52 protein-coding genes (1 of these 52 running past the window's edge) are annotated in these 56,276 nt (G+C 59.5%); 25 read left to right on the top strand and 27 right to left on the bottom strand.

What is annotated here, in order from left to right; all coding sequences use genetic code 11:
- The 4 genes from dnaA to gyrB are packed head-to-tail and all read left to right on the top strand — an operon-like array spanning window position 1 to window position 6,217.
- Complete coding sequence (gene dnaA / locus ACA059_RS00005) at window positions 1-1,521, top strand: chromosomal replication initiator protein DnaA (RefSeq protein WP_347803513.1); 1,521 nt, start codon at window positions 1-3, stop codon at window positions 1,519-1,521.
- A gap of 39 nt (window positions 1,522-1,560) precedes the next feature.
- Window positions 1,561-2,664: a DNA polymerase III subunit beta gene (gene dnaN, locus ACA059_RS00010; RefSeq protein ID WP_008155702.1), complete on the top strand. Its 1,104-nt coding sequence runs from the start codon at window positions 1,561-1,563 to the stop codon at window positions 2,662-2,664.
- Between the two features lie 20 nt (window positions 2,665-2,684).
- Window positions 2,685-3,788 (top strand): DNA replication/repair protein RecF, encoded by a 1,104-nt coding sequence (gene recF / locus ACA059_RS00015; RefSeq protein ID WP_007969883.1) that lies wholly within the window; start codon window positions 2,685-2,687, stop codon window positions 3,786-3,788.
- A 5-nt stretch (window positions 3,789-3,793) separates the two neighbouring features.
- The gene (gene gyrB / locus ACA059_RS00020; protein ID WP_497632221.1) at window positions 3,794-6,217 is read left to right on the top strand and encodes a DNA topoisomerase (ATP-hydrolyzing) subunit B; all 2,424 of its coding nucleotides are present in this window, start codon (window positions 3,794-3,796) and stop codon (window positions 6,215-6,217) included.
- Between the two features lie 296 nt (window positions 6,218-6,513).
- Here the strand turns inward: gyrB and ACA059_RS00025 are convergent, their stop codons facing one another.
- The 4 genes from ACA059_RS00025 to glyQ form a co-directional block, all read right to left on the bottom strand.
- A complete protein-coding gene (locus ACA059_RS00025) occupies window positions 6,514-7,293 on the bottom strand; it encodes a lysophospholipid acyltransferase family protein (RefSeq protein ID WP_497632222.1) in 780 nt (259 codons plus the stop codon).
- Window positions 7,294-7,375: 82 nt separating this feature from the next.
- Window positions 7,376-7,915, bottom strand: coding sequence for a D-glycero-beta-D-manno-heptose 1,7-bisphosphate 7-phosphatase (gmhB, locus tag ACA059_RS00030; RefSeq protein ID WP_165353315.1), 540 nt, complete (start codon window positions 7,913-7,915; stop codon window positions 7,376-7,378).
- A gap of 4 nt (window positions 7,916-7,919) precedes the next feature.
- On the bottom strand, window positions 7,920-9,974 hold the full coding sequence (gene glyS, locus ACA059_RS00035; protein ID WP_497632223.1) for a glycine--tRNA ligase subunit beta: 2,055 nt from the start codon (window positions 9,972-9,974) through the stop codon (window positions 7,920-7,922).
- On the bottom strand, window positions 9,971-10,924 hold the full coding sequence (gene glyQ / locus ACA059_RS00040) for a glycine--tRNA ligase subunit alpha (RefSeq protein WP_008155694.1): 954 nt from the start codon (window positions 10,922-10,924) through the stop codon (window positions 9,971-9,973). The genes glyS and glyQ overlap by 4 nt, the downstream gene beginning before the upstream one ends.
- Before the next feature lie 81 nt (window positions 10,925-11,005).
- Here glyQ and tag point away from each other — a divergent pair, with 81 nt between their 5' ends.
- From tag to ACA059_RS00055, 3 genes are all read left to right on the top strand, one after another.
- Window positions 11,006-11,563: a DNA-3-methyladenine glycosylase I gene (tag, locus tag ACA059_RS00045; RefSeq protein ID WP_497632224.1), complete on the top strand. Its 558-nt coding sequence runs from the start codon at window positions 11,006-11,008 to the stop codon at window positions 11,561-11,563.
- 40 nt (window positions 11,564-11,603) lie between these two features.
- The gene (locus ACA059_RS00050) at window positions 11,604-12,491 is read left to right on the top strand and encodes a lysophospholipid acyltransferase (protein ID WP_497632225.1); all 888 of its coding nucleotides are present in this window, start codon (window positions 11,604-11,606) and stop codon (window positions 12,489-12,491) included.
- 106 nt (window positions 12,492-12,597) lie between these two features.
- Complete coding sequence (locus ACA059_RS00055) at window positions 12,598-12,837, top strand: PilZ domain-containing protein (protein WP_497632226.1); 240 nt, start codon at window positions 12,598-12,600, stop codon at window positions 12,835-12,837.
- On the opposite strand, the gene ACA059_RS00060 is transcribed toward ACA059_RS00055, so the two are convergent.
- The 5 genes from ACA059_RS00060 to def form a co-directional block, all read right to left on the bottom strand.
- Window positions 12,838-13,152 carry a tetratricopeptide repeat protein gene (locus tag ACA059_RS00060; protein WP_223431361.1) on the bottom strand — a complete coding sequence of 105 codons (315 nt, stop codon included), beginning with the start codon at window positions 13,150-13,152 and terminating at the stop codon, window positions 12,838-12,840. It abuts the gene before it with no gap.
- Between the two features lie 121 nt (window positions 13,153-13,273).
- Window positions 13,274-14,647 (bottom strand): Trk system potassium transporter TrkA, encoded by a 1,374-nt coding sequence (trkA, locus tag ACA059_RS00065; protein WP_140675886.1) that lies wholly within the window; start codon window positions 14,645-14,647, stop codon window positions 13,274-13,276.
- Window positions 14,648-14,669: 22 nt separating this feature from the next.
- A complete protein-coding gene (gene rsmB, locus ACA059_RS00070; RefSeq protein ID WP_497632227.1) occupies window positions 14,670-15,980 on the bottom strand; it encodes a 16S rRNA (cytosine(967)-C(5))-methyltransferase RsmB in 1,311 nt (436 codons plus the stop codon).
- Window positions 15,977-16,936: a methionyl-tRNA formyltransferase gene (gene fmt / locus ACA059_RS00075; RefSeq protein WP_497632228.1), complete on the bottom strand. Its 960-nt coding sequence runs from the start codon at window positions 16,934-16,936 to the stop codon at window positions 15,977-15,979. The genes rsmB and fmt overlap by 4 nt, the downstream gene beginning before the upstream one ends.
- A 57-nt stretch (window positions 16,937-16,993) precedes the next feature.
- Complete coding sequence (gene def, locus ACA059_RS00080) at window positions 16,994-17,500, bottom strand: peptide deformylase (protein ID WP_046056612.1); 507 nt, start codon at window positions 17,498-17,500, stop codon at window positions 16,994-16,996.
- 172 nt (window positions 17,501-17,672) lie between these two features.
- Between def and ACA059_RS00085 the strand changes: the two genes are divergently transcribed.
- From ACA059_RS00085 to tsaC, 3 genes are all read left to right on the top strand, one after another.
- The gene (locus tag ACA059_RS00085) at window positions 17,673-18,698 is read left to right on the top strand and encodes a LysM peptidoglycan-binding domain-containing protein (protein WP_497632229.1); all 1,026 of its coding nucleotides are present in this window, start codon (window positions 17,673-17,675) and stop codon (window positions 18,696-18,698) included.
- Window positions 18,699-18,777: 79 nt separating this feature from the next.
- On the top strand, window positions 18,778-19,878 hold the full coding sequence (gene dprA / locus ACA059_RS00090) for a DNA-processing protein DprA (RefSeq protein ID WP_497632230.1): 1,101 nt from the start codon (window positions 18,778-18,780) through the stop codon (window positions 19,876-19,878).
- A gap of 54 nt (window positions 19,879-19,932) precedes the next feature.
- Window positions 19,933-20,490 carry an L-threonylcarbamoyladenylate synthase type 1 TsaC gene (tsaC, locus tag ACA059_RS00095; protein ID WP_497632231.1) on the top strand — a complete coding sequence of 186 codons (558 nt, stop codon included), beginning with the start codon at window positions 19,933-19,935 and terminating at the stop codon, window positions 20,488-20,490.
- Between the two features lie 131 nt (window positions 20,491-20,621).
- Here the strand turns inward: tsaC and ACA059_RS00100 are convergent, their stop codons facing one another.
- Window positions 20,622-21,599, bottom strand: coding sequence for an NADPH:quinone reductase (locus ACA059_RS00100; protein ID WP_497632232.1), 978 nt, complete (start codon window positions 21,597-21,599; stop codon window positions 20,622-20,624).
- A gap of 178 nt (window positions 21,600-21,777) precedes the next feature.
- On the opposite strand from ACA059_RS00100, the gene hemF reads away from it, so the two are divergent.
- A complete protein-coding gene (hemF, locus tag ACA059_RS00105) occupies window positions 21,778-22,692 on the top strand; it encodes an oxygen-dependent coproporphyrinogen oxidase (protein WP_033059730.1) in 915 nt (304 codons plus the stop codon).
- Between the two features lie 13 nt (window positions 22,693-22,705).
- Entirely contained in the window at window positions 22,706-23,527 is an 822-nt protein-coding gene (gene aroE / locus ACA059_RS00110; RefSeq protein WP_033059731.1) for a shikimate dehydrogenase, read from the top strand.
- Between the two features lie 81 nt (window positions 23,528-23,608).
- On the opposite strand, the gene ACA059_RS00115 is transcribed toward aroE, so the two are convergent.
- The 3 genes from ACA059_RS00115 to betC form a co-directional block, all read right to left on the bottom strand.
- Window positions 23,609-25,177, bottom strand: a complete 1,569-nt coding sequence (locus ACA059_RS00115) for a SulP family inorganic anion transporter (RefSeq protein ID WP_497632233.1) — start codon at window positions 25,175-25,177, stop codon at window positions 23,609-23,611.
- Window positions 25,178-25,362: 185 nt separating this feature from the next.
- Entirely contained in the window at window positions 25,363-26,283 is a 921-nt protein-coding gene (choX, locus tag ACA059_RS00120) for a choline ABC transporter substrate-binding protein (protein ID WP_497632234.1), read from the bottom strand.
- A gap of 16 nt (window positions 26,284-26,299) precedes the next feature.
- Window positions 26,300-27,814 (bottom strand): choline-sulfatase, encoded by a 1,515-nt coding sequence (gene betC, locus ACA059_RS00125; protein WP_497632235.1) that lies wholly within the window; start codon window positions 27,812-27,814, stop codon window positions 26,300-26,302.
- Window positions 27,815-27,928: 114 nt separating this feature from the next.
- Between betC and ACA059_RS00130 the strand changes: the two genes are divergently transcribed.
- Window positions 27,929-28,879, top strand: coding sequence for a choline sulfate utilization transcriptional regulator (locus ACA059_RS00130; protein WP_497632236.1), 951 nt, complete (start codon window positions 27,929-27,931; stop codon window positions 28,877-28,879).
- 105 nt (window positions 28,880-28,984) lie between these two features.
- Here the strand turns inward: ACA059_RS00130 and ACA059_RS00135 are convergent, their stop codons facing one another.
- Complete coding sequence (locus tag ACA059_RS00135) at window positions 28,985-29,650, bottom strand: NAD(P)-dependent oxidoreductase (protein WP_497632237.1); 666 nt, start codon at window positions 29,648-29,650, stop codon at window positions 28,985-28,987.
- A gap of 82 nt (window positions 29,651-29,732) precedes the next feature.
- Between ACA059_RS00135 and ACA059_RS00140 the strand changes: the two genes are divergently transcribed.
- Complete coding sequence (locus ACA059_RS00140) at window positions 29,733-30,059, top strand: DOPA 4,5-dioxygenase family protein (protein WP_095126792.1); 327 nt, start codon at window positions 29,733-29,735, stop codon at window positions 30,057-30,059.
- 5 nt (window positions 30,060-30,064) lie between these two features.
- Here the strand turns inward: ACA059_RS00140 and ACA059_RS00145 are convergent, their stop codons facing one another.
- Entirely contained in the window at window positions 30,065-30,466 is a 402-nt protein-coding gene (locus ACA059_RS00145) for a GFA family protein (RefSeq protein WP_008155649.1), read from the bottom strand.
- Window positions 30,467-30,785: 319 nt separating this feature from the next.
- On the opposite strand from ACA059_RS00145, the gene ACA059_RS00150 reads away from it, so the two are divergent.
- The 9 genes from ACA059_RS00150 to ACA059_RS00190 all read left to right on the top strand — a co-directional run bounded on the left by ACA059_RS00150 (window position 30,786) and on the right by ACA059_RS00190 (window position 41,063).
- Window positions 30,786-32,093, top strand: coding sequence for a CitMHS family transporter (locus ACA059_RS00150; RefSeq protein ID WP_497632238.1), 1,308 nt, complete (start codon window positions 30,786-30,788; stop codon window positions 32,091-32,093).
- A gap of 85 nt (window positions 32,094-32,178) precedes the next feature.
- Complete coding sequence (locus ACA059_RS00155) at window positions 32,179-32,946, top strand: TerC family protein (RefSeq protein ID WP_415758507.1); 768 nt, start codon at window positions 32,179-32,181, stop codon at window positions 32,944-32,946.
- A gap of 215 nt (window positions 32,947-33,161) precedes the next feature.
- Entirely contained in the window at window positions 33,162-34,820 is a 1,659-nt protein-coding gene (locus tag ACA059_RS00160; RefSeq protein WP_497632239.1) for a Na/Pi cotransporter family protein, read from the top strand.
- A 56-nt stretch (window positions 34,821-34,876) separates the two neighbouring features.
- Complete coding sequence (locus tag ACA059_RS00165; RefSeq protein ID WP_497632240.1) at window positions 34,877-36,265, top strand: M16 family metallopeptidase; 1,389 nt, start codon at window positions 34,877-34,879, stop codon at window positions 36,263-36,265.
- Between the two features lie 206 nt (window positions 36,266-36,471).
- Window positions 36,472-37,500, top strand: a complete 1,029-nt coding sequence (locus ACA059_RS00170; protein ID WP_497632241.1) for a DUF5924 family protein — start codon at window positions 36,472-36,474, stop codon at window positions 37,498-37,500.
- A 54-nt stretch (window positions 37,501-37,554) separates the two neighbouring features.
- Window positions 37,555-38,703 carry an ABC transporter permease gene (locus ACA059_RS00175; RefSeq protein WP_497632242.1) on the top strand — a complete coding sequence of 383 codons (1,149 nt, stop codon included), beginning with the start codon at window positions 37,555-37,557 and terminating at the stop codon, window positions 38,701-38,703.
- On the top strand, window positions 38,700-39,503 hold the full coding sequence (locus ACA059_RS00180; RefSeq protein ID WP_497632243.1) for an ABC transporter ATP-binding protein: 804 nt from the start codon (window positions 38,700-38,702) through the stop codon (window positions 39,501-39,503). The genes ACA059_RS00175 and ACA059_RS00180 overlap by 4 nt, the downstream gene beginning before the upstream one ends.
- 1 nt (window position 39,504) lies before the next feature.
- A complete protein-coding gene (locus tag ACA059_RS00185) occupies window positions 39,505-40,443 on the top strand; it encodes an MlaD family protein (RefSeq protein ID WP_497632244.1) in 939 nt (312 codons plus the stop codon).
- Complete coding sequence (locus ACA059_RS00190) at window positions 40,440-41,063, top strand: ABC-type transport auxiliary lipoprotein family protein (RefSeq protein WP_497632245.1); 624 nt, start codon at window positions 40,440-40,442, stop codon at window positions 41,061-41,063. The genes ACA059_RS00185 and ACA059_RS00190 overlap by 4 nt, the downstream gene beginning before the upstream one ends.
- Window positions 41,064-41,148: 85 nt before the next feature.
- Here ACA059_RS00190 and ACA059_RS00195 read toward each other — a convergent pair whose 3' ends face one another.
- The 5 genes from ACA059_RS00195 to ACA059_RS00215 form a co-directional block, all read right to left on the bottom strand.
- Window positions 41,149-42,378, bottom strand: a complete 1,230-nt coding sequence (locus ACA059_RS00195) for a nucleoside recognition domain-containing protein (RefSeq protein WP_497632246.1) — start codon at window positions 42,376-42,378, stop codon at window positions 41,149-41,151.
- Window positions 42,379-42,510: 132 nt separating this feature from the next.
- A complete protein-coding gene (gene gltP / locus ACA059_RS00200) occupies window positions 42,511-43,842 on the bottom strand; it encodes a glutamate/aspartate:proton symporter GltP (protein ID WP_497632247.1) in 1,332 nt (443 codons plus the stop codon).
- A gap of 706 nt (window positions 43,843-44,548) precedes the next feature.
- A complete protein-coding gene (locus ACA059_RS00205; protein ID WP_497632248.1) occupies window positions 44,549-45,013 on the bottom strand; it encodes an inhibitor of vertebrate lysozyme family protein in 465 nt (154 codons plus the stop codon).
- Between the two features lie 2 nt (window positions 45,014-45,015).
- Window positions 45,016-45,180 carry a DUF1328 domain-containing protein gene (locus ACA059_RS00210; protein WP_003177151.1) on the bottom strand — a complete coding sequence of 55 codons (165 nt, stop codon included), beginning with the start codon at window positions 45,178-45,180 and terminating at the stop codon, window positions 45,016-45,018.
- Between the two features lie 81 nt (window positions 45,181-45,261).
- Window positions 45,262-45,549 carry a hypothetical protein gene (locus ACA059_RS00215; RefSeq protein ID WP_497632249.1) on the bottom strand — a complete coding sequence of 96 codons (288 nt, stop codon included), beginning with the start codon at window positions 45,547-45,549 and terminating at the stop codon, window positions 45,262-45,264.
- 438 nt (window positions 45,550-45,987) lie between these two features.
- On the opposite strand from ACA059_RS00215, the gene algB reads away from it, so the two are divergent.
- The gene (algB, locus tag ACA059_RS00220) at window positions 45,988-47,334 is read left to right on the top strand and encodes a sigma-54-dependent response regulator transcription factor AlgB (protein WP_497632250.1); all 1,347 of its coding nucleotides are present in this window, start codon (window positions 45,988-45,990) and stop codon (window positions 47,332-47,334) included.
- A 10-nt stretch (window positions 47,335-47,344) separates the two neighbouring features.
- Window positions 47,345-49,135 (top strand): ATP-binding protein, encoded by a 1,791-nt coding sequence (locus ACA059_RS00225; RefSeq protein ID WP_497632251.1) that lies wholly within the window; start codon window positions 47,345-47,347, stop codon window positions 49,133-49,135.
- A gap of 12 nt (window positions 49,136-49,147) precedes the next feature.
- Here ACA059_RS00225 and ACA059_RS00230 read toward each other — a convergent pair whose 3' ends face one another.
- The 7 genes from ACA059_RS00230 to ACA059_RS00260 all read right to left on the bottom strand — a co-directional run.
- Window positions 49,148-50,761: an EAL domain-containing protein gene (locus ACA059_RS00230; protein ID WP_497632252.1), complete on the bottom strand. Its 1,614-nt coding sequence runs from the start codon at window positions 50,759-50,761 to the stop codon at window positions 49,148-49,150.
- 76 nt (window positions 50,762-50,837) lie between these two features.
- A complete protein-coding gene (locus ACA059_RS00235; RefSeq protein ID WP_497632253.1) occupies window positions 50,838-51,617 on the bottom strand; it encodes an N-acetylmuramoyl-L-alanine amidase in 780 nt (259 codons plus the stop codon).
- Between the two features lie 103 nt (window positions 51,618-51,720).
- Entirely contained in the window at window positions 51,721-53,805 is a 2,085-nt protein-coding gene (locus ACA059_RS00240; protein WP_497632254.1) for a GGDEF domain-containing protein, read from the bottom strand.
- Window positions 53,802-54,680 (bottom strand): endonuclease/exonuclease/phosphatase family protein, encoded by an 879-nt coding sequence (locus tag ACA059_RS00245; RefSeq protein WP_033059783.1) that lies wholly within the window; start codon window positions 54,678-54,680, stop codon window positions 53,802-53,804. Before ACA059_RS00245 ends, ACA059_RS00240 begins: the two co-directional genes overlap by 4 nt.
- A 14-nt stretch (window positions 54,681-54,694) precedes the next feature.
- On the bottom strand, window positions 54,695-55,336 hold the full coding sequence (locus ACA059_RS00250; protein ID WP_123367420.1) for a thiol:disulfide interchange protein DsbA/DsbL: 642 nt from the start codon (window positions 55,334-55,336) through the stop codon (window positions 54,695-54,697).
- A 200-nt stretch (window positions 55,337-55,536) separates the two neighbouring features.
- Window positions 55,537-56,148, bottom strand: a complete 612-nt coding sequence (locus ACA059_RS00255; RefSeq protein ID WP_123367419.1) for a c-type cytochrome — start codon at window positions 56,146-56,148, stop codon at window positions 55,537-55,539.
- 46 nt (window positions 56,149-56,194) lie between these two features.
- On the bottom strand, window positions 56,195-56,276 hold the end of the coding sequence (locus ACA059_RS00260) for a c-type cytochrome (RefSeq protein WP_008156007.1). 209 nt of this gene lie beyond the right edge of the window; only the last 82 of its 291 coding nucleotides appear in the window; the start codon falls outside the window, past its right edge — the gene reads right to left on this strand; its stop codon occupies window positions 56,195-56,197.

Consider the following 56,276-nt stretch of genomic DNA (forward strand, 5'->3'; position numbering starts at 1 on the left):
GTGTCAGTGGAACTTTGGCAGCAGTGCGTGGAGCTTTTGCGCGATGAGCTGCCTGCCCAACAATTCAACACTTGGATCCGTCCACTACAGGTCGAAGCCGAAGGCGACGAGTTGCGTGTCTACGCACCGAATCGTTTTGTTCTCGACTGGGTCAACGAAAAGTATCTGGGCCGCGTCCTTGAACTGCTGGATGAGCATGGCAATGGCATGGCGCCGGCGCTGTCCTTATTAATAGGCAGCAAACGCAGTTCGGCACCGCGTGCCGCCCCGAATGCTCCGTTGGCCGCCGCTGCTTCACAGGCTCAGGCCGCTCAAGCACCTGTCAGCGCCACGGCGCCAGCCCAGGTAGCCGCTCCGACCAAGCGTGCGACGCAAAAAGTTGCCGAGGTTAATGAAGAGCCATCGCGCGATAGCTTTGACCCGATGGCCGGTGCCAGTTCGCAACAGGCACCGATTCGCGCCGAACAGCGTACGGTGCAGGTCGAAGGCGCGCTCAAGCACACCAGCTACCTGAACCGCACCTTCACCTTCGAAAACTTCGTCGAGGGCAAGTCCAACCAACTGGCCCGGGCTGCGGCCTGGCAAGTGGCGGACAATCCCAAGCACGGATACAACCCACTCTTCCTTTATGGTGGCGTCGGCTTGGGTAAAACCCACTTGATGCACGCTGTGGGTAACCACCTATTAAAGAAGAATCCGAATGCCAAGGTTGTGTACCTGCATTCCGAGCGGTTCGTGGCCGACATGGTCAAGGCCCTGCAACTGAACGCCATCAACGAGTTCAAGCGCTTCTACCGTTCGGTGGATGCATTGCTGATCGATGACATTCAGTTCTTCGCTCGCAAAGAACGTTCCCAAGAAGAGTTTTTCCACACCTTCAACGCCCTGCTTGAAGGTGGCCAGCAGGTCATTCTCACCAGTGACCGCTACCCGAAAGAAATCGAAGGCCTTGAAGAGCGCCTCAAATCCCGCTTCGGCTGGGGCCTGACGGTAGCCGTCGAGCCGCCGGAACTGGAAACCCGCGTGGCGATTCTGATGAAAAAGGCCGATCAGGCCAAAGTCGATCTGCCCCATGACGCGGCGTTCTTCATTGCCCAACGTATTCGTTCCAACGTCCGTGAACTGGAAGGTGCGCTTAAACGCGTGATCGCCCACTCGCACTTCATGGGCCGCGATATCACCATCGAGTTGATTCGCGAATCCCTGAAAGATCTGTTGGCACTGCAAGACAAACTGGTCTCTGTGGATAACATTCAGCGCACTGTCGCCGAGTACTACAAGATCAAGATCTCCGACTTGTTGTCCAAGCGTCGTTCACGCTCGGTCGCTCGTCCGCGTCAGGTTGCCATGGCGTTGTCCAAAGAGTTGACTAACCACAGCCTGCCGGAAATCGGCGATGTGTTTGGCGGCCGCGACCACACGACTGTTTTGCACGCCTGCCGCAAGATCAACGAACTTAAGGAATCCGACGCGGACATCCGCGAGGACTACAAGAACCTGCTGCGTACACTGACCACTTGATGAACACCAGCGCAGCTTATTAAGGCAAGGGACTAGACCATGCATTTCACCATTCAACGCGAAGCCCTGTTGAAACCCCTGCAACTGGTCGCAGGCGTCGTCGAGCGCCGACAGACCTTGCCGGTGCTCTCCAACGTGCTGCTGGTTGTCGAAGGCCAGCAATTGTCGCTGACCGGTACCGACCTGGAAGTCGAGCTGGTCGGTCGTGTACAACTCGAAGAGCCTGCTGATCCAGGTTCCATCACTGTGCCTGCGCGCAAGCTGATGGATATCTGCAAAAGCTTGCCGAACGATGCGCTGATCGACATCAAGGTCGACGAACAGAAGCTCGTAGTGAAGGCCGGCCGTAGCCGCTTCACCCTGTCGACCCTGCCGGCCAATGACTTCCCGACTGTGGAAGAAGGCCCAGGCTCGTTGACGTGCAGCCTTGAGCAAAGCAAATTGCGTCGCCTGATTGAACGGACCAGCTTCGCCATGGCCCAGCAGGACGTGCGTTACTACCTCAACGGCATGCTGCTGGAAGTTTCCGAAGGCATCATCCGCGCCGTGGCCACCGACGGTCACCGTCTGGCCATGTGCTCGATGAAGGCCGATATTGGTCAGCCGGACCGCCACCAGGTGATCGTGCCACGTAAAGGTATCCTTGAGCTGGCGCGCCTGCTGACTGAGCCGGACGGCATCGTCAGCATCGTCCTGGGTCAGCACCACATCCGTGCAACCACCGGCGAATTCACGTTCACGTCGAAACTGGTCGACGGCAAATTCCCGGACTACGAGCGTGTTCTGCCTAAGGGCGGCGACAAACTGGTACTCGGCGATCGTCAGGCCCTGCGTGAAGCCTTCAGCCGAACCGCGATTCTGTCCAACGAAAAGTACCGCGGCATCCGTCTGCAACTGGCCAACGGTCAGCTGAAGATCCAGGCGAACAACCCGGAACAGGAGGAAGCGGAAGAAGAAGTGGGCGTTGAGTACAACGGCGGCAATCTGGAAATCGGCTTCAACGTGAGCTATCTGCTCGACGTACTGGGCGTGATGACCACTGAGCAGGTTCGTTTGATCCTGTCCGACTCCAACAGCAGCGCGCTGGTGCAAGAGTCCGACAACGACGACTCGGCCTACGTTGTCATGCCGATGCGTCTGTAATCATGCTCAGCAGAAGCTAGATGTCCTTAAGTCGCGTCTCGGTCACCGCGGTGCGCAATCTGCACCCGGTGACCTTCTCCCCCTCCCCCCGAATCAACATTCTTTACGGCGCCAACGGCAGCGGCAAAACCAGTGTTCTGGAAGCCATTCATCTGCTGGGGCTTGCCCGTTCGTTTCGAAGCACCCGCCTGTTGCCGGTCATCCAGTACGAGCAGCTCGCCTGTACGGTGTTTGGTCAGGTGGAGTTGGCCGAGGGTGGGCACAGTGCCTTGGGGATATCCCGAGACCGTCAAGGGGAGTTCCAGATTCGCATCGACGGGCAGAATGCTCGCAGCGCGGCGCAACTGGCGGAAATCCTACCGCTACAGTTGATCAACCCTGACAGCTTCCGCTTGCTGGAAGGCGCACCGAAGATTCGCCGGCAGTTTCTCGACTGGGGCGTGTTCCACGTGGAACCACGATTCATGTCCACTTGGCAGCGCTTGCAGAAGGCCCTGCGCCAGAGAAACTCTTGGCTGCGGCATGGTACACTTGACGCCGTTTCGCAAGCGGTTTGGGACAGGGAACTGTGCCAAGCCAGCGCTGAAATTGATGAATACCGCCGCGCTTATATCAAAGCCTTGAAACCAGTCTTTGAACAGACCTTGAGCGAACTGGTTGAGCTCGAGGGCTTAACGCTCAGCTATTACCGAGGTTGGGACAAAGACCGCGAGTTGAGTGCAGTGCTCGCCGGGTCCCTTCAGCGGGATCAGCAAATGGGTCATACCCAGGCCGGACCGCAGCGCGCTGATTTGCGTCTTAGATTGGGCGCACACAACGCCGCGGACATCTTGTCTCGCGGTCAGCAGAAGCTGGTGGTCTGTGCATTGCGGATTGCCCAAGGGCACTTGGTCAGTCAGGCCCGACGCGGCCAGTGTATTTATCTGGTGGATGACCTGCCGTCTGAACTGGACGAGCACCACCGCCGCGCGCTTTGCCGCTTGCTGGAAGACTTACGCTGCCAGGTGTTTATCACCTGTGTAGATCACGAATTATTGAGGGAAGGCTGGCAGACGGAAACGCCAGTCGCTCTGTTCCACGTGGAACAGGGCCGTATCACCCAGACCCACGACCATCGGGAGTGAAGGCATTGAGCGAAGAAAATACGAATACCTACGACTCAACGAGCATTAAAGTGCTGAAAGGCCTGGATGCCGTACGCAAACGTCCCGGTATGTACATTGGTGACACCGACGATGGTAGCGGTCTGCACCACATGGTCTTCGAGGTAGTCGACAACTCCATCGATGAAGCGCTCGCTGGCCACTGCGACGACATCAGCATCATCATCCACCCGGACGAATCCATCACCGTTCGCGACAACGGTCGTGGTATCCCGGTAGATGTGCACAAAGAAGAAGGCGTCTCGGCAGCCGAGGTCATCATGACCGTGCTGCACGCCGGCGGTAAGTTCGACGACAACTCCTACAAAGTATCCGGCGGTCTGCACGGTGTAGGTGTGTCGGTTGTGAACGCCTTGTCCGAAGAGCTGGTCTTGACCGTTCGCCGCAGCGGCAAGATCTGGGAACAGACCTACATTCACGGTGTTCCACAAGAACCGATGAAAATCGTCGGTGAGAGTGAAACCACCGGCACCCAGATCCACTTCAAACCGTCCGACCTGACCTTCAAGAACATCCACTTCAGCTGGGACATCCTGGCCAAGCGGATTCGTGAACTGTCCTTCCTCAACTCCGGTGTCGGCATCGTCCTCAAGGATGAGCGCAGCGGTAAAGAAGAGCTGTTCAAGTACGAAGGTGGCCTGCGTGCGTTCGTTGAATACCTGAACACCAACAAGACCCCGGTCAACCAGGTGTTCCACTTCAACATCCAGCGTGAAGACGGCATCGGCGTGGAAATCGCCTTGCAGTGGAACGACAGCTTCAACGAGAACCTGTTGTGCTTCACCAACAACATTCCGCAGCGAGATGGCGGTACTCACCTGGTGGGTTTCCGTTCCGCTCTGACGCGTAACCTGAACACCTATATCGAAGCCGAAGGTCTGGCGAAGAAGCACAAAGTCGCGACCACCGGGGACGATGCCCGTGAAGGCCTGACCGCGATCATCTCGGTAAAAGTGCCGGATCCGAAGTTCAGCTCCCAGACCAAAGACAAGCTGGTTTCTTCCGAAGTGAAGACCGCGGTCGAACAGGAAATGGGCAAGTACTTCTCTGACTTCCTGCTGGAAAACCCGAACGAAGCCAAGCTGGTCGTCGGCAAGATGATCGATGCGGCTCGCGCTCGTGAAGCGGCGCGTAAAGCCCGTGAGATGACACGTCGTAAAGGCGCGCTGGATATCGCCGGCCTGCCGGGCAAACTGGCTGACTGCCAGGAAAAAGACCCTGCCCTTTCCGAACTGTACCTCGTGGAAGGTGACTCTGCTGGCGGCTCCGCCAAGCAGGGACGCAACCGCCGGACTCAGGCCATCCTGCCGTTGAAGGGCAAGATCCTGAACGTCGAGAAGGCGCGCTTCGACAAAATGATCTCTTCGCAAGAAGTGGGCACCTTGATCACCGCGCTGGGCTGTGGCATTGGCCGCGATGAGTACAACATCGCGAAGCTGCGTTACCACAACATCATCATCATGACCGATGCTGACGTCGACGGTTCGCACATCCGTACCCTGCTGCTGACCTTCTTCTTCCGTCAGTTGCCGGAGCTGATCGAGCGCGGCTACATCTACATCGCCCAGCCACCGCTGTACAAGGTCAAGAAAGGCAAGCAAGAGCAATACATCAAAGACGACGACGCCATGGAAGAGTACATGACGCAGTCGGCCCTGGAAGATGCGAGCCTGCACCTGAACGAGGAAGCCCCGGGTATTTCCGGGCCAGCCCTCGAGCGTCTGGTGAATGACTTCCGTCTGGTAATGAAGACGCTCAAGCGTCTGTCGCGCCTGTACCCACAGGAGCTGACCGAGCACTTCATCTACCTTCCAGCCGTTAGCCTAGAGCAATTGTCCGATCACGCTGCGATGCAGGATTGGATGGCCCAGTACGAAGTTCGCCTGCGCACCGTCGAGAAGTCCGGCCTGGTCTACAAAGCCAGCCTGCGTGAAGACCGTGAACGGAACGTTTGGCTGCCTGAGGTCGAACTGATCTCCCACGGCTTGTCGAACTACGTCACCTTCAACCGCGACTTCTTCGGCAGCAACGATTACAAGACTGTTGTTTCTCTGGGCGCTCAACTGAGCACCTTGCTGGACGACGGCGCGTATATCCAGCGTGGCGAGCGCAAGAAGCCGGTCACCGAGTTTAAGGAAGCCCTTGAATGGCTGATGGCCGAAAGCACCAAGCGTCACACCATCCAGCGATACAAAGGTCTGGGTGAGATGAACCCGGATCAGCTGTGGGAAACCACTATGGACCCAAGTCAGCGCCGGATGCTCAAAGTGACCATCGAAGACGCCATTGGCGCGGACCAGATCTTCAACACCCTGATGGGTGATGCGGTCGAGCCTCGTCGTGACTTCATCGAAAGCAACGCCCTGGCGGTTTCCAACCTGGACTTCTGATCCAGCGAACCTGCCAAACGAAAAAGGCCAACGCTCAAAGCGTTGGCCTTTTTTATTGTTTGCGATGTGCGTCCGTTTACTCGGCCATCGTTGCCACACTCTCCAACGAAGATTGAAACACCTGAATCACAGGCATAAAAAAACCGGCTATATCAGCCGGTTTTTTTACGTCCGAAAAAAACTTATGCACCTTTTTCGGTTTTTTATGGGTTTATAAAATATGTATATAAATCATAAACCTACAAACTAAATCCGACGCATTTCAACAAAACGGTACACAGGTTATCCACAAAATCTCAGACAGCCATTTGATCGGTAGCCGTCGGGGCTTGCGGGGCGGGTGGCAGCGAACCCATTTCACGTTGCATCTGCTCGTTCCAGGCCTGGACCCGATCATTCAGCTCGGCAACCGCTCGCGGCCCACTGCCCACGGCATACATCGGCTCACCGATGATCACGGTGATGACGCCCTGCTTCTTCGCCCAACCGGTTTTCGGCCAGAACTTGCCAGCATTGTGCGCAATCGGCAGCACGGGAAGTGCGGCGTTGACGGCTAAAGCAGTACCACCGCGAGAGAATTTTCCGATGGTGCCGTAAGGAACGCGCGTTCCCTCAGGGAAGATCAGAACCCAGACACCATCTTTCAGCAGTTCATCGCCCTTCTTCGCCACATGCTTGAGTGCCGCTTTCGGATTGTCGCGGTCGATGGCGATCGGTCGCAGCATGGCCATGGCCCAGCCGAAGAACGGTACAAACAGCAATGAGCGCTTGAGTACCTGGCTCAACGGCTCAAAGTAGGCCGATAGAAAAAACGTCTCCCACGTGCTCTGGTGGTTCGACTGAATCACGCAGGGCTGGTCGGGTACGTTCTCGGCGCCCTTCACTTCGTAGCTGATACCCAGAAAGACTTTGCTCAGCCACAAGGCGCAGCGGCACCAGTACACATTGATGAAGCGATAGCGCGCCTTGAACGGCAGAAAAGGCGCGATAAAAAAGCTCAGGCTGCACCAGAGCAAGGAGCTGATGCCCAGCAGCAGGTAAAAGAGGAAGGATCTGATGGCCTGCAGTATCGACATGGCGACGTTTACCGTTGCGGGCTCTGCCCGTCTATATAAAGCGCACTCCCGATCAGTCCTTAATCGGAACAATCGAAGCACTCTAATTGTGGATAAGTTCTGCGGCAATCGCCGCCAGATCGTCAAAAATCAAGGTGCCTACCGGTAGGGTCTTGCCCAAAGTCTTTTCGCCTTTCCCGGTCTTTACCAAAACTGGCTGAGAATCGACGGCTTTGGCGGCCTCCAGGTCACCAAGGGTATCGCCGACGAACCAAAGATTGGTCAGCGAGACGTTGTAATGCGCGGCGATGGTTTTCAACATCCCGGGTTTGGGTTTGCGGCAATCGCAGCCATCGTCCGGTCCGTGCGGGCAATAGACGATCAGCCCGACTTCACCGCCCTGCTCCGCCACCCGCTCGCGCAAGCGCTCGTGCATGGCGTCCAGGGTGGCGATGTCGTAATAGCCGCGAGCGATGCCCGACTGGTTAGTAGCCACCGCTACCGTCCAGCCGGCCTTGCTCAACTGCGCGATGGCTTCGATCGAACCCGGGAGCGGAATCCACTCCTCCACCGACTTAATGTATGCGTCGGAGTCGTAATTGATCACCCCGTCCCGATCGAGAATCAGCAGTTTCAACAGCAGCCCCTCAGCCCAGCAGCGAAATGTCGGCGACGCCGAGGAACAGCCCACGCAGGCGCGACAGCAACGCGTAACGGTTGGCGCGGACCTTGGCATCTTCAGCGTTGACCATTACGGCTTCGAAGAACGCATCCACCGGCTCGCGCAAGGCAGCCAGACGTGCCAGAGATTCGCTGTACTGACGCGCCGCAGCCATCGGCTGGACAGCCTGGTCAGCCTGCTGGATCGCCGAATACAGGGAGAACTCGTTGGCGTTGTCGAAGTACTTGGCTTCCACGACCGACGGAACAGAGCCTTCGACCTTGCTCAGCAAGTTCGAAACGCGCTTGTTCACCGCGGCCAGCGCAGCGGCTTCCGGCAATTTGCGGAACGCTTCTACCGCTTGTACGCGCTGATCGAAGTCCAGCGCCGAACCCGGCTTCAGGGCACGCACCGACAGGTAAGTCCCGACATCCACGCCTTCGTCTTCGTAACGGGCACGCAGACGGTCGAAGACGAACTCCAACACCGAATCGTTCAGGCCAGCAGCCTTGACCTTGGTACCGAACGCATTCACGGCAAACGCCACGGCGTCGTTCAGGTCGAGGTCGAGCTTCTTGTCGATCAGGATGCGCAACACACCCAGCGCTGCACGGCGCAAGGCGTACGGGTCTTTGCTACCGGTTGGCAGCATGCCGATACCGAAAATGCCCACCAGCGTGTCGAGCTTGTCAGCGATGGCCACGGCCGCACCGGTCAGGGTGGTCGGCAGTTCAGCACCGGCACCGCGCGGCATGTACTGCTCGTTCAGCGCCAGAGCGACTTCTTCCGGCTCGCCGTCGTTGAGGGCGTAGTAGTAACCGGCGACACCTTGCATCTCCGGGAACTCACCGACCATTTCGGTCGCCAGGTCGCACTTGGACAGCAGGCCTGCACGGGAAGCCCACGCGGCGTTACCGCCAATGCGTTGGGCGATGAACGCAGCGAGTTTGGAAACGCGCTCAGCCTTGTCGTAGACGCTGCCGAGTTTTTCCTGGAACACCACGTTCTGCAGACGCAGATTGAAATCTTCGAGTTTCTGCTTCTTGTCTTGCTTGAAGAAGAACTCGGCGTCGGTCAGGCGTGGACGAACCACTTTCTCGTTACCGGCGATGATCTGCTGCGGGTCTTTGCTTTCGATGTTGGCCACGGTAATGAAACGTGGCAGCAACTTGCCGTCGGCATCCAGCAGGCAGAAATACTTCTGGTTGTCCTGCATGGTGGTGATCAGGGCTTCTTGCGGCACGTCGAGGAAACGCTCTTCGAACGAGCACACCAGCGGCACCGGCCATTCAACCAGCGCGGTCACTTCGTCGAGCAGGGCTGGCGGCACGATTGCAGTACCTTCCTGCATCGTCGCCAGCTCTTCGACGCGCTTGCTGATCAGTTCGCGACGCTCGTTTGCGTCGGCGAGTACGTAAGCAGCACGCAGGTCGGTCAGGTAGTTGGCCGGCGAGGTGATGCGCACACTTTCCGGGTGATGGAAGCGGTGACCACGGGAATCGCGGCCGGACTTTTGGGCGAGGATGGTGCAATCGATGACCTGGTCACCGAGCAACATCACCAGCCACTGGGTCGGGCGAACGAATTCTTCCTTGCGAGCACCCCAGCGCATGCGCTTGGGAATCGGCAGGTCGTTCAGGGAATCTTCGACGATGGTTGGCAGCAGGCTCGCGGTCGGTTTGCCGGCGATGCTTTGGCTGTAACGCAGTTTCGGGCCGCTTTGATCGATTTCGCTCAGGTCGACGCCGCACTTCTTGGCGAAGCCCAATGCCGCTTGAGTCGGATTGCCTTCGGCATCGAACGCAGCCTGACGTGGCGGGCCATCGAGGTTGATGCTGCGATCCGGCTGATGTGTAGCCAGATCGGTGATCAGCACAGCCAGACGACGTGGCGCGGCGTAGACAGTTTTGGTCTCGTAGTTCAGGCCTGCGGCTTGCAGGCCCTTGTCGATACCGGCCAGGAACGCGTCGGCCAGGGTGTTCAGGGCTTTGGGTGGCAGTTCTTCGGTGCCCAGTTCAACCAGAAAATCTTGAGCACTCATTGTGCAGCCTCCAGCTTAGCCAACACTTCGTCACGCAGGTCTGGCGTCGCCATCGGGAAGCCCAGCTTGGCGCGAGCCAGCAGGTAGGCTTGCGCAACGGAACGCGCCAGGGTGCGGACACGCAGAATGTATTGCTGACGTGCGGTGACCGAGATCGCTCGGCGAGCATCCAGCAGGTTGAAGGTATGGGAGGCCTTCAACACCATTTCGTAGCTCGGCAACGGCAGCGGCTGGTCGAGTTCGATCAGGCGCTTGGCTTCGCTTTCGTAGAAATCGAACAGTTCGAACAGCTTCTCGACGTTGGCGTGTTCGAAGTTATAGGTCGACTGCTCCACTTCGTTCTGGTGGAACACGTCGCCGTAGGTCACTTTGCCCATCGGACCGTCAGCCCAGACCAGGTCGTAGACCGAGTCCACGCCTTGCAGGTACATGGCCAGGCGCTCAAGGCCGTAAGTGATCTCGCCGGTCACCGGGTAGCACTCGATGCCGCCCGCTTGCTGGAAGTAAGTGAACTGCGTCACTTCCATGCCGTTGAGCCAGACTTCCCAGCCCAGACCCCAGGCGCCCAGTGTTGGCGATTCCCAGTTGTCTTCAACGAAGCGAATGTCGTGGACCAACGGGTCCAGGCCGACATGCTTGAGGGAGCCCAGGTACAGTTCCTGGAAGTTGTCCGGGTTCGGCTTCAGCACGACCTGGAATTGGTAGTAGTGCTGCAGACGGTTCGGGTTTTCACCGTAGCGGCCGTCAGTCGGGCGACGACTGGGCTGCACATAAGCGGCGTTCCAGGTTTCCGGGCCAATGGCGCGCAGGAACGTGGCAGTGTGGAAAGTCCCGGCGCCTACTTCCATATCGTAGGGCTGAAGTACCACACAACCTTGCTCGGCCCAGTATTGCTGGAGGGCGAGGATCAAGTCTTGGAAGGTACGCACGGCTGGCGTAGGCTGGCTCACGAAATTCACCTGTTTCTTGGGCTGCGATTTAAAGAGCGGGAGTATACCCGATTCGGTCCTGCACACGCCCCCTGGAGCCTTATGCCACGCTGCTTTTGGTGTTCCGAAGATCCGCTGTACATGGCTTATCACGATCAGGAGTGGGGCACGCCGCTACGCGATGCGCAGGGATTGTTCGAGTTGCTTTTGCTCGAAGGGTTCCAGGCCTGCCTTTCATGGATCACGGTGCTGCGTAAACGTGAGCACTATCGTCAGGTAATGTTCGGCTTCGACGTACAACGCGTGGCGCAAATGAGCGACGCCGAAATCGATGAATTGATGCTCGATCCGGGCATCATTCGCAATCGCCTCAAACTCAACGCAGCCCGACGCAATGCCCAGGCCTGGCTGGCGCTGGAGGATCCGGTGGAGTTTCTCTGGTCCTTCGTCGACGGCAAGCCTGTGATCAATCATTTCAAGGATCGCAGCGAAGTGCCGGCCGTGACGCCGACCGCCGTGGAAATGAGCAAAGGCCTGAAAAAGGCCGGCTTCACGTTCGTCGGCCCGACTATTTGTTACGCGCTGATGCAGGCCTCGGGCATGGTCATGGACCACACCCAGGACTGCGATCGCTACGCGACACTGGCGAACGGCGGTTAGAATAGCCGCCTCGCGCACAGCACAAGATCAGGAGTGACCTGTGGATAAGTTTAAAGGCGCCTTGCTGGTAGGCGCTCTGCGGCTGTTTGCCCTGCTCCCGTGGCGGGCAGTGCAGGCAGTGGGCTCGGTCATCGGCTGGGTCATGTGGAAAACCCCCAACCGTTCCCGCGATGTGGTGCGGATCAATCTCGCCAAGTGTTTCCCGGACATGGACTCGGCCGAGCGTGAGCGTCTGGTCGGCCAGAGCCTGAAAGACATCGGCAAGTCCCTGACCGAAAGCGCCTGCGCCTGGATCTGGCCGGCCCAGCGTTCCATCGACCTGGTGCGCGAAGTCGAAGGCCTCGACGTCTTGAAGGACGCTCTCGCTTCCGGCAAAGGTGTCGTCGGTATCACCAGCCACCTGGGCAACTGGGAAGTGTTGAACCACTTCTATTGCAACCAGTGCAAACCGATCATCTTTTATCGTCCGCCAAAGCTGAAGGCTGTGGATGATTTGCTGCGCAAGCAGCGGGTGCAATTGGGTAATCGGGTGGCCGCCTCCACCAAGGAAGGCATCCTCAGTGTCATCAAGGAAGTGCGCAAAGGTGGTGCAGTGGGTATTCCCGCTGACCCGGAACCGTCCGAATCTGCCGGGATCTTCGTACCGTTCTTCGCCACTCAGGCCCTGACCAGCAAATTCGTACCGAACATGCTCGCCGGCGGCAAAGCGGTCGGCGTGTTCCTGCATGCGCTACGTCTGCCGGACGGTTCGGGTTACAAAGTGATCCTCGAAGCCGCGCCAGAAGCCATGTACAGCACCGATACCGAGACGTCCTGCGCGGCCATGAGCCAGGTGGTCGAGCGCTATGTGCGGGCGTATCCGAGCCAGTACATGTGGAGCATGAAGCGCTTCAAGAAGCGGCCGCCGGGTGAAGAACGCTGGTACTGAGTTGATTGGCATGATCTGTGGATAACTTGTAGGAGCTGCCGAAGGCTGCGGTCTTTTGATCTTGCTCGTCGGCTTATCCACAACCGTTCAATAAAGGGCGCAGAAGATGTCCGAACACCGCAAATCGTTTCGCATCAAGATCAGTCACTACAGCTTCGGCGAATGCCTGGGCCAGACGCGTAACCTGTCGGCGACAGGCGTCTACGTCAAGCATCCGGGCTTGTCGGTCTTGTCCAAGGGCGCGGTGGTGTACGGTCAGGTGCAAGACTTACCCACAGGCGCGCCGCGGGTGCGCATGGAAGTGGTGCTGGTGGATGCCGAGGGCATTGGCCTGCGATACCTCTGATCAGTGAGCCTGACGCTCAAGCTTCTTCAGAAACACGGTCATTTCCTTTTCGGCCTGCTTGTCGCCATGGGCGCGAGCGGCTTCCAGGCCCTGTTCCCACGCCTGACGTGCGGATGCGAAATCCTTCAGTCCCAGATGGGCCTTGCCCAATAGCTTCCAGGCCGCTGAATACTTCGGATCGAACTCGACGCAACGCTGGAAATGCTCGGCAGCCTTGGCGTTTTCCCCAAGATCCAGATAGCCCTTGCCCAGCCCGAAGCGTAGCAAAGAGTTATCCACACCCTTGGCGAGCATTTTTTCCAGGGATTCGAGCATGGTGGATTCCTTTGAAGCGAAGATCAAAAGATCGCAGCCTTCGGCAGCTCCTACAGAGATCGGCGTAGGAGCTGCCGAAGGCTGCGATCTTGGCGATTTATGCCACAGCACGTATTCCGGATTAGAAGAAGCTGAGTCCCACATGGAACAGCTTTTCCACATCCCGAATATGCTTTTTATCCACAAGGAACAGAATCACATGGTCGCCCGCCGCGATCACGGTGTCGTCGTGGGCAATGATCACCTCTTCGTCACGGATGATTGCGCCGATGGTGGTGCCCGGCGGCAGACCAATGTTCTCAATGGACTTGCCGATGACCTTACTCGACTTCTCATCACCGTGGGCAATCGCCTCGATGGCTTCCGCTGCGCCCCGGCGCAATGAGTGCACGCTGACAATATCGCCGCGACGCACGTGGGCAAGCAAGGTGCCGATGGTCGCCAATTGCGGGCTGATGGCGATGTCGATGTCGCCGCCCTGGATCAGGTCGACGTAGGCCGGGTTGTTGATGATGGTCATCACCTTCTTCGCACCCAGGCGCTTGGCCAGCAGCGACGACATGATGTTGGCTTCGTCGTCGTTGGTCAGGGCCAGGAAAAGGTCGGCGTCGGCGATGTTCTCTTCCAGCAGCAGATCCCGATCCGAAGCGCTGCCCTGCAGTACCACGGTGCTGTCGAGGGTGTCCGAGAGATGACGGCAGCGCGCCGGGTTCATCTCGATGATCTTCACTTGGTAACGGCTTTCGATGGCCTCGGCCAGACGCTCACCGATCTGTCCGCCGCCCGCGATGACGATGCGCTTGTAGCTTTCATCGAGGCGGCGCATTTCGCTCATCACGGCGCGAATATTCGCCTTGGCGGCGATGAAAAAGACTTCGTCGTCTGCCTCGATCACCGTATCGCCTTGGGGCAGGATCGGCCGATCACGACGGAAAATCGCCGCCACACGGGTTTCGACATTCGGCATGTGTTCACGCAACTGGCGCAGTTGCTGACCCACCAGCGGGCCGCCGTAGTACGCCTTGACCGCCACCAATTGGGCTTTGCCTTCGGCGAAGTCGATCACCTGCAAGGCGCCCGGGTGCTGGATCAGGCGCTTGATGTAATTGGTGACCACTTGCTCCGGGCTGATCAGCACGTCCACCGGGATCGCTTCGTTGTCGAACAGCTCGGAGCGAGTCAGGTAGGCGGCTTCGCGAACCCGGGCGATTTTGGTCGGCGTGTGAAACAGGGTGTGGGCAACCTGGCAGGCCACCATGTTGGTTTCGTCGCTGTTGGTCACCGCCACCAGCATGTCGGCGTCGTCCGCGCCGGCCTGGCGCAGCACCGTCGGCAGTGAACCGCGGCCCTGCACGGTGCGGATGTCCAGCCGATCGCCGAGGTCGCGCAGGCGTTCGCCGTCGGTGTCGACCACGGTGATGTCGTTGGCCTCGCTGGCCAAGTGTTCTGCCAGCGAACCGCCGACCTGCCCTGCGCCGAGGATGATGATTTTCATCCAGTCACTCCCTTAAAACCCATTAACCGCGCGCAGCGGCGATCTTGATCAGCTTGGCGTAGTAGAACCCGTCGTGGCCGCCGTCCTGGGCCAGCAATTGGCGGCCGTGAGGTTGCTTGATACCGGCCGCCGTGGCGAGGTCCAGTTCACGGGCGCCCGGCGTGCGAGCGAGGAAGGCTTCGATGACTTCGGTGTTTTCGGTCGGCAGCGTCGAGCAGGTGGCGTAAAGCAGAATTCCACCGACTTCCAAAGTTATCCACATGGCATCGAGCAGTTCGCCCTGGAGAACCGCGAGTGCGGCGATGTCGTCCGGTTGGCGAGTCAGCTTGATGTCGGGATGACGACGGATGACGCCAGTGGCCGAGCATGGCGCGTCCAGCAGAATGCGCTGGAACGGCTTGCCGTCCCACCAGGTGGCGGTGTCGCGGCCGTCGGCGGCGATCAGTTCGGCGCTCAGACCCAGGCGTGCGAGGTTTTCCCGCACTCGCACCAGACGCTTGGCTTCCAGGTCCACCGCGACCACGCCGGCGAGGGCCGGCTCGGCTTCAAGGATGTGGCAGGTCTTGCCGCCCGGTGCGCAGCAGGCGTCCAGCACCCGTTGGCCCGGTGCCAGGTCGAGCAGATCGGCGGCCAGTTGCGCGGCTTCGTCCTGCACGCTGATCCAGCCTTCGGCAAAACCCGGCAAGCTGCGCACGTCGGCAGCGGCGTCGAGAATGATGCCGTCCTGACTGTAAACACATGGCGTGGCGGCGATGCCGGCGTCGGTCAGCAACCCGAGATAAGCATCGCGGCTGTGATGACGACGGTTGACCCGCAGGATCATCGGCGGATGCGCGTTGTTCGCCGCACAAATGGCTTCCCATTGTTCAGGCCAGAAGGCTTTCAGGGATTTTTGCAGCCAGCGCGGGTGGGCAGTGCGCACCACCGGATCGTGTTCCAGCTCCGCCAGCAGCGCTTCGCTTTCACGCTGGGCGCGGCGCAACACGGCGTTGAGCAAGGCCTTGGCCCAGGGCTTTTTCAGCTTGTCGGCGCAACCCACGGTTTCACCGATGGCGGCATGGGCCGGAACCCGGGTGTAGAGCAACTGGTAGAGACCGACCAGCAACAGCGCTTCGACATCGGCGTCGGCTGCCTTGAACGGCTTCTGCAGCAACTTGGCCGCCAGCGCCGACAAACGTGGCTGCCAGCGAGCGGTGCCGAACGCCAGGTCTTGGGTGAAGCCGCGGTCACGGTCTTCGACCTTGTCCATCTGTGTCGGCAGGGAACTGTTGAGTGAGGCTTTTCCGTTAAGAACAGCGGCGAGAGCCTTGGCGGCGGCCAGACGTGGATTCATTGAGCATCCGCCGCTTGACCGAGAACGGTGCCGACGGCGAATTTCTCACGACGGCTGTTGAACAAGTCGCTGAAGTTCAGCGCCTTGCCGCCGGGCAATTGCAGACGGGTCAGACACAGGGCTTGCTCACCGCAGGCGACGATCAAACCGTCCTTGTTGGCGCTGAGGATTTCCCCCGGTGCGCCCTGCCCTTCGGCGAGGCTGGCGGCCAGCACCTTCAATGCTTCGCCATTCAACGTGCTGTGGCAGATCGGCCAAGGGTTGAAGGCGCGAACCAGACGTTCCAGCTCAACCGCCGGGCGACTCCAGTCGATGCGCGCTTCGTCCTTGTTCAATTTGTGAGCATAAGTGGCGAGGCTGTCATCCTGGACTTCGCCTTCCAGAGTCCCGGCAGCGAGGCCGGCAATCGCCTGAATCACGGCTGGCGGACCCATTTCGGCCAGACGGTCGTGGAGGCTGCCACCGGTGTCTTCGACGGTGATCGGCGTAGTGACTTTCAGCAGCATCGGCCCGGTGTCGAGGCCCAGTTCCATGCGCATCACGGTCACGCCGCTTTCGTTGTCGCCCGCTTCGACGGCGCGCTGGATCGGCGCCGCACCGCGCCAGCGTGGCAGCAAGGAGGCGTGGCTGTTGATGCAACCCAGCCGCGGAATATCCAGCACCACTTGCGGCAGGATCAGACCGTAGGCGACCACCACCAGCAAGTCCGGCTTGAGCGCGGCCAGTTCAGCCTGAGCGTCTTCGTTGCGCAGGGTTGGCGGTTGCAACACAGGAATGTTGTTTTCCAGAGCCAACTGCTTGACCGGACTTGGCATCAACTTTTGCCCGCGACCCGCCGGACGGTCCGGTTGGGTGTAAACCGCGACGATCTCGTAAGGGCTGTCGAGCAGGGCCTTGAGGTGTTCGGCGGCGAATTCCGGGGTGCCGGCAAAGACGATGCGCAGTGGCTCAGTCATTCAAAAGGTCTCGCAAAAGAAAAAGGCTTGCCGCAGCAAGCCTTTGAAAGGAGGGTATCAAGCGTTCTGGCGATGGAGCTTTTCCAGTTTCTTCTTGATTCGGTCGCGTTTGAGATTGGACAGGTAGTCGACGAACAATTTGCCATTCAGGTGGTCGCATTCATGCTGGATGCACACCGCGAGCAGGCCTTCGGCGATCAGTTCGTAAGGCTGGCCGTCGCGGTCAAGGGCCTTGATCTTGACCTTCTGTGGGCGATCGACGTTTTCGTAGAAGCCCGGCACCGAGAGGCAGCCTTCCTGATATTGCTCCATCTCGTCGGTCAGGGTTTCGAACTCGGGGTTGATGAACACCCGTGGTTCGCTGCGGTCTTCGGAGAGGTCCATCACGACGATACGTTTGTGCACGTTGACCTGGGTCGCGGCGAGGCCGATGCCTGGCGCTTCATACATTGTTTCAAACATGTCATCGACCAACTGACGCACTTCGTCGTCCACTACGGCCACAGGTTTGGCGATAGTGCGCAGGCGCGAATCGGGGAATTCGAGGATGTCTAAAATGGCCATAAGCTTAATTGCTGCACGTTTGAGGTAATGTCGGGTCGATGGCCTGGCGGGTCCGAAGATGCAGGCTACCGTTGTAAAACGTAGCTTCCTTCTCTTTTTGGTAAAGAGTCGGGAGCGAGCCACGAGGGCTCTGGCGTTCTACGCGAATGCACATAATAAAGGGATTCACCGCATGAGGAAATCACTACTCGCCTTGCTCCTTCTGGCCTCGGCCGGTTTGGCGCACGGGCAAGTGCAACTCAAGGAAGGTTTTCCACAGCAATACACTGTGGTATCGGGTGACACACTCTGGGACATATCGGGGAAATTCCTTCGTGAGCCGTGGAAATGGCCGGAGCTCTGGCAGGCCAATCCACAGATCGAAAACCCCAATCTCATTTACCCCGGCGACTCGCTGTCGCTGATCTACGTCAACGGGCAGCCACGCCTGACCCTTAACCGCGGCGCTTCCCGGGGCACCATCAAGCTTTCGCCACGCATCCGCAGCAGCCCGGTAGCCGACGCCATCCCGAGCATTCCGCTGCAGTCGATCAACAGCTTTCTGCTGAGCAACCGTATCGTCGACACGGTCGAGGACTTCGACAAGGCGCCTTATATCGTTGCCGGCGATGCCGAACGCGTGCTCAGTGGCACCGGTGACCGAATCTTCGCTCGCGGCCACTTCGACCCGGCCCAGCCGGTTTACGGCATCTTCCGTCAGGGCAAGGTCTATACCGATCCTGTCAGTAAAGAATTTTTGGGGATCAATGCCGACGACATCGGCGGCGGCGAGATCGTGGCCACCGAAGGCGACGTCGCCACCCTGGCACTGCAACGCACCACTCAGGAAGTCCGCCTCGGCGACCGCTTGTTCAGTGGTGAAGAGCGCTCCATCAACTCGACCTTCATGCCCAGTGCGCCCAAAACCGAGATCAACGGGTTGATCATCGACGTGCCGCGCGGGGTTACCCAAATTGGCGCGCTGGATGTGGTCACGCTGAACAAGGGCCAGCGCGATGGCCTGGCCGAAGGCAACGTGTTGGTGGTGATGAAAACCGGCGAGACCGTGCGTGACCGGATCACCGGTCAGCCACTGAAAATCCCGGATGAGCGCGCCGGTTTGCTGATGGTTTTCCGCACCTACGACAAGCTCAGCTACGGGCTGGTGCTCAACGCATCACGCTCCTTGGCGGTGTTGGACAAGGTGCGAAATCCTTAGCAGGCTCCACAAGTTACCAACAGAGTTATCCACAGCTTATTCCCGTTTGAACGGGGCTCATAACGATCAAGGATGATCCATGTCGCTGTCTGCTTTTGCACCGGTTTCCCCTGCGGAACTGGAAGCTCGTTTACGTTTGCATCGCCTGCCGGAACTCGGTCCTGCACGTTTCAAGAAATTGCTTGAGGCCTTCGGCTCGGCGTCCAAGGCTATCAGCGCGCCGGCCAGTGCCTGGCGTTCGTTGGGTTTGCCCCTCGCTTGCGCGGAGGCCAGGCGCTCCAGTGAAATCCGTGATGGCGCGGGCCACGCATTGGCCTGGTTAGAGCGTCCGGGCCGGCATTTACTGATGTGGGACCAACCTGACTATCCGGCACTGTTGTCGGAAATCAGTGATGCGCCACCGCTGTTATTCGTGGCGGGCGATCCCGGCATTCTGGAAAAACCGCAGCTGGCGATGGTCGGCAGCCGTCGCGCTTCGCGGCCGGGCATGGACACCGCCGCCGCCTTTTCCCGCAGTCTGGCCGGCGCTGGTTTTGTCATTACCAGCGGTTTGGCGCTGGGCATTGATGCCGCCGCGCATCAAGCTGCTTTGGACGTGGGCGGGCGAACGGTCGGCGTACTTGGCACGGGACTTGAAAAGTTTTATCCACAGCGCAATCGACGGCTGGCAGATGCCATGATCGCCTCGGGCAGCGCAGTGCTTTCGGAGTTCCCGCTGGACGCCGGGCCGACCGCCAGTAACTTCCCCCGGCGCAATCGAATCATCAGCGGTTTATCCCTCGGCGTGCTGGTGGTCGAGGCGAGTGTCGCCAGCGGTTCGTTGATCACCGCGAGGCTGGCGGCGGAGCAAGGGCGCGAGGTGTATGCGATTCCAGGGTCGATTCATCACCCGGGCGCAAAGGGTTGTCATCAGCTGATCCGCGACGGCGCAGTGCTGGTGGAAACCATCGAGCATATCCTCGAAGCGTTGCGCGGCTGGCAGCAATTGCCTTTATCCACAGCGACACCAGCGGCGACTCATCCGTTGCTCATGCTGCTGCATGCCGCGCCCCACACCAGTGAAGCGTTGTCCGTCACCAGCGGCTGGGCCTTGCCGAAAGTGCTGGCAGCGCTGACGGAACTGGAAATGGACGGCCGGGCGGTCTGCGAAAGCGGGCGCTGGTTTGCGCGGGTGAGCTAGGTTTTATAAGGAAGATCGGTAAACTGCGCAGAGCCTTATTCCGGAGAGTTTTTCATGGTCAACAGTTGGCGTGTGCAACAAGCCGCACGAGCCATTCGCGCAGGTGCGGTGATTGCCTACCCAACCGAAGCGGTCTGGGGTCTGGGTTGCGACCCGTGGGACGAAGAGGCGGTCTATCGTCTGCTGGCGATCAAGGGGCGGTCGGTGGAAAAAGGGTTGATTCTGGTGGCCGACAACATTCGCCAGTTCGACTTCCTCTTCGAAGACTTTCCTGAATTGTGGATGGATCGCATGGCCAGCACCTGGCCAGGGCCGAACACCTGGCTGGTGCCGCATCAGAATATGTTGCCGCAGTGGATTACCGGCGTGCATGAAACGGTGGCATTACGGGTCAGTGATCATCCGCAGGTGCGGGATTTGTGTGCGATGGTCGGGCCGCTGGTGTCGACCTCGGCCAATCCACAGGGCCGGCCGGCAGCGCGGACACGGATTCGCGTGGAGCAGTATTTCCGTGGGCAGGTTGATTTGGTGCTGGGCGGGAATTTGGGTGGTCGCAAGAACCCGAGCGTGATCCGCGATCTGGCGACCGGCAAAGTTTTGCGCCCGGATTAAGACCGCGTCATCGTTCTTCGCGAGCAAGCCCGCTCCCACATGAGATCTTCAGTGAACACAGAATTTGTGTTCGACAACGATCTAGTGTGGGAGCGGCGGTGCGGCGATCCGACTTGCTCGCGAAGAGGCCCTCAAGGCAACAAAACAGTCGAACCCGTCGTACGCCGCGCCGACAACTCGGTCTGCGCCTTCGCCGCTTCGGCCAATGGATACTTCTGGCTGATGTCCACTTTCAGCTTGCCGCTGATGATCATTTCGAACAGTTCATCCGCCATACGCTGCAGGTTTTCAGCGTTGTTGGCGTAAGTCGCGAGCGTAGGCCGGGTCACGTACAACGAACCCTTCGCCGACAGAATGCCCAGGTTCACCCCGTCTACCGCGCCCGACGCGTTGCCGAAGCTCACTACCAGACCGCGAGGCGCCGCGCTATCAAGCGAAGTCAGCCAAGTGTCCTTGCCCACGCCGTCGTACACCACCGGGACTTTTTTCCCGTCAGTCAATTCCAGTACGCGCTGTGCGACGTTTTCATGACTGTAATCGATGGTTGCCCAAGCGCCGTTGGCCTTGGCCAGTGCGGCTTTCTCCGGTGAGCTGACCGTGCCGATCAACTTCACGCCCAAGGCCTTGGCCCATTGGCAGGCCAGGGAGCCGACACCGCCCGCGGCAGCGTGAAACAGGATGGTTTCGCCACCCTTGAGTTCATACGTCTGACGCAGCAGGTACTGCACGGTCAGGCCCTTGAGCATTACGCCGGCGGCCTGTTCGAAGCTGATGGCGTCCGGCAGAAGGACCAGATTGGCCTCCGGCAACACGTGGACGTCGCTGTAGGCGCCCAATGGACCGCTGCCATACGCCACGCGATCACCCACTTTGAACCGGGTGACTTCACTGCCCACCGCCTCGACCACGCCCGCGCCTTCCGAGCCCACGCCCGATGGCAGGGCTGGCGGCGCATAGAGACCGCTGCGGTAATAGGTGTCGATGAAATTCAGGCCGATGGCCTTGTTGGTCACGCGAACCTGCTGCGGACCGGGCTCGGCGGGTTGGTAATCGACATATTCGAGCACTTCGGGGCCGCCATGGGCGCGGAACTGGATACGCTTAGCCATCAGAACTCTCCTTAGGTCTTAGCTACTAGGGTTGTAGCGCGAAGCTCCCTATCGGACTCCTATGCTTGATCTTCGTCAACTGCGGCAGGCCCATCTGCGATGTTATGCTACGCGCCCATTTGCGCCGGCCCCGCTCCCATGGAGTGCCGCGTAGCTTTGCCCGATTCAAGGTGATGACATGACGACCCGCACCGAGGCCGTAAAAGCCTACCTGCTCGACCTGCAAGACCGCATTTGCGCGGCCCTCGAAGCTGAAGACGGCGGCACGCAGTTCGTCGAAGACGCCTGGACCCGGCCTGCCGGTGGCGGCGGTCGCACCCGGGTGATCGAAAACGGCGCGGTGATCGAAAAGGGCGGCGTCAACTTTTCCCACGTCTTCGGCAGCGGGCTCCCACCGTCCGCCAGCGCCCATCGACCAGAATTGGCTGGTCGTGGCTTTGAAGCCCTCGGCGTGTCGCTGGTCATTCACCCACACAACCCGTATGTGCCGACGTCCCACGCCAACGTGCGCTTTTTCATCGCTGAAAAAGAAGGTGAAGAACCGGTCTGGTGGTTCGGCGGTGGTTTTGACCTGACCCCTTACTACGGCAATGAAGAAGACTGCGTGCACTGGCACCGCGTCGCCGAGCAGGCCTGCGCGCCGTTCGGTCCGGACGTCTACTCCCGCTACAAGGCCTGGTGCGACAGCTACTTCCACATCAAGCATCGCCACGAGCCGCGCGGCATCGGCGGCCTGTTCTTCGATGACTTGAACGAGTGGGACTTCGACACCAGTTTCGCCTTCATGCGTGCCATCGGTGACGCGTTCATCGACGCTTACCTACCGATCGTGCAGCGCCGCAAAAATGATGCGTTTACCGCCAAACAGCGTGAATTCCAGGAATTCCGCCGTGGGCGCTACGTTGAATTCAACCTGGTCTACGACCGCGGCACACTGTTCGGTCTGCAATCGGGCGGGCGTACCGAGTCGATTCTGATGTCTCTGCCACCGCAAGTTCGCTGGAGCTACGACTGGAAAGCCGAGCCGGGCAGCGAAGAAGCGCGGCTGACCGAGTACTTCCTGCAAGACCGCGATTGGTTGGCCAAGGCCTGAACGAGGAATTCTGATGGACCGTTACGTCGTATTCGGTAACCCGATTGGCCACAGCAAGTCGCCGCTGATCCACCGTCTGTTCGCCGAGCAGACGGCTCAAAAACTCGACTACAGCACGTTGCTGGCGCCCCTCGACGATTTTTCCACGTGCGCCCGGACGTTTTTCCTCGAAGGTCGTGGGGCGAATGTGACGGTGCCGTTCAAGGAAGAGGCCTATCGTCTGGCGAACAGTCTGACGGCGCGGGCGCAACGCGCCGGTGCGGTGAACACCCTGAGCAAACTGGCCGATGGCAGCCTGCTGGGCGACAACACCGATGGCGCCGGTCTGGTGCGGGACCTGACGGTCAACGCCGGTTTCAGCCTCAAGGGCAAACGCATCCTGCTGCTCGGTGCCGGCGGCGCGGTGCGTGGTGCGCTGGAGCCGTTGCTGGCCGAGCAACCCGCCTCGGTAATTATCGCCAACCGCACGGTGGAAAAAGCCGAACTGTTGGCGGAATTGTTCGCGGACCTGGGGCCGGTGTCGGCCAGTGGTTTCGATTGGTTGAAGGAATCGGTGGACCTGATCATCAACGCGACGTCCGCTAGTCTGTCAGGGGATGTACCGCCGATTGCCAGTAGTTTGATCGAGCCGGGCAAAACGGTGTGCTACGACATGATGTACGGCAAAGAGCCGACTTCATTTTGCCGCTGGGCCAGTGAACATGGCGCGGCGGTGTCGATGGATGGTTTGGGGATGCTCGCCGAACAAGCGGCAGAAGCCTTCTTCCTGTGGCGCGGCGTGCGCCCGGATACGGCGCCGGTGCTGGCCGAACTTCGCCGACAGTTGGCCCTTTAAAGTCAAAAGATCGCAGCCTGCGGCAGCTCCTACATGGGATAGGCGTTCACTCTGTAGGAGCTGCCGCAGGCTGCGATCTTTTTAGTCTTCAAACCGGATCGGGCATTTCTCCGCGCCTTCAAGCTTGCGCAACTCTTCTACCACCTGCGGCCGCGCGCGCCGCAGGGTCAGGCTGCGATCCTGCCGCAGCAGCCGTCGCGCTTCCTGGTGCAGCATCTCCACGCCCGAGTAGTCGATGAAGTTGATCTGTTGCGCCTCGATCACCACGCGCGCGCCGTGCATCCGTTGCAGGCGTACTTGCAGGTAATGGCTGGCGCCGAAAAAGATCGAACCGCCAACCCGCAGAATGTCTTCATCCCCATCTCGCCAATGCTGAACTCGCGGTTGCGAGGTGCGTTTGAGGTAGAAGAACAGCGAAGCCAGCACCCCGGCGTAGATCGCGGTCTGCAATTCCAGCAGCAGCGTGGCGACACAGGTCAGTGCCATGACCAGGAACTCGGCGCGGCTGACCCGCAACAACGCGCGAATGCCGCGATGATCCACCAGCCCCCAGGCGATCAACAGAATGCTGCCGGCCATGGCCGGGATCGGTATGTGCGCGATCAAATTCGCACCGAAGATAGCGAACAGCGCCACCCACACCGCCGAAAAAACACCGGCCATCGGCGAGCAGGCACCTGCTTCGTAGCTCAGGCCCGAGCGGGTGAAGGAACCGGCTGACAGCGATCCGGAAAAAAACGCACCAACCATGTTCGATAAACCCTGGGCGCGGACTTCCTGATTGGCGTCGAGTAACTGCTGGGAGCGGGCCGACAAGGATCGGGCAATTGACAGGCTGGTGACCAGCCCGAGCATGCCCACCGCCACTGCGCTGGGTAGCAAGCGCAGAATCAGGTCCAGATCCAGCGGCAGCGGGCTGAAGGGCGGCAGCCGCCCGACAAACGCGCTGACCAACTTCACATGGCCGAGCATCGATGGCCAGAGCCAGACCAGCAATCCGCTCAGCACCAGGGTGATCAATAGCGTCGGCCAGCGCGGCAACATCAGTTTCAGGATCACGCCCACCAAGACCGTCGCCAGTCCCAGCATTAGCGACGGTTTATCCACTTCGCCGAGGTGACTGAACAGCATCATCAAGCTGTTCAGCGCTGTGGCCTGGTTGGGCAAGTCCAGCCCCAACAAATTCGGCATTTGGCCGATGGCAATCACCACCGCCGCGCCGAGGGTGAAACCCAGCACCACCGAGTGCGAGACGAAATTCACCAAGGCGCCGAAGCGCAGCAAACCGAGCAGCCACTGGAAAATGCCGGCAAGCAGCGTCAGCAACAGGATCAGGGTGACGTAGTCCTCTGACGCCGGAACGGCCAGAGGACTGACGCTGGCGTACATGACGATAGAAATCGCCGCCGTAGGACCGCAGATCAAGTGCCACGAAGAACCCCAGAGACACGCGATCAGTACCGGGATAATCGCCGCGTACAGACCGTATTCCGGTGGGAGCCCGGCGATCAGCGCGTAGGCAATGGATTGCGGCAGCGCGAGAATCGCACCGCTGAGGCCGACGATCAGGTCACGACCGACGCTGGCGCGGGTTTGCCGGGGCAACCAGCTGAGGAAGGGGAAGAGCGAATGGCTGCTTGGGAAGGCCATGGGTCCTCTCGGGTGGGATTTTGCACAAGGGTAGCAGGGTGACGCGATCATTGTGGCGAGGGGATTTATCCCCGTTCGGCTGCGCAGCAGTCGTTAATCGATTGCTGTTTTGGGGCCGCTTCGCAGCCCAACGGGGATAAATCCCCTCGCCACAAGTTGGTGAACTGTATTGAGGGGCTGGGAAATTAGAGCTTGGCTTTCACCGCCCCCAACGCATCCTTCCCATCTACGGTCTTCACCCCGTCCAGCCACTTATCCAGCACCACCGGATTAGCCTTGATCCACGCCTTGGCCGCATCAGCATTGCTGACCTTCTTGTTCACCACCTCGGCCATGATGCTGTTCTCCATTTCCTGGGTGAAACTCAGGTTGGTGAGCAGTTTGCCGACGTTCGGGCAGGCCTGTGCATAACCTTTGCGGGTCAGGGTGTGAACGCTGCCGGTGTCGCCGAAGTACTTCTCGCCGCCCTTCAGGTAATGCATTTTCAGCTGCACGTTCATCGGGTGCGGGGTCCAGCCGAGGAAGGTCACGAACTTCTGTTTTTTCACCGCGCGAGACACTTCGGCCAGCATGGCCTGCTCGCTGGACTCGACAAGTTTCCACTGACCCATGTCGAAATCGTTCTTCTTGATGATTTCCTGCAAGGAGATGTTGGCGGGAGCGCCGGAGCCGATGCCGTAGATCTTCTTGTCGAACTTGTCGGCGTATTTGTTCAGGTCGGCAAAGTTATGCACACCCGCGTCCCAGACGTAATCCGGGACGGCGAGCGTGAATTCGGTGCCGTCGAGGTTTTTCGCCAATTGCGTGACATCGCCGGTGGCCACGAACTTGTCGTAGAAGCCCTGTTGCGCCGGCATCCAGTTACCGAGAAACACGTCGACCTGGCCATCTTTCAAGCCGCCAAAGGTGATCGGCACTGCAAGCGTGTCGACCTTGGCCTTGTAGCCCATGCCGTCCAGCAGAAACCCGGTGATGGCGTTGGTCGCGGCAATGTCGCTCCAGCCAGGGTCGGCCATTTTTACCGTGTCGCAACTCTGATCGGCATACGCCGATGCACTGCCCAGAGCTAGAAGCCCGACCGTCACTGCTGTGGATAACCTTCGCATGGCATTCCCCTTAACATTATTGGTTTTGGCAGGGTTGTGGATAACGTGCTTTACGCTCCAGATCGTCGAGGTCGATGTGGTTGCGCATGTACTGCTGACTGGCGTCCACCAGCGGCTGGTGATCCCAGCTCTTCAGTTTGCCGATGGTTAACGCATCGGCGACAAAACGTCGGCGTCGCTGGCTGGCGAGCACTTGTTGGTGGATCGCCGGGATATCCCATTTGGCCCGGGCTTCGGCGAGAAATTCATCGAAAATCGGCCGATGTTGCGGCGATTGGCTGAGTTCTTCCAGTTCGCGTGGGTCGTTGTGTACGTCGAAGAGTAGGCAAGGGTCGTCTTCGCTGTAGATGAATTTGTAGGCGCCGCGACGAATCATCATCAACGGGCTGATGGTGCCTTCAGCCATGTATTCGCCAAAGACCTCGTCATGACCGCCCTGCCCTTGCAGGTGCGAGACCAGTGAGCGGCCATCCAGCGGCAGCCCCGGCTCCAGCGAACCGCCGGCCAGTTCCACAAAGGTCGGCAACAGATCGGCAGTGGAGACCGCCGCGCTGACCCGGCCAGCCCCGAATTGCCCCGGCGCACTGATCAACAGCGGAACGCGGGCGGCCATTTCGTACCAATGCATTTTGTACCAGAGACCACGCTCACCGAGCATGTCGCCGTGGTCGCCGGAGAACACGATGATGGTGTCGTCGATCAGGCCCGTTTCCTCAAGTGTTTGCAGGAGTTTGCCGACGTTACTGTCTATATAGCTGCACGCACCGAAGTATGCACGGCGTGCATCGCGAATCTTATCCACAGGCAGCGGTTTGTCCCACAGGTCGTAAACTTTGAGCAAACGCTGGGAGTGCGGATCAAGTTCGGCCTGCGCCGGGGTTTCGGGCAACGGGATGTCGGCGTCGTCGTACATATCCCAGAAGGCCTTGGGAATGGTGTACGGGTCGTGTGGGTGGGTCATCGAAACGGTCAGGCAGAACGGCTGATCGCCATCCTCACGAATGTGATCGAACAAATACTGTTGGGCTTTGAACACCACCTCTTCGTCGAAATCCAGCTGATTGGTGCGTACGCACGGGCCGGCTTGCAACACCGATGACATGTTGTGGTACCAGGTCGGACGCACGTCCGGCTCGTCCCAGTTCACAGACCAGCCGTAATCGGCCGGGTAGATGTCGCTGGTCAGGCGTTCTTCATAGCCGTGCAGCTGATCCGGTCCGCAGAAATGCATCTTGCCCGACAGCGCGGTGCGGTAGCCGAGTCGACGCAGGTAGTGGGCATAAGTCGGTACGTCGGCGGGGAAATCGGCCGCGTTGTCGTAGGCGCCGATCTTGCTCGGCAACTGACCGCTGACCAGGGTAAAACGCGACGGCGCGCACAGTGGGCTGTTGCAATAGGCGGCGTCGAACACCACGCCTTCGGCGGCGAGGCGGCTGAGATTAGGCAGTTTGATGGGCGAAGGGCCGTAGAACGGCAACATTGGCGCGGCCATCTGATCGGCCATGATGAAAAGAATATTCTTGCGCTTCATGTGATCGCGGCATTCCATAGTGAATATTTATGCGAGAGTGCTGCGATCGAGCATGTAGCCCATGCAATTTGCGGTAAAGCCCATGCACGGCAATGACTAGGATAAGCACAGCTTATGTATGACGCCCTTGGTGATTTGTCTCTGGATTTGCTTCGCGCCTTTGAAGCAGCGGCCCGTCAGCGCAGCTTCACGGCTGCCGCGGTAGAGCTTGGCACCACGCAACCGGCCATCAGTCAGCAGATCAAACGGTTGGAAGAGCAACTCGGGACGCGGCTGTTTGACCGGATCTATCGCGGCATCGAACTGACCGAAGCCGGGTCGATCCTGTTTGAGCAGGTTCAGCTCGGATTGCAGAATATCGACGCAGGATTGAGCGCGATCAGCGCACAGCACCAACATGAAGTGTTGCAGGTTGCCACTGATTTCGCCTTCGCCGCGTATTGGTTGATGCCGCGCCTGCACCGCTTCCATGCCGCCAATCCTCAAGTGGATGTCAGCCTGGTCACCAGCGAACGCAGCCTCAACATGCTGCGCACCGATATTGATGTGGCGGTGTTGTTTGGTGATGGTCGATTCAAGCAGGGCGAAAGCCATTGGCTGTTCAGCGAAGAAGTCTTTCCGGTGTGCAGCCCGCTGCTGCTGAAGGATCGTCCCCTGCCCTTGCCGGTTCAAACACTTCTGGAATTCCCGTTGCTGCACCTTCGAGGCGAGAACAGCAGCAACTGGTTCGACTGGAGCGGCGTGTTTCGTGAGTTGGGAATCGCTTCGGCACCTGCGCCCGGGCAATTGCGCTTCGACAATTACACGCTGTTGATTCAAGCGGCGATTGGCGGCCAAGGTGTGGCGATTGGATGGCGGCACCTTGTGGATAACTTGCTGGCGCAAGGTTTGTTGTGCCGACCGATTGCGGAAACGGTCATTTCCAGGCTCGGCTATTACGTGGTCCTGCCCCAGCGGAAACGGCGTGGTGCGCTGATTCAACAGTTTGTGGACTGGCTGATGGCTGAGCAGGCCAGCAGTGCGCAATCGTTGAATGGCTTACCGTTGCCGTCGATTGCCGTTTAGAAGCGAAAAGTTCGCAGCCTTCGGCAGCTCCTACAGTGGGCCGCGCATGGCAAAGATCGATGCCGATACGCGGAGCCCTGTAGGAGCTGCCGCAGGCTGCGATCTTTACGGCTCTGAAGTCGCGACGAAGGTCACGTGTTCGCCGACATGCAGGTTCAACCGCAACTCATCGGCAATCCCCACGGCCACCCGGCTCAACCGTTCAAGCGGTTCGGCGAGACCCGGCTCCAGGCTGCTGCTGACGTGGCTGAAATGTTCGATGGTCAGCCCGGGCACCCCGCGGGGCGCATTCACCAGCGTCCAGTGCAAGGTGCTGCTTTGCAGGGCCTCGCGGATTTCTTCGGCGGCGTGGCGTTGCAGTTGATCTTCTATTTCCGGATCGTCCAATACCTCAAAATCACCCACCAGAAACAACCGGGCAATGCCTGAGGCCTGCATGCCATCGATCAGGGCATCCACCGCCAGCACTTGCTCGACCGGGCCGGGGACGATGGATTTTTCCACGTGCTCGCTGTGCATCGGCAACCCGGGTGCATCCAGCAGACAGATCACCGCCGAGCAACCGGCGACACTTTGCTTGACCCGCTCGGCGTCGAACACATCGCCAGCCTTGGTCCGCAATCCCGGACGCGGTGCGAGCGCCGTCAGATCATCGAGAATCGCGATCACTTCATGTTGGCGCCGCAACATCTCAGCCATCAGCGCACTGCCCAGGCTACTCATGGCACCATAAAGCACCACTTTCACCACCGGTGTTTCGGCATTTTTCATGACTGTGCTCCGTTCTTTCTACCTATATGGCGTGTGACCCGTGGGAAACAGCGCCAGTTCGACTCGGTTCAGAGGGTTTCAAATGCAGCGGATCAAGGGCTACCACGCCCATGTCTACTTCGACGCCAGCACCCTTCCTCAGGCGCGAGCCTTGTGTGAGCAGGCGGCGCAATTGTTTCCAGTGAAGATGGGCCGCGTCCATGAACGCCCGGTGGGCCCACACCCTGACTGGAGCTGCCAGTTGGCTTTCGAGCCGCAATACATCGGCGACGTGCTGCCCTGGCTTGCGCTCAACCGCAAGGGTTTGGTGGTGTTCCTGCACCCCGACACCGGCGACGATCTGCTCGACCACACCGAGCATGCCATCTGGATGGGCGCGATTCGGCCACTGGATCTGTCTATTTTTTGATCAGTTTACAACTGTTCCTCGGCTTCGCCGGGCAAATGTTCGTCCAGATGCAGCCAGGGCAGACGGTTGTCCGTCCAGATATGCCTTTCGGCGGGTGCGTGCTCGGGATGATCGAGGGTGGCGATGGTCACGTCGATGCTGTCCGGGCTCAGGTGCGTGACCAGCGCCAGCTGCGCCCCACAGTTGCCACAGAAATACCGCACGCAGGTTGTTGAAGAGTCGTACTGCGCTGGCGTTCCTTTCACCCATTCAAAGGCTGACGCGGGCACGGTGATCCAAGTGGTCACGATCCCGCCGCTGACCCGTCGGCAAATCGAACAATGACAGTGGGCGATGTCGTGCAAAGGCCCGCTGAATTGATAGCGCAGATGTCCGCAATGGCAGCCGCCGGTATGAATTTCGGCCATGTTTTGTCCTCCTGCCCTGTTTTCAGGGACTTCAAACTCGTCCGACGACCGGTTGCACATCTGGTCAATGCTTTCATCCGCGAAAGCTGGGTGAAAGCTTCCCCGATTAGGATCGCCCCCACTACCGGCAACAGACCGGTCGGCCAATGCCAGTGTTTTATCGCTCGCACAGCCCATTTAACAACAACAATGGTGATCCTGATGTCCTCTTCTACCCGCCGCTTCGCTGTCACTCCGCCCATACGCCTCGTGCTTCCCGATCTGCGCTGACCCACCCGGTTCGCCCATTCCCTAGCCGCGCTATGCCTGGAGTATTCCCATGCTGACTTTCCTTGGCTTTGCCATGGTCATCACGTTCATGTTCCTGATCATGACCAAGCGCCTGTCCGCGCTGATCGCTCTGATCATCATCCCGATCCTGTTCGCGCTGTTCGGTGGTTTTGCGCCGAAGATCGGCCCGATGATGCTCGAAGGCATCACCAAGCTCGCACCGACCGGTGTGATGCTGATGTTCGCCATTCTGTACTTCGCCCTGATGATCGACTCCGGCCTGTTCGACCCGGCCGTGCGCAAGATCCTCAAACTGGTCAAGGGCGACCCGTTGAAAGTTTCGGTCGGCACCGCCGTACTGGCACTCGTCGTCTCCCTCGATGGTGATGGCGCGACCACTTACATGATCTGCGTGGCCGCCATGCTGCCGCTCTACGCCCGCATCGGCATGAGCCCGCGGATCATGGCCGGCCTGATCATCCTCGCCGGTGGCGTGATGAACATGACGCCTTGGGGCGGCCCGACCGCTCGTGCGGCCAGTGCGCTGCATGTGGACCCGTCCGACATCTTCGTACCCATGATTCCGGCGATGGCTTTCGGGGTGCTGGCCATCCTCGCGATTGCCTACTTCTACGGCAAGCGTGAGCGTGCGCGCCTGGGTGAGCTGCACCTGGTGGGCGATGAAATCGACCACAGTGAAATCAGCGTTTCGCAATTCCCGGATGCCCGTCGTCCAAAGTTGATCTGGTTCAACGGCGCCCTGACCCTGGCCCTGATGTGCACCCTGGTCGCCGGTCTGTTGCCGCTGCCGGTGCTGTTCATGGTGGCGTTCAGCATCGCGATGATCGTCAATTACCCGTGCCTGCAACAGCAGAAGGACCGGGTCGCGGCCCACGCCGGTAGCGTGCTGGCGGTGGTCGGTTTGATCTTCGCGGCCGGTATCTTCACCGGTATCCTGTCGGGCACCGGCATGGTCGATGCGATGTCGAAAAGCCTGTTGGCGGTCATCCCGGACTTCCTCGGCCCGTACCTGGCGGTGATCACTGCACTGGTGAGCATGCCGTTCACATTCTTCATGTCGAACGATGCATTTTATTACGGCGTATTACCGGTACTTGCGGAAGCCGCCAGTCATTACGGTATAACCGCGGTTGAAATGGCACGTGCCTCGATCGTCGGTCAGCCCGTCCACTTGCTGAGCCCGCTGGTACCATCGACCTACCTGTTGGTGGCCCTGGCCGGTATCGACTTCGGTGATCACCAGCGTTTCACCCTGAAGTGGGCAGTGCTGGTTTGCATGTGCATACTGATCGCCGCCTTGCTGATGGGGATTTTTCCGCTGTTCAGCACTCTATAAGCCCAAGACTCACCATGACGGGTCCAGGCTTTGTTGTTTGAAGCCTGGGCCCTTCGTGGTTTAACACTCGCACAAAGGAATACACATGGAATGGCTGACCAACCCTGAAATCTGGGTTGCCTTCTTCACCCTGACCGCTCTGGAAATCGTCCTGGGTATCGATAACATCATCATGATTTCGATCCTGGTCAGCCGCATGCCCAAGCACATGCAACAGCGCACCCGGATTTTCGGCCTGGCACTGGCCATGGTCACGCGGATCCTGTTGCTGCTGTCGATCACTTGGGTCATGCGCCTTACCGCCGACTTGTTCGAAGTGTTCGGCCAGGGTATTTCCGGGCGAGACCTGATCCTGTTCTTCGGTGGTCTGTTCCTGTTGTGGAAGAGCTCGCAAGAGATGTACCACGCGCTGGAAGGTGAAGACGAAACCAATGAGGAGCCGGGCGGCAAGGGCGGCAACTTCCTCTACACCATCATTCAGATCGCGATCATCGACATCGTGTTCTCGCTGGACTCGGTCATCACCGCCGTCGGCATGGTGTCCCACGTACCAGTCATGGTCGCGGCGATCGTCGTTGCCGTGCTGGTGATGATGTGGGCTTCCGGCACCATCAGCGAGTTCATCGACAAGCACCCGTCGCTGAAGATGCTGGCGCTGTCGTTCCTGTTGATAGTCGGTACTGTGCTGATTGCTGAATCCCTCGACGTTCACGTGCCAAAAGGCTACGTCTACTTCGCCATGGCGTTCTCGCTGGCGGTGGAAGCGATCAACATCAAGATGCGCACCGCGATGGCGAAAAAGCGCAAGCAGCAGGATCCGGTGAAGCTGCGCAAGGACATTCCGGGTCAGTAACCCGAATACCGCGCAACCCGCAAAGGGGCCTTCGGGCCCCTTTGTCATATCTGCATCAAGCTGTTTTTATGACAGTTTTGTTTCAATCGCTTCTTTAGCTGTGCGATGCTGGCGCGCAGACCGTTAGCCAACTACAGCTTAAGTACAGAACGTAGAAGAACGCGCGGCACCGTCAACTTTGCCCCTTTGGGGCGCTACCACCACAGGGGGCCTGCATGCTCACCCTGCTCAATTTGTTATCTGCCGTGGCCTTGTTGATTTGGGGCACGCACATCGTCCGAACCGGCATCCTGCGGGTCTACGGTTCCAACCTGCGCCATGTGATTGGCCGGAACATGTCCAAGCGCTGGCTGGCGTTCATCTCGGGGATCGTCGTGACGGCGATGGTCCAGAGCAGCAACGCCACCGCCATGCTCGTCACCTCCTTTGTCGGTCAGGGCCTGATGGCGCTGACCCCGGCCTTGGCGACCATGCTCGGGGCCGACGTCGGTACCGCGCTGATGGCGCGGGTGCTGACCTTCGACCTGTCATGGTTGTCGCCGCTGCTGATCTTTCTTGGGGTGATTTTCTTCCTGTCGCGCAAACAGACTCGACTGGGCCAGATGGGCCGGGTCAGCATCGGACTGGGGCTGATCATTCTGGCGCTGCAACTGATCGTCGAGGCTGCCGCGCCGATCACCCAGGCCCAAGGCGTGAAAGTGATTTTCGCCTCGCTGACCGGCGACATCTTGCTGGATGCCCTGGTCGGCGCGTTGTTCGCAATGGTTTCCTACTCCAGCCTGGCCGCCGTCCTGCTGACCGCGACCCTGGCCGGTGCCGCAGTGATCAGCCTGCCAGTTGCCATCGGCCTGGTGATCGGCGCCAACATCGGCAGCGGCATCCTCGCCTTCCTCAGCACCAGCATGCAGAACGCCGCCGGCCGCCAGGTGGCGTTGGGCAGCCTGTTGTACAAGTTGATCGGTCTGTTGCTGATCATCCCGGTGCTCGATCCGTTGGTGCACTGGATCGACAGTCTGGACTTCAGCCCTCAGGAAATGGTCATCGGCTTTCACCTGCTCTACAACACCGCGCGCTGCCTGATCTTGCTGCCCAGCGTCGGGCCGATGGCCAGGTTCTGTGCGTGGGTGCTGCCGGAGCGCCCGCAAGTCAATGGCACCGCCAAACCGCGGCATCTTGATCCAACAGCGCTGGTCACGCCCAGCCTGGCGCTGGCCAATGCCGCCCGGGAAACCCTGCGCATCGGCGACCTGATCGACAACATGCTCGAGGCCATGCTCGACGTGCTGAACGGCAAGCAAACCGCCATTACCCAGGAAATGCGGCGCCTGACCGATGATGTGGAATCGCTCTACGGCGCGATCAAGCTGTACCTGGCGCAAATGCCCCGCGAAGACCTCAGTGAGCAGGACAGCCGACGCTGGGCGGAAATCATCGAGCTGGCGATCAACCTCAAGCTCGCCAGCGACCTCATCGAACGTATGCTGCGCAAGGTTCAGCAGCAGAAAACCTCGCAGCGTCGGTCTTTTTCCGAGGTCGGCCTGGAAGAGTTGGCGGGGCTGCACAGTCAGTTGATATCCAACCTGCGCCTGGGGTTGTCGGTGTTCCTCAGTGCCGATAAGGAAAGTGCCCGCCAGTTATTGCGTGAGAAACGTCGCTTTCGCGCACAGGAACGGCGCTTGGCCCATGCTCATGTCAGCCGATTGCAACGTAAGATCGTGCAGAGTATCGAAACCAGCTCGTTGCACCTGGAGTTGATTGCCGACATGAAGCGTCTGAATTCCCTGTTTTGCAGCAGCGCCTATGTGGTGCTGGAAACTTCCGACACCGGTGCCCTGGCGGTCGACGATTTCGCTGACATCACTCATTCACCCTGAACGTCCACAGTTGCCTGAAGTCTGTTGAACTTACGCTAGCCGTATGGAAACTCGTTATGCGTTGTCTGTTGTTCGCCTTTCTACTGTTTGGATCATTCCCTTCATTTGCCCTGGATCGCTTTCAGGTCGAGGGCTATACGCTGCCCAACGGCCTGCAATTGCTGCTCAAGCCCGGCACCGAGCGCGGGCATGTGGCGATTCGTCTGGTGGTCGGCGTCGGCATCGATGATTTCAGCTGCGCCGACAAGGAGCTGCCGCACCTGCTTGAGCACTTGCTGTTCAGCGGTATCGACGCCACTGGCGAAGGCGGGCTGGAAGAACGCATGCAGGCCCTGGGTGGTGAGTGGAACGCCTACACCAGCAATGCCGACACGACGTTCGTCATCGAAGCCCCGGCGAAAAACCAGCGCAAGGTCCTCGACCTGCTGCTGGCGCTGCTGACCCAGACCCGAATCGACGACAACGCCATCAACGCCGCCAAACAAGTGGTCGAGCGCGAAGACGGCGGCCATTACTCGCACCTGCAACGCTGGCTGGATCGCCAGGATCTTGGTCACACGGCGAGTAATCAGCTGGCGGTGGAACTGGGCCTAAAATGCCCCGAGCGGCCTGAGGTCGATCACCTGACCCGCGATCAGCTGGAAAAGGTACGCAAGGCCTGGTACGCGCCCAACAACATGACCCTGATCGTTGTCGGCGACCTCGACCGGTTGCTGCCGGCCTATCTGGAACGGTCTTATGGCGCGCTTGAAGCGGTCGACCCGACTGATCACCCGCCCCTGCCGGCGATCCAGGCCAGTGCTGCCCATGAGCGCACCCTGAGTCACGGTTTTGTCGGCGGCAGTGCCAAGTTGCATTGGCTGGTGCCAGAGCCGGTGCTGGAAGATCAGCACGACGAAACCTTCGACTTGCTCAAGGACTATCTGGACTGGGCGCTCTACCGCCAATTGCGCCTGGCCCATGGCTTGTCCTACGGGCCTTCGGCCGAGCGCGAGGTGTTTGGCGGTGTGGGCTTCATGAGCCTGAACGCGGACCTTGAGCGCGACGACGTGCCCGAGGCCGAACAGGTGCTGGAGGATCTGAAGGCCGGGTTGCTCAGGGACGGTCTCAATGCCGACACCTTCAACCGTCTCAAGCAGGCCGCCATCGCCCGCCAGGCTTGGGCCGTGCAAGGCAACAGCGCGTTGGCCGATTATTACTGGAGTGCCCTTGGGGACTACGAGGACGGCCGTTTCGCCAACCCCGCCAAGGAACTGCAAGGGGTGACGCTGGAGGAAGCAAACAAGGCCATGCGTGAATTGCTCATGCAGCCGGGTTACCTGCGGATCGAACAGCCGTTGATCAGTGATGATCAGTTTATGTGGGCGATTGCCGGGGTGCTGGGGCTCATCGTATTGATGCTGATGGGTTGGCGCTTGCATCGAAGGGCACCGAGAACCGTGTAGCGTTGTGGCGAGGGGATTTATCCCCGTTCGGCTGCGCAGCAGTCGTTAAACCTGCATCGCGGTCTGCCAGGCATAACCAACGTAACGATTTACGACTGCTTCGCAGCCGAACGGGGATAAATCCCCTCGCCACAGCCCCTCGCCACGCCGCCCTTTCGGCGGTTACCCTATCGGGGATTTTTCCCACGACTATTGCGAACCGCCGAATGCCTACTCTGACCCTATACGTCCAGCGCATCCTGGAATTGATGAAGCGCTACCCAGGGGTCATTGCGCTCGGTGGTTTCATTTCCGGGGTCGGCAGTTTCATTCTGGTGGATCGCCAGCAAGGTCTGGCGACCTGGATCACCACTATCATGCTGGTCAGCTGGATCTGGCTGATGCTGGAAAACAGTCTCACCAAGCTGTTCGCCAGGATCTTTAAACGCGAAATACCCCAGCCTCTGCTGCGCTACGCGACGCAGATGATCCACCAGGAAAGCCTGTTCTTCGTCCTGCCGTTCTTTTTTATCACCACCACCTGGAACAGCGGCCAGCTGTTCTTCACCGGTCTGCTGGGCATCGCCGCGCTGATTTCCATCATCGACCCGCTCTACTACAAATGGCTGGCCCCCCGGCGCTGGGCGTTCCTGGCGCTGCATACCCTGACACTGTTCGCTGCACTGCTGACCGCCCTGCCCGTCATCCTGCACCTGACCACGTCCCAGAGTTTCAAACTGGCCCTGGGCACCGCTGTCGTGCTGTCGTTCCCGAGCCTGGCGTCGATCTTCCCGATTCGCACCGTGCGCAATGCGTTGGCGATTTTGAGCATCACCGTGGGGATCGGTGGCGTTGGCTGGGTGTTGCGTTCGTGGGTGCCGCCGGCGACGCTGTGGATGACCGACGTGGCGATCAGCACTCAAATTCAGGACCGCACGCCAGGCAAGAGCCTGGAAGAAGTCAGCGCCGAGCAGATCCGTGGTGACGGGTTGTATGCCTACACCGCGATCAACGCCCCGCGCGGTCTGGATGAGCGGATCTATCACGTGTGGCAGTTCAACGGCAAAGAGGTCGACCGTATCCCCCTGGACATCCATGGCGGGCGCAAGGAAGGCTATCGGGCGTGGACCCACAAGCAGAATTTCCCCGGCAACCCTGCGGGTAAATGGCAGGTTCGGGTGCTGACCGAAGATGGCCAGCTGATCGGCGTGTTGCGCTTCACCATTACGGACAGCACACCGACCAAAGAAAAGTAATGCGGTTCATGCTATTACGTAGCTCTGCGAAATAGCCGAACAAGCACGGAGCTTATGAGCAGCAGCGCAATAGCCGGCAGTGCCCAATTGGACACCTCTCACTCCCCTGTTCAGTTGCGGGTCACGGGTGACTGGACGCTTGCCCATTACGCCGATCTCAAGCACCTCAGCGAAAAGCTCCACGGCCAATACGACGACAGCACTCACATCGACCTCAATGGCCTCGGCGCGCTCGACACCGCCGGCGCGTCGCTGCTGGTGGAGTTGCTCGGGTCCGAGCGTTTGGGCCGATCCGCCGAGCATCCCGATTGCACACTGTCCTCGGCCGACCGTGCCTTGTTGCAGACCGTCTATTGCTCGCTGACCGATTTCTGCGTGCCGATCAAGGAACCGGAAATCAGTGTCGGCATTCAACTGCTGACCCGCATTGGCCGCGCGGTCGACGCGGTCTGGCAGGACACCTTGCAACTGCTGGGTTTCGTCGGCCTGATCCTGGAAACCATCGCTCGCGGCCTGTTTCGCCCCAAGCGCTGGCGCCTCACGCCGATGGTGGCGCACATCGAACAGACCGGCCTCGACGCCGCGCCCATCGTTGCCCTGCTGACCTTTTTGGTGGGTGCCGTGGTGGCGTTTCTCGGCGCGACGGTGCTGGCGAGTTTCGGCGCGAGTATTTTCACCGTGGACCTGGTGGCGTTCTCCTTCCTGCGCGAATTCGGTGTGTTGCTGACCGCAATCCTGATGGCCGGCCGCACCGCCAGTGCGTTCACCGCGCAGATCGGCTCGATGAAAGCCAACGAAGAAATCGACGCCATCCGCACCTTGGGCCTCGACCCGATGGAGTTGCTGGTGGTGCCGCGCGTGTTGGCCCTGCTGGTCGCGCTGCCGATGCTGACCTTTCTGGCGATGCTTTCGGGGATCGTCGGCGGCGGTGTGGTTTGCGCGGTGGCGCTGGATATCTCGCCAGCGATGTTCCTGTCGCTGCTGCAATCGGACATCGGCGTTCAGCACTTTCTGGTGGGGATCGTCAAAGCGCCGATCTTCGCGTTTCTGATCGCGGCGATCGGTTGTCTTGAAGGCTTCAAGGTCAGTGGCAGCGCCGAGTCCGTCGGCGCGCACACTACGTCGAGCGTGGTGCAGTCGATTTTCGTGGTGATCGTGCTCGACGCCGTGGCCGCGCTGTTTTTCATGGAGATGGGCTGGTGAGTCGTCTACCCCGAGCGCCCTCCGAGGCGGTGATCGAAGTCCGCGGGCTGTGCAATCGTTTCGGCCGCCAGAGCGTGCATGAGAACCTCGATCTGGAGTTGTACAAAGGTGAAATTCTTGCCGTCGTCGGCGGTTCCGGCAGCGGCAAATCAGTGCTGCTGCGCAGTATCGTCGGGTTGCGCCAGCCCAGCGACGGGGTGGTGAAGGTCTTCGGCAAAAACCTGCCGACGCTGTCTGAACACGAGCGCTCGATGGTCGAACGGCGCTTCGGCGTGCTGTTCCAGAAAGGCGCCCTGTTCTCTTCGTTGACCGTCACCGAGAACGTCGCCCTGCCCCTGATCGAGCATGCCGGTTTGAGCCGAGAGGACGCCGAACACCTGGCGGCAGTGAAAATGGCCCTGGCCGGGCTGCCGCTGTCGGCGGCCGACAAGTACCCCGCTTCGCTGTCCGGCGGCATGATCAAGCGTGCGGCACTGGCCCGCGCGCTGGCGCTGGACCCGGACATCCTGTTTCTCGACGAACCCACCGCTGGCCTCGATCCGATTGGCGCGGCCGCGTTCGATCAATTGATCCTGACCCTGCGCGATGCGTTGGGCCTGAGTGTTTTTCTGGTCACCCACGACCTCGACACGCTCTACACCATCACCGACCGCGTGGCGGTGCTGGCGCAAAAGAAAGTGCTGGTGGCGGATGCCATCGACAAGGTGTCGGAAACTGACGACCCGTGGATTCACGAATACTTCCATGGCCCTCGCGGCCGCGCGGCGCTGACCGCCGCTCAACAGCTGAAGGAGGTCTGACATGGAAACCCGAGCCCATCATGTATTGATCGGCCTGTTCACCGTGATTGTGGTGGCGGGCGCCCTGCTCTTCGGCTTGTGGCTGGCCAAGTCCAGCGTCGACACCGAGTTCAAGGATTACGAAATCGTCTTCAACGAGGCGGTCAGCGGCTTGTCCAAAGGCAGCGCCGTGCAGTACAGCGGGATCAAGGTCGGCGATGTGGTGACCTTGCGCCTGGACCCGAAAGACCCGCGCCGGGTGCTGGCGCGGATCCGCCTGGGCGGCGATACACCGATCAAGGAAGACACCCGGGCCATATTGGCGCTGACCGGAATCACCGGTACCTCGATCATTCAGCTCAGCGGTGGTACGCCGCAGAGTCCGAAGCTCAAGGGCAAGGACGGTAATTTACCGACGATCATTGCATCGCCCTCGCCCATCGCTCGTTTGCTGAATGACAGCGGCGACCTGGTGGCCGGTGTGAACACGCTGATGCATAACGCCAACTTGATGTTTTCCACGGAGAACGTCGAGCGCATCAGCAAGACCCTTGAGCATCTGGAACAAACCACCGGCACCATCGCCGACCAGCGCGGTGATATTCGCCAGGCGATGCAGCAACTGGCCTCGGTCGGCAAACAGGCCGGCGCCATGCTGGAACAGACGTCGGCGCTGATGCGCAACGCTAATGGCATGCTCAACGATCAAGGTAAGCAGATGTTCGGCAGCGCCGAGCAGGCAATGAAATCGCTGGAACAGAGCAGTGCGACCATCAACAAGCTGCTCACGACCAATCAGGATTCGCTCAACAGCGGCATGCAAGGCCTCAATGGCCTGGCCCCGGCGGTGCGTGAACTGCGCGACACCCTGACGTCTTTGCGGGCTATTTCCCAGCGTCTGGAAGCCAACCCCACCGGTTATTTGCTGGGCAATGACAAGAACAAGGAGTTCACGCCATGAAGCTGCCTCACCTCGCCCTCCTCGTCAGCTTCATTGTGCTCGGCGCCTGCTCGATCCTGCCCAAGTCCGAGCCGTCCGATGTCTATCGGTTGCCTTCGGCTCAGAGCAGCGCATCGGCCAGTCACGGGACGCCGCAGCGCTGGTCGCTGCGCCTGACCAAGCCGCAGGCCAGCGAGGCCTTGAACAGCCCGAAGATCGCCGTGATCCCTCAGGGTGATCTGATCAGCAGCTACAAGGCTTCGCGTTGGAGCGACCCGGCACCGGTGTTGCTGCGCAATCGGCTGTTGGACGGTTTCCAGCGGGATGGTCGGGTGACATTGCTGAGCACCGACGACAGCAACTTCCAGGCGGATCTTGAACTGGGCGGTAGCCTGCAGGCATTCCAGACTGAGTACCAAGGAACGAACGCGAGCGTGGTCGTGCGTCTGGATGCGTTGCTGGTGCGCGGTTATGACCAGCGAATCCTCGCCAGCCGACGCTTTGAGGTTCGCCAGCCGTTGAGTGATGCGAAGGTGCCGGCGGTGGTGGCCGGGTTTGGTCAGGCCAGTGACCAGTTGACGGTGCAGGTGGTGGCTTGGGCGGTTGAACAAGGGCAGAAGGTTGCTCCGGTAAAACCCTGAAATCGCCAAGATCGCAGCCTTCGGCAGCTCCTACAGTGGATTTTCGTACACCAGTAGGAGCTGCCGAAGGCTGCGATCTTTTGATTCACCCAAAGAACCAGTAACAAACGCCGATCGCGCCGAGAACGCCGGCAAGCTCCGCCAGCAACGCGCAACCCACCGCATGCCGCGCCCGCTGGATCCCCACCGCGCCGAAGTACACCGCCAATACGTAGAACGTCGTTTCAGTACTGCCCTGAATCGTCGCCGCCACCAGTGCAGGGAAGCTGTCCACGCCAGACGTTTTCATGGTTTCGATCAGCATCGCCCGGGCGGCACTGCCGGAGAACGGCTTGACCATGGCGGTCGGCAGCGCATCGACGAAGCGCGTGTCCCAACCGGCCCATTCCACCAGATGCCGAATCCCGTCCAGGCCAAAGTCCAGCGCTCCGGATGCCCGCAGCACGCCGACGGCACACAGCATCGCCACCAGATACGGCAGCAGGTTCTTGGCCACGTCGAAGCCTTCTTTGGCGCCTTCGACGAACGCTTCGTACACCTTCACCTTACGCAACGCGCCGATCACCAGAAAAAGCATGATCAGCCCGAACAGCGTCAGGTTGCCGAGGATCGATGACAGGCCGGCCAGAGCGGTCGCCGAGAGCGTCGCCAGCAGCGCCATGAAGCCACCGAGGGCCAGGGCGCCGGGAATCAAGTACGCGAGCACCACCGGGTCCCACAGGCGCAGACGCTGCATGAACGCCACCGACAGCAGGCCGACCAATGTCGAGCAACTGGTGGCGAGCAGGATCGGCAGGAACACCAGGGTCGGATCGGGCGCACCTTGCTGGGCGCGGTACATGAAGATCGTCACCGGCAGCAGGGTCAGGGAAGAGGCGTTGAGCACCAGAAACAGGATCTGCGCGTTGCTGGCGATGGTGTCGCTGGGGTTGAGCTCTTGCAGCGCCTTCATGGCTTTAAGGCCGATTGGCGTGGCGGCGTTGTCCAGGCCCAGGCCGTTGGCGGCGAAGTTCAGCGTGATCAGGCCGATGGCCGGGTGCCCGGCCGGCACTCCCGGCATCAGCCGCAGGAACAACGGGCCCAGCGCTTTGGCCAGCCACTCGACGATCCCGGCCTTCTCGGCAATCCGCAGAAAGCCCAGCCAGAGCGTCAGGGTGCCGAACAACAGGACCATGACTTCGACCGACAACTTGGCCATGGCGAAAATGCTTTCCACCATCGCCGCGAAGATCCCGGCGTTGCCGCCGATCAGCCATTGCGCCAGTGCCGAAACGGCAGCCACGATGAAGAAGCCAAGCCACAGGCCATTAAGCATCAGTCAAATCCCCCGAAGAATGCGGCGAATGATAGCGGGGTAGCCAGAAACGACAAACCCCGGATTTCTCCGGGGTTTGTTTGTGGCTCCTGTAGGAGCAAAGCTTGCTCGCGATACAGGCGACGCGATCTATCAGTTGCTGGAGACTTCACCCACCGGCAATTTTTCCTTGCTGCGCCAGTGCGGCAGGGAGTTCCAGTAGCGCTGGCCCTTGGCATCGTCGTACATGCCTTCCCAGCGGGAGATGACCAGCACGGCCAAGGCATTGCCGATCACGTTCAGTGCGGTACGGGCCATGTCCATGATGCGGTCGACACCGGCGATGAACGCCAGGCCTTCGAGCGGAATACCCACGCTGCCCAGGGTCGCCAGCAGCACCACAAAGGACACACCCGGTACGCCGGCGATGCCTTTGGAGGTGACCATCAGGGTCAGCACCAGCAGCAATTGCTGGCTGATCGACAGGTCGATGCCGTAGAGCTGGGCAATGAAGATGGCCGCGATGCTCTGGTACAGGGTCGAACCGTCGAGGTTGAACGAGTAACCGGTCGGCACCACGAAGCTGCAAATGGCTTTCGGCGCGCCGTAGGCTTCCATTTTCTCGATCACGCGTGGCAGCACGGTTTCGGAACTGGCGGTGGAGTAAGCCAGGACCAGCTCATCCTTGAAGATGCGCATCAGCTTGATCACCGAGAAGCCGAACAGGCGAGCGATCAGGCCCAGCACCACGAAGGCGAAGAAGGCGATGGCGACGTAAACCAGGATCACCAGTTTGGCCAGCGGCACCAGAGAGGCAAAGCCGAAGTTGGCCACAGTCACCGCGATCAGTGCGAAAACGCCGATCGGGGCGTAGTTCATGATCATGTGAGTGACTTTGAACATGCTTTCCGACACGCCCTGGAACATCTTCACCAGCGGCTCGCGCAGGTCCGATTGCAGGCTCGACAGACCGAGGCCGAATAGTACGGAGAAGAAGATGATCGGCAGCATCTCGCCGCGGGCCATGGCCGCGAAGATGTTCGACGGGATCAGGTTGAGGATGGTCTGGATGAACGCATGTTCATGCTGAACCTCGGCGGCAGTGGCCTGGTACTTGGAAATATCCACGGTACCCAGGGTGCTCATGTCGATGCCGGTGCCCGGATGGAACACGTTGGCCAACACCAGACCGACCACAATGGCGATGGTGGTGACGATCTCGAAGTAGAGGATGGTCTTGAGGCCGATACGCCCGAGCTTCTTCGCGTCGCCGACGCCTGCAATACCGACGATCAACGAAGAGATCACGATCGGGATCACAATCATCTTGATCAGACGGATAAAGATATCGCCTGCCGGTTGCAGGACGTTGCTGACCCACCAGGCTTTTTCGGCACTGAAATGGTTGAGCAGCGCACCGATTGCAATCCCCAATACCAGACCGATGAGGATCTGCCAGGCGAGGCTAAGCTTTGCCTTCTTCATATCTTTACCCTTACTTGCGTTTGACTCAGACAGATGCAAGAACTGGAACGCTTGTGGCGAAAAAGTCTTGTGCATCTACCCCCGTATAAGGTGCCCCGGAGCGCTTGTTATCGGCTCTCTGGCAGGCGAAAAAAGGCGCAACTATTCAGATGCAAGGAAGCGACGTCTAATGCCGTAAACGCCTACCCTATGCCGAATCGGCATGAGCTTTTTTAACTGAAACTCGCGTCCCAACCGGTTCGAATACGACATTTCGGCAGGCATAAGTGCCGTGAACCGGCCATCGTAGAGGAGGTTGGTTGTTTTTTGAGCAAGGGAATGTGGGCTAAAACTTGGGAAAAAGCCTACGTTTAAGCGCGAAAATTCTCGGTCTTTGAGTCGCAGTTTTCTCGATATACGGTCACCAAAGAAACACCGCGAAATGGTTTTGCGAGGGATTAACGGAAATGAAGCGGGGATGCGAGCAGAACGCTCTAAGACAACGCTTTGCGCTGAGGAAGCTCTTCGCAAGTCCGTCGATCCATGAGTGACCAGCGAACTTGCGTCGCAGCTTCTGCCTGACCCGGCCCTTTCGCAGGCACTCCCTGTACCCGTAGGTCACTCCGCCCCTGAAACAGGCAGAACGTCCTGGCCCCTTGATCATGCGTCTACCGTCCTCGGGTAGCGCAGTGGAAAGAAGCCATGCTGCTTCTTTCATGTTACGAATTCAGTACCAGTGTGGATCTTTCTTCAGCTGTTCCATCAACAAGTCCTGCATACCCTGGTCCGGCTTTCCAAGAAAGCGGTAGTCGGCATGTCGCGTGGGCGACTTGTCGGCCGGCAGCCCCGCAGGCACTTCGACCAGCATGGCGTAGGCATCCTTCTTGTCGAAGCTGACGGCAACGATCAAGCGCTTGTTGAGGCATGTCGTCTGCGATTCGCACAACGGCCCAACCAGATACTTTTCGCCATCTTCTTCAACGGCATTCATTTGCTCGGCGTCGCCGGACAGGTTCATGACCCATTCCGGCAGGCGTTCTTCCTTCTTCACCACGCCCTGCCAGGTTTCACGGTACTGCGGGTCTGCGTTGAGCAACTCATTGACCCGCGCCTGGCCGTCATTGGCCGCTGTTGCCATGGCACTACCGCCCAGAACCAGGGCGGCTGCCAGTGTCTTTAACAAAACGCTCATATTCACCCTCGACCGCGACGGCCAAAGAAGAAGGAAGCAATGAACATCACCAGGAACACGACAAAGAGAATCTTGGCGATACCCGTGGCGGTGCCCGCGATACCACCGAAGCCCAGTACCGCAGCGATGATGGCAATGATCAAGAATGTGATTGCCCAGCTCAACATGGTGATTCTCCTTACGCTTCTATTTAGAGATGTTGCTTGTGGTGCTTTTCCCGGCGCATCGAACGCGCCAAGTTCATGTGTTTAGAACACCCAACGTTCCTGGCGAGGCATCTCATCCGCAGGCTGAGCCTGGTCGACGTCCATCATTCGCATTGGGGGGCTGTCAGCCTGGTTACTGCTGGCCGCGCTGAAATGGGTTTGGGTCGGGTGCTGAATCGACACGCGTGGCGCTTCTTGCTGCTGGTTCTGCTCCCAACGTTGAAACTGCTGGCCGGCGATCAAGGTGATCAATAGCGCCAGAACAGCAAACAGTCCTTGCTGGAGATGCAGTGGCGAGATACGCAACTGGGCGGCACGTTGGCGACTCATCCTGAAGCTCCTCCCACTCTGTGGTGATCTTGTTAGGGGCGACTTCTTGAATGAATGGCCCGGTTCATCAGACCATTGCAGCCTGCATGCCAGCTTTTACTGATAATAAAAGTTAATAAAATCAATTAGTTATAAATGATGTGGAAAACGGATCGGACGCATCCTGCACGATGGTCCTTTTGAAGTCGTGCGTAATGCACGATGGACTCGTAGGAACTTTCAATATTTTTGAATTGCGAGGAGGGCGTGGATGTCACAAGGGGACACGGCAATCGCCTGCGAACCGGCTATCTGATAAAAAAACAACAAAATCAGGCGATTAGCCGTAGGGTGAGGAGAGAGCTACGCTGCTGTGGCTGGAATCGACCAGAATCAACCATGCAACTTGCCCGATTATTCCGGGACTAACCAAGATCATTCATTAAGGAGCGTAGGAAAATGGAGTCAGCCACTGAGCATCAAGGCCGCATTCTGCTGGTGGACGATGAGTCCGCCATCCTGCGTACTTTCCGTTATTGCCTCGAAGATGAAGGCTACAGCGTCGCTACCGCCAACAGCGCCGCACAGGCCGACGCGTTGCTGCAACGCCAGGTCTTCGACCTGTGCTTCCTCGACCTGCGTCTGGGTGAAGACAATGGCCTCGATGTGCTGGCCCAAATGCGCATTCAAGCGCCGTGGATGCGGGTAGTCATCGTCACCGCTCACTCGGCCGTGGACACGGCGGTCGATGCGATTCAGGCCGGGGCAGCCGACTATCTGGTCAAGCCTTGCAGCCCCGACCAATTGCGCCTGGCCACCGCCAAGCAGCTGGAAGTGCGGCAATTGTCGGCACGTCTGGAAGCCCTTGAAGGCGAAGTGCGCAAACCCAAGGATGGCCTGGACTCTCACAGCCCGGCGATGAAAATCGTGCTCGAAACCGCCCGCCAGGTGGCCAGCACCGATGCCAATATTTTGATTCTCGGCGAGTCCGGTACCGGTAAAGGCGAACTGTCCCAAGCCATTCACGGCTGGAGCAAGCGCGCGAAGAAATCCTGCATCACGATCAACTGCCCGTCCCTGACCGCCGAACTCATGGAAAGCGAGCTCTTCGGCCACAGCCGTGGCGCGTTCACCGGGGCCAGCGAAAGTACTCTGGGTCGTGTCAATCAGGCCGACGGTGGGACGCTGTTTCTTGACGAGATCGGCGATTTTCCGTTGGTTTTGCAACCTAAACTGCTGCGTTTCATCCAGGATAAAGAATACGAACGGGTGGGCGACCCGGTCACCCGCCGCGCCGATGTGCGCATCCTCGCGGCCACTAACCAGAATCTCGAAGACATGGTGCGCGACGGCCGTTTCCGTGAAGATTTGCTTTACCGCCTGAACGTGATCACCCTACACCTGCCACCACTGCGCGAACGCAGGGAAGATATTCTGAACCTGGCTGATCGCTTTCTGGCCCGTTTCGTCAAGGAATATGCGCGTCCGGCTCGGGGCTTCAGCGACGAAGCCCGTGAAGCGCTGCTCGGCTACCGCTGGCCGGGGAACATTCGCGAACTGCGCAACGTTGTGGAGCGGGCAAGCATCATTTGTCCACAGGAGCGGGTCGAGATCAGCCACTTGGGCATGGCTGAAACCCCGGTCAACAACGCGCCTCGCATTGGCGCTGCGCTGAGTCTGGATGAATTGGAAAAAGCCCACATCGGAGCGGTCCTCGCCACTGCAGATACGCTGGACCAGGCCGCCAAGACCCTGGGTATCGATGCCTCGACGTTGTACCGAAAACGTAAGCAGTACAACTTGTGAGCTGTCTCCGATGAGACTGGCGATGAAGTTGCGCACGCGGCTGTTTCTGAGTATTTCCGCACTGATCACCGTGGCGCTGCTTGGGCTGTTGCTCGGGCTGGTCAGCGTGATGCAGATGGCGAGTTCCCAGGAAGCGCTGATTCGCAATAATTTCGTCACGCTCGACCTGGGACTGAAATTGCGTCAGACCCTGGGCGATCAACTGATGATCATGCTCAGCGAGAAGCCGGATCCTGTAGCGTTCGAGGCGTCCAAGCAGCATTATTTCCAGTTGCTTGACGACGTCATTGTCCATGCCCAGGCTGGCGATGAGCGCCAGTACGGTTTCGAACAGGCCAAGACTGACTACCTGAGCTTTCTGCAGGCGTACGACCTGTCACGTGACTCGACGCAGGTGTTGAGTGGCAACAAAGAACTCACCGAAAAATTCAATGCGCTGCGCAATGGTTTGATCGTCGAGCAACAGCGTGCGCTGGATAACATCAATGCCACCGAACGGCAGACTCGGGAGAGGGCGCTGCTGGTTGCCGGCCTGCTCGGGCTGGTGGGGCTGGCGGTGCTGATCATCGGCTTCGTCACCGCCCACGCAATCGCTCGACGTTTTGGTGCACCGATCGAGGCTCTGGCCCAAGCGGCGGACAACATCGGCCAAGGCAATTTCGAAGTGACGCTACCGATTTCCTCGGCCGTGGAAATGAACCTGCTGACCAAGCGCTTCGGGATCATGGCCGAGGCCCTGCGCGAGCATCAGGCCACCAATGTCGATGAACTGCTCGCAGGCCAGCAGCGTTTGCAGGCTGTGCTCGACAGCATCGACGATGGGTTGCTGATGATCGACCGCGAGGGACATCTGGAACACCTCAACCCAGTGGCGCAGCGTCAGTTGGGTTGGGACACCGATCGTCTCGGTCAAGGACTGGGTACGGCGCTTGAGCGTCCCGAACTCGATGATCAGCTGCAACTGGTGCTGCGCGGCGGCACCCTGGAGCGGGCGCCTGAGGACCTGAGTATTGAGGTCGACGGTGAGTCGCGGTTGCTGACCTTTAGCCTGACGCCGGTGAGCCATACACAGGGGCATATTCTCGGCGCCGTGATGGTGCTGCATGACGTCACCGAACAGCGGGCGTTTGAGCGGGTGCGCAGTGAGTTCGTACTGCGCGCCTCCCATGAATTGCGAACGCCGGTCACCGGCATGCACATGGCGTTCGGCCTGTTTCGCGAGCGCGCGCACTTTGCCCAGGACTCGCGTGAAGCTGATCTGCTGGACACCGTGAATGAAGAGATGCAGCGCTTGATGCAGTTGATCAACGACCTGCTGAACTTCTCCCGCTACCAGAACGGATTGCAGAAACTCACGTTGGTGCCGTGCTCCATTGAGGATTTGCTGGATGAGGCCCGGGCACGTTTTGCCGGCCCAGCAGAAGAGCAGGGCATCGACCTGCTGGTGGAAGTGCAAGGGCCATTACCGCGATTGCAGGCCGATCAGCCGCAGCTGGACCGGGTGCTCGATAACCTGATCGACAACGCGTTGCGCCACACCGCTTCCGGCGGGCACATACGTTTGCAGGCTCGACGCCATGGGGAACGAGTGATTATCAGCGTCGAGGACAACGGCGAAGGCATTGCCTATGGTCAGCAGGGGCGGATTTTCGAACCCTTTGTACAGGTGGGTCGCAAGAAGGGCGGTGCCGGACTCGGTCTGGCACTGTGTAAGGAAATCGTGCAGTTGCACGGCGGCCGGATGGGTGTTTATTCGCGGCCAGGGCAGGGTACTCAGTTCTATATGGCGCTGTCGGTTTAAGCCGCAGCCGCTTCAGGCTTCGTCATCGAGACGTCGGGCAGCCAATCGGCGACCACGGGTAATCAGCTCGATGAACTGCACCGCACTCAACGCATGGGCGAATAGCCAACCCTGACCGAACTTCACGCCTTCGCTGCTCAGAAGCGCCGCCTGGGATTCAAGTTCGATGCCTTCGGCAATCACCTTGAGTTGCAGGGCTTGGGCCATGTGAATGATGTGGGGGGCGACACCGCTACTTGCAGCGTCATGACCCAGCGCATCGATAAACGCCTTGTCGATTTTCAGGCAATCGACTGGCAGGGTTTGCAGATAGGCGAGGCTGCAATAGCCGGTGCCAAAGTCATCAATCAGCACTTGATGCCCGACATCCCGCAAGGCTTGCAGGTTTTCCCGGGCTACCACGACATCGATCAATCCCCGCTCGGTGACTTCAAAGGCAATTTGCTTTGCCGCGACGCGGTGCAAGGTCAGCAGTCGCGCCATTACCTGACCGATACGCGGCACCATGACGTCGCAGGCCGCCAGGTTGACCGAGATGTACAGTTGCGGATTGGCCCGCAACAATTGACCCAGCTGCTCAAGCAGGCGTTGCAGAACGAAGTCGGTCATCTGGCGGATCTGGCCGGTGTTCTCCGCCATCGGAATAAACAGGTCGGGGCTGGTCAGGGTGCCGTCCGGCCTTCGCCAGCGCAGCAAGGCTTCTGCCCCGACACAGTTGCGGCTGTCGAGGTCGAAGATCGGTTGATACAGCACCTGCAATTCGCCTCGTCGTATGGCGCCACTCAGTTCGGCGTCCAGCGACTGTCGCTGGCGCACCAGCAGAAGCACCAGAAAACTCACGCATAAGGCGAGTGCCAGGCTGGCCGGCAGCAACCACCACCAGACTGCGGGCACATGCATACCGGTGCGCGGGCTGATCAGCACCAATTGGTATTCCGGATTGTTGGTGGGCATGCGGTAAATCAAGCGGGAATGCGTCACTTGTAGCGCGTCGAGGCTTTTCGGGGGCCAAGGCTCGGTTGGTGGCCAGACCTGCGAGACACCCAGTACCGGAATCGCGCGCGTACCGTGGTCGAGCACCACCAGCAGGCTGCTTCCCGGAGGCAAGTCGACCATGTCGGTCAAATGCCCGCGAGACGTCGCGACACGAAAATTGCCACGTCCGAGCATCAGCGCGGCGCGGTTTTCATCGGGTTCGGTGGTGGTGTTCAGCCAGTAACTGTAGGTCGGCCCCTTGATGTCTGGCGGCCTTATCATCGACAGCCCTTCCTGGCGGGGGCGGTTGGAACAGATCCGCGAGGCGTCCATATAAGCGGCTTCGTAAACGAAACGGTAATTGAAGCTGACCTGTTGCAAGGTCGCGATCATTTCGTCATCGCAGCCGCGTAACGGCTGGGATTCCAGGTCGTCGAGGCTTTCACGCAATTGCCCGAATAGTTGCTCCAGACGAGCAAGGAAGCGCTCGCCCTGGGCATTCATTTCTTCACTTTCGCTCTGCTCGACTTGATGCATGGCCACGAACAGGCTGCCGGCCATCAGGAGTGTCGCGCTCAAGGCAGCAGCCAGTATCGCCAAAAACCAAGGGCGAAAGAACCAACTACGTAGTGTCTCTCGAGCAGCAGGCATAGGGAATATCCGAAGAATTACCAATGAGTTATAGCTGCTGATTGGAAAAAAAGCCCTGACCGTCGGGCGGGCGTCATTATTTTGTCTGGTTCAAGACTTGTAGAAGCGCCGCGGTTTGCGCATCCGGTGTGCCATCGAAACGTGATGGTCGGAAATGCATCTGAAAGGCCGCGATCACATGACGTGTCGCAACATCCAGTTCGCCGGTTTGCGGCGTGGGGTAACCCGCGCGGGCCAGCTGTGCCTGAAACCAGCTGATGGTTGGCAGTTGTACTTCGAACTGTGCTTGCTGACGGGTTACGGCCTGTTCATTCGGCCAGATTCCCAAGCCTTCGGCAGCCAGACGCTTCCAGGGGAACAGCGGCCCCGGATCGAGCTTGCGCAGCGGGGCGATGTCGCTATGGCCGATGATGTTGCGGGGATTGATGGCGTAACGCTTGCTGATGTCCTTGAGCAGGACGATCAGGGACTGGACCTGGTCTTCGCTGTAGGGGTACCAAAGGCGCCCGGCAGGGGTGTCTTTAAAACCCGGATTGACGATTTCGATACCAATGGAGCTGGAGTTCAACCAGGTCCGGCCTTGCCATTCGCTTTCCCCGGCGTGCCAGGCTCGGAGGTTTTCATCCATCAGCTTGTAGATGGTGGCGCCCTTGTCGTCGCCAATCAGATAGTGGCTGCTGACGTCGCCGTGGGTCAGCAGTTGCAGCGAGCGCTCCAGTGACGCGGAGGTGTAGTGCACCACCACGAACTGAATGCGGCTGTCGTAATTGGCTGAAGGATGACGGGTGTCGAACCGGGGGCCGCTGGCACAACCGGCCAACAGAATCAGCGACACGATGAGAGATAAATATTTCATGGCAGAAGGCAATACACGCAAGACAGTAATGCAACAGTGTAACGTACTGCCTTGCGTGCAGACGGCCAACGCGAAGTTTTAAACAAAATGGAACAATTGACCGTCAGCCCAGTGCCACTTGGTTACGGCCGGCATGTTTCGCGCGATATAGGGCCTGATCGGCTCTTTTAAGGACCAGATCGCTATGTTCGCCGGGCTTGAATGCAGTCAGGCCCATGGAAATGGTGATGGTTACCGGCTCACCCTTGAAGTGGAAAGGGCAGGCTTCGATCGAGGCGCGCAGCTTTTCCAGCAGTTTCGCACCAGCAGTTGGCACTGTGTCTGGCATCAACAGGACAAACTCCTCACCGCCGAACCGGGCAATGAAATCCGTCCCGCGCAGGCGCTTGCGTAGCACGCTGGCGATGATTTTCAGTACTTTGTCGCCCGCCAGGTGACCATAGTTATCGTTAATGCGTTTGAAATGGTCGAGGTCGAGCATTGCCAGTAACAGGGTGTTGCCGTGTTGCTGCCATTGGTTGATTTCGTGATCCAGCCGTTCGCTCCAGGCTGCCCGGTTAGGCAGGTCGGTCAGCGGGTCGATCAAGGCTTTCTGGCGCTGCTCTTCAAGATGCTCGCGGTAGCCCAGGGCTTCCTGCTCCATGTGCGCAACGCGTTCGGCCAGGCCATGAAGGCGGGCGGCGACTTCCTGCTCGCGCTCGTTACGCTGCTTCTGGTGCTGGTCCATGGTACCGAGCAGGCCTTCCAGATGGTTTTCAAGGACGTGCTTGAGATCGTCCAGGTCGGCGGCTTCCTGCATGCTGCTCTGCAGGCCGTCGACTTGCTCGCGGATCTGCGTGTCCATCTCGCGTGCGGCGGAACGGTTGTCGGCATGGCCTTCGCTGGCGGCTTGCAAGTTGCTTTGAAACGACTCGAGGCGTTCGTTTAGCTGTTGCAAGTAGGCTTCGAATTCATGCTGGCCACTGTCGGTGATTGCCAGCATCAAGGTTGCCAGATCGTCGAGGATTGGCAGCAGTTCGTACCAATTCAAACCGTTTTGCAGGCGATCACGCATCGCTTCGGCTTGCGGACGATGACGCTCGGGCAGCGTCAGGTCGTCGAGCAGGCCCAGTAGCGTGTCTTCGATATGCTTGGCCACCGAGCTGTAGGACGGCTCGGGTGAGTCCGGCAGGGCGTAGAGAACATCCTGCTCGGATTGTTCAGTGTCTACGGCGGCCAAAACCTCGGCCATGGCCGGGGGCAACGGCAGGCTGTCGAGATAGACCACCGGGGTCAGTTCGTCGGGATTGATAGCCGGTTGAGCCTGTATTTCTGGCTCGATGATTGATGGAGCGGGTGCTTCTGGATGTTCTATGTCCGGTTGCGGTTGCGGTTGCGTCTCTGGAGTCTGGGCGTGTGCTCGCTCCGGCTCAAGCACCGGCGGGACAAACGCTACGACCGCAGGAGAAGTCGCTGCTGCGGGCGGTGCCTCGATCGTCGGTGGCTCGGATGCAGTAGCGGGCGCGGCAACTTGTGCGGCGGCCACTTGCGGCTTATCGACCTCTGGCGCGAGATCGACAGTTACCTGTGGTGTCTCGGCATGAGGCACGGCAACCGCTTCGGCTGGCTGCGGGGCGGGCGTCGGGAAGGTGCCGGAGGCAACCTGTAATACCGCTTCATCCGCTTCACGGCTACCAAACAGTCGCTGCAACAAACCAGGGCGGCCGGGTTCTGCCGGGTTTTCAAGCTGATTCAGGGCCTTGCCTTGCAGACCGCTCAGTTCGCTGAGCAGCAACGGAATTTCGCGCGCCTGCCCGACTCTTGCATCCAGATGTTTGGCGAAGTTTTTCAGAGGCCGGCTTACTTCGCGGGGCAGCGGTAATGTTTGCAGCTGCGAGACCAGCGCGGTCAATGCAGCGCTGGTCTGATTAACCCGGGTTTCCCGGCGTTGTTCGGAGTCGAGCACGGCTTTTTCCAGCCGCGGAAGCAGGGCGGCCAGGCCGGCGTCCATGTCGTCGGTGCGCACGACTTCACGCATTTCCTTCATGCATTGGTCAACGACGCGGTCGGTGCCCTCGGCGGCCAGCGTGCTGCGCACCAGGCCACGACGCAGCAGGTCGAGTCGGGCGTCCCATCGACGTTCGAGCTTTTCCTGTTGTTCGATGCTTTTGAGGTATTTTTCTTTCCAGCGCTGTGCTTCGTCGCTCATTCATGGGATCCGCGAGGGGCAGGACTCAACGCGGGCAATGCATCGGCCGTGAGCGAACCCGGCAGACGAATCTCTACCGCGACCGGCAGGTGATCGGAAATGGGTTGTGCCAGCACCTCGACCTTTTCAAGGGTCAGGGTGGGGCTCAGCAGAATATGGTCCAGACAGCGCTGCGGGCGCCAGCTAGGGAACGTCGCTTCCAGTTGCGGCGCGAGCAGGCCGAGGTCACGCAACGGGGAGTTTTGCAGCAAGTCACTGGCGTGGGTATTCATGTCGCCCATCAGCACCTGGTGTTTATAGCCGCCGATCAGCTCGCGGATGTAAGCCAGTTGCATGCTGCGGGCGCGAGCGCCCAGTGCCAGGTGCATCATGACCACCACCAGCGCCTCAGGACCTTCGCCAAAGCGCACCAGAATCGCCCCGCGACCCTTGGGCCCCGGTAGCGGATGATCTTCAATCGCCCACGGGCGAAGGCGGCTGAGCACACCATTGCTGTGCTGGCCGAGGCGTCCGAGATTGCGATTGAGTTGTTGATACCAGTAGGGGAATGCGCCGAGCTGGGCCAGGTGTTCGACCTGGTTGACGTAGCCTGATCGCAGGCTGCCGCCATCGGCTTCCTGCAAGGCGACCAGATCGAAGTCGCCCAGCAGATTGCCGATCTTTTGCAGATTGTCGGCACGCCCGGTGTGCGGCAACAGATGCTGCCAGCCCCGGGTCAGGTAGTGGTGATAGCGCTCGGTACTGATGCCGACCTGGATATTGAAGCTGAGCAAGCGCAGACGACTGTCTGCGGGCAGGCCCGTCGATTCCAGATGATGTTCGTTGACCCGCGGATCATGCAGGCCAACGACGCGTTCAGTGCCCCAGCGGCGCATGGCAGTCGCCGCGCTTAGTTGGCAGCAGCCTTGTTAGCCGCTCGCTCTTTGTCGACCAGTTTATCGGCCAACTGCAGTGCTTGTTCGGCACCGCCGGCCGAGCCTACATCGAAGCGATACTTGCCGTTGACGATCATGGTTGGAACACCCGAGATTTCATACTTCTTGGCCAGTTCGCGAGCCTTGGTCATCTGACCCTTGATGGCGAAGGAGTCGAAGGTAGCGAGGAACTTGTCCTTGTCTACGCCTTGGGTCGCCAGGAAGTCAGCCATTTCGTTCTTGTCGGTCAGTTTCTTGTGTTCCTTCTGGATGGCGTTGAACACCGCAGCGTGCACGTCATGCTCGACACCCATGCTTTGCAGGGTCAGGAACATTTGCCCGTGGGCGTCCCAAGGGCCGCCGAACAGGGCCGGGATACGCACGAAATTGACGTCGGAAGGCAGCTTTTCAACCCAAGGATTGATCACCGGCTCGAATGCGTAGCAGTGCGGGCAACCGTACCAGAACAACTCCACCACTTCGATCTTGCCAGGTACAGCCACCGGAACAGCGTTAGTCAGTTCGACGTAAGGGGCTGCGGGTGCTTCGGCGGCTTGGGCGGTCATGCCGAACAGGCTGGCAGCGACGAGTGCGGCGCTGATGATCAGATTACGCATGCTTTACTCCTGGACAATTTTGGTCGCCTCGCGCGACCTGTTTTCAGACAGGTCCTGGCGGGCTTGAGTTCTGTAGTGTAACGGCAGCGGCCACAAAAAAGGGCGGCCTAAGCCACCCTTTTTATACTTGCTGCGACGGATTAATAGAGCGTTAACGTTGCTGGAGATGTCCACCCAACGCAACGCTCGATCCGCAGGCCTTAGTGCAGGCCCTGAATGTAGCTGGAGACCGCGGCGATATCTTCGTCGCTCAGCTTTTTGGAGATGGTCTGCATCGGCTTGGTATCGCCATCGTTGGTGCGGCCGGCTTCTTCCTTGCGGAAATCGGTCAGCTGCTTGGCGATGTATTGAGCGTGCTGGCCGCCCAGGTGCGGGAAGCCGGCGGCCGCGTTGCCTGCGCCATTTGGCGAGTGGCAGCCGGTGCAGGATGGCAGGCCCTTGGCCAGATCGCCGCCGCGGAACAGTGCTTCACCGCGAGAAACGACTTTCGGGTCGGCGGCGCCAACGCTGCCTTTCTGGCTGGCGAAGTAGGCGGCGATATCGGCCAGGTCCTGATCGCTCAGGTTGGTCAGCAGGCCGGTCATTTCCAGTACCGTGCGTTTGCCGGACTTGATGTCGTGTAGCTGCTTGTTCAGATAACGCTCGCCCTGGCCTGCCAGTTTCGGAAAGTTAGGCGCCATACTGTTGCCATCCGGGCCATGACAGGCGCCACATACTGCGGCTTTCGCCTGACCAGCAGTCGCATCACCTGCAGCATGGGCAATGCCGGAGATCCCCACGGTCAACAGCAGACTCACGATCAATTTGTTCATCAGCTAATCCAACTACGGCTAAGGGTTAAAGAGTTATGGACCGGGATCACTCGCTCATCCACTGGATGATTGCTTGGTAATCCTCGGCACTGCAGTCCATGCACAAACCACGCGGCGGCATCGCCTTG

It is taken from the genome of Pseudomonas sp. LBUM1647, assembly GCF_059716175.1.

What these genes read in the sequence shown, in the direction of transcription:
- dnaN (WP_008155702.1), top strand. Translation starts at nt 1,561, where the DNA reads ATGCATTTCACCATTCAACGCGAAGCCCTGTTGAAACCCCTGCAACTG.
- recF (WP_007969883.1), top strand. Translation starts at nt 2,685, where the DNA reads ATGTCCTTAAGTCGCGTCTCGGTCACCGCGGTGCGCAATCTGCACCCG.
- ACA059_RS00025 (WP_497632222.1), bottom strand. Translation starts at nt 7,293, where the DNA reads ATGTCGATACTGCAGGCCATCAGATCCTTCCTCTTTTACCTGCTGCTG.
- glyS (WP_497632223.1), bottom strand. Translation starts at nt 9,974, where the DNA reads ATGAGTGCTCAAGATTTTCTGGTTGAACTGGGCACCGAAGAACTGCCA.
- tag (WP_497632224.1), top strand. Translation starts at nt 11,006, where the DNA reads ATGCCACGCTGCTTTTGGTGTTCCGAAGATCCGCTGTACATGGCTTAT.
- ACA059_RS00055 (WP_497632226.1), top strand. Translation starts at nt 12,598, where the DNA reads ATGTCCGAACACCGCAAATCGTTTCGCATCAAGATCAGTCACTACAGC.
- ACA059_RS00060 (WP_223431361.1), bottom strand. Translation starts at nt 13,152, where the DNA reads ATGCTCGAATCCCTGGAAAAAATGCTCGCCAAGGGTGTGGATAACTCT.
- trkA (WP_140675886.1), bottom strand. Translation starts at nt 14,647, where the DNA reads ATGAAAATCATCATCCTCGGCGCAGGGCAGGTCGGCGGTTCGCTGGCA.
- rsmB (WP_497632227.1), bottom strand. Translation starts at nt 15,980, where the DNA reads ATGAATCCACGTCTGGCCGCCGCCAAGGCTCTCGCCGCTGTTCTTAAC.
- fmt (WP_497632228.1), bottom strand. Translation starts at nt 16,936, where the DNA reads ATGACTGAGCCACTGCGCATCGTCTTTGCCGGCACCCCGGAATTCGCC.
- def (WP_046056612.1), bottom strand. Translation starts at nt 17,500, where the DNA reads ATGGCCATTTTAGACATCCTCGAATTCCCCGATTCGCGCCTGCGCACT.
- ACA059_RS00085 (WP_497632229.1), top strand. Translation starts at nt 17,673, where the DNA reads ATGAGGAAATCACTACTCGCCTTGCTCCTTCTGGCCTCGGCCGGTTTG.
- dprA (WP_497632230.1), top strand. Translation starts at nt 18,778, where the DNA reads ATGTCGCTGTCTGCTTTTGCACCGGTTTCCCCTGCGGAACTGGAAGCT.
- tsaC (WP_497632231.1), top strand. Translation starts at nt 19,933, where the DNA reads ATGGTCAACAGTTGGCGTGTGCAACAAGCCGCACGAGCCATTCGCGCA.
- ACA059_RS00100 (WP_497632232.1), bottom strand. Translation starts at nt 21,599, where the DNA reads ATGGCTAAGCGTATCCAGTTCCGCGCCCATGGCGGCCCCGAAGTGCTC.
- hemF (WP_033059730.1), top strand. Translation starts at nt 21,778, where the DNA reads ATGACGACCCGCACCGAGGCCGTAAAAGCCTACCTGCTCGACCTGCAA.
- aroE (WP_033059731.1), top strand. Translation starts at nt 22,706, where the DNA reads ATGGACCGTTACGTCGTATTCGGTAACCCGATTGGCCACAGCAAGTCG.
- ACA059_RS00115 (WP_497632233.1), bottom strand. Translation starts at nt 25,177, where the DNA reads ATGGCCTTCCCAAGCAGCCATTCGCTCTTCCCCTTCCTCAGCTGGTTG.
- choX (WP_497632234.1), bottom strand. Translation starts at nt 26,283, where the DNA reads ATGCGAAGGTTATCCACAGCAGTGACGGTCGGGCTTCTAGCTCTGGGC.
- betC (WP_497632235.1), bottom strand. Translation starts at nt 27,814, where the DNA reads ATGAAGCGCAAGAATATTCTTTTCATCATGGCCGATCAGATGGCCGCG.
- ACA059_RS00130 (WP_497632236.1), top strand. Translation starts at nt 27,929, where the DNA reads ATGTATGACGCCCTTGGTGATTTGTCTCTGGATTTGCTTCGCGCCTTT.
- ACA059_RS00135 (WP_497632237.1), bottom strand. Translation starts at nt 29,650, where the DNA reads ATGAAAAATGCCGAAACACCGGTGGTGAAAGTGGTGCTTTATGGTGCC.
- ACA059_RS00140 (WP_095126792.1), top strand. Translation starts at nt 29,733, where the DNA reads ATGCAGCGGATCAAGGGCTACCACGCCCATGTCTACTTCGACGCCAGC.
- ACA059_RS00145 (WP_008155649.1), bottom strand. Translation starts at nt 30,466, where the DNA reads ATGGCCGAAATTCATACCGGCGGCTGCCATTGCGGACATCTGCGCTAT.
- ACA059_RS00150 (WP_497632238.1), top strand. Translation starts at nt 30,786, where the DNA reads ATGCTGACTTTCCTTGGCTTTGCCATGGTCATCACGTTCATGTTCCTG.
- ACA059_RS00155 (WP_415758507.1), top strand. Translation starts at nt 32,179, where the DNA reads ATGGAATGGCTGACCAACCCTGAAATCTGGGTTGCCTTCTTCACCCTG.
- ACA059_RS00160 (WP_497632239.1), top strand. Translation starts at nt 33,162, where the DNA reads ATGCTCACCCTGCTCAATTTGTTATCTGCCGTGGCCTTGTTGATTTGG.
- ACA059_RS00165 (WP_497632240.1), top strand. Translation starts at nt 34,877, where the DNA reads ATGCGTTGTCTGTTGTTCGCCTTTCTACTGTTTGGATCATTCCCTTCA.
- ACA059_RS00170 (WP_497632241.1), top strand. Translation starts at nt 36,472, where the DNA reads ATGCCTACTCTGACCCTATACGTCCAGCGCATCCTGGAATTGATGAAG.
- ACA059_RS00175 (WP_497632242.1), top strand. Translation starts at nt 37,555, where the DNA reads ATGAGCAGCAGCGCAATAGCCGGCAGTGCCCAATTGGACACCTCTCAC.
- ACA059_RS00185 (WP_497632244.1), top strand. Translation starts at nt 39,505, where the DNA reads ATGGAAACCCGAGCCCATCATGTATTGATCGGCCTGTTCACCGTGATT.
- ACA059_RS00190 (WP_497632245.1), top strand. Translation starts at nt 40,440, where the DNA reads ATGAAGCTGCCTCACCTCGCCCTCCTCGTCAGCTTCATTGTGCTCGGC.
- ACA059_RS00195 (WP_497632246.1), bottom strand. Translation starts at nt 42,378, where the DNA reads ATGCTTAATGGCCTGTGGCTTGGCTTCTTCATCGTGGCTGCCGTTTCG.
- gltP (WP_497632247.1), bottom strand. Translation starts at nt 43,842, where the DNA reads ATGAAGAAGGCAAAGCTTAGCCTCGCCTGGCAGATCCTCATCGGTCTG.
- ACA059_RS00205 (WP_497632248.1), bottom strand. Translation starts at nt 45,013, where the DNA reads ATGAGCGTTTTGTTAAAGACACTGGCAGCCGCCCTGGTTCTGGGCGGT.
- ACA059_RS00210 (WP_003177151.1), bottom strand. Translation starts at nt 45,180, where the DNA reads ATGTTGAGCTGGGCAATCACATTCTTGATCATTGCCATCATCGCTGCG.
- ACA059_RS00215 (WP_497632249.1), bottom strand. Translation starts at nt 45,549, where the DNA reads ATGAGTCGCCAACGTGCCGCCCAGTTGCGTATCTCGCCACTGCATCTC.
- algB (WP_497632250.1), top strand. Translation starts at nt 45,988, where the DNA reads ATGGAGTCAGCCACTGAGCATCAAGGCCGCATTCTGCTGGTGGACGAT.
- ACA059_RS00225 (WP_497632251.1), top strand. Translation starts at nt 47,345, where the DNA reads ATGAGACTGGCGATGAAGTTGCGCACGCGGCTGTTTCTGAGTATTTCC.
- ACA059_RS00230 (WP_497632252.1), bottom strand. Translation starts at nt 50,761, where the DNA reads ATGCCTGCTGCTCGAGAGACACTACGTAGTTGGTTCTTTCGCCCTTGG.
- ACA059_RS00235 (WP_497632253.1), bottom strand. Translation starts at nt 51,617, where the DNA reads ATGAAATATTTATCTCTCATCGTGTCGCTGATTCTGTTGGCCGGTTGT.
- ACA059_RS00240 (WP_497632254.1), bottom strand. Translation starts at nt 53,805, where the DNA reads ATGAGCGACGAAGCACAGCGCTGGAAAGAAAAATACCTCAAAAGCATC.
- ACA059_RS00245 (WP_033059783.1), bottom strand. Translation starts at nt 54,680, where the DNA reads ATGCGCCGCTGGGGCACTGAACGCGTCGTTGGCCTGCATGATCCGCGG.
- ACA059_RS00250 (WP_123367420.1), bottom strand. Translation starts at nt 55,336, where the DNA reads ATGCGTAATCTGATCATCAGCGCCGCACTCGTCGCTGCCAGCCTGTTC.
- ACA059_RS00255 (WP_123367419.1), bottom strand. Translation starts at nt 56,148, where the DNA reads ATGAACAAATTGATCGTGAGTCTGCTGTTGACCGTGGGGATCTCCGGC.